Genomic DNA, 57671 nt, shown 5'->3' with positions numbered 1-57671 from the left:
CCGGATGATCAGTTAACCCAATGGACATTCTATGAAAATGAAGCAAAAAGCCGTTTCCTTGTTACAAAAAAAGACATCAAAAAGAATACCTATTTGCATGTCATTTATCCGTGGGACGATCTGGCACAGCAGGAAGGATTGTGGGAGACCGTCACTTTTGCACATCGGAAGTTGCAGGAGGGCATTGAAGAAACTTCGTATATTTGGATGGATTTACATGAACAAGCGGTTTCTTCCCTGCCGGACTCCCATCCATTCGACCTTCCTTCTCCATGGATTTTATACGGGACTGACAAATCACGGTATGAACATGATTTTGCCTCAGAAATCATTCGTGTAACAAATCAATCAACTTCATGAACAGCCGATTCGCCAGCCACCCTGCCACGCAATAAGGCGGGAAGTGGCTGGCTTTATCGCTCCGTAAATCTTCCGATTATGCACTGCCTTCCACATAATGACCACAACTGGAAGCCATTCCTTCGTCATATCCTGTTTTAAATGCATCATAGCGCTGTTGCGGTGTCCCGTGGTGCAGGGACGGATCGTCGGAATAATCTCCCCCATCATGTGTTGTTCTCATGACTTCCTCCAAATCACCCGTTTCCAGCAGTCCCCGCTCATAGACAGATTTCGTCCATACTCCGGCCATACAATCGGCATGAAGCTCCAAATTCCGTACAGCATTCCCTGCATTCGCTTCCAGCATCCCGAGGTCCTGCTGCAACGAATGGGCATATTCGTGCGCTACATAAAAAGCGATAGAGAAATCACCCGCTTCATAAGGTAACGGCGGGTCCGGGTTGGTTATAAGCCTGCCTTTCCAAACATCCAATGCAAACGCTTGGGAAATGACCAGCTGATCATCTTCCGAGCAGTACAGCGAAGTGCCGTCATTTGAATAACCGAGACCACATCCGATCGGCACCTGTTCTCCCGGCGCCGGAAATGATACAAACACGAACGGTTCGTACTGATAGGTTTTTATCCACACATCGGTCCAAAACTCATCGACGTCTTTCACAGTTTTCCAAAGATACTCTTCCATCGTATATTCGCTGCCGCCTTTGGCGATTACAACGGCCGATGCCTGTTCCTGTTCAGCCCCTCCGCTGCCTCCAGGTTCAATCCAGGTTAACGTATCCCTTCCCTCTTCCTGTTGAACAGCTTGTTCCTTGCCAGTTTCTTCAATGCCCGCCACGCTGTGGACAGATTCGGCCGGCCCGTTACACGCACACAAAATCACAAGCAGAAGCCCCATCAGAATCCCTTTCCAACTCTTTGTTGCCATCGCTGACATCTCCCCGCCTGCAGATTGGTAAACACCGCCGTTCAATTATCACAAGGACACTGTCTTTCAAAGTGGAGAATGAAAACAACCAGGTTTTTTCAAAGATACGATAATTTTAGAATGATTATAGCATTTTTTTGAGAGTAAAACGTTAGAATATTGAATATTCCGATAATATATTTTAAAATTCAAGCCCTCTCCATCAATAAACGGAAAAGGCTTGAATTTGCATATCCGCTGGCTGCTTGTTACCTGACGATAAACCAATACACACAGACAATTCCGAGGTCTGCCAATCCGTGGCCGATGACAGTAGCGGAAATCGCAGCGGTTTTTTCACGAATATACCCCCAGAACAACCCGGCAATCAGTACAGGCAGCACCGCGACCATGGCATATCCCTCCTGGAAAAGATGGATAACCGATAAAATATGGTACAACGTATAAAAAAGGGCAGTCATAACAATGGTATAACCCGCTCCTCTTTCTTTTCTCAGCTTATCGAACATATACCCGCGCCAGTAAAATTCCTCCAGAACCGGATTCAAGATCATCAGCACCAGCACCAGGCCAATTTCTCCTGGCCCCGAAAATCCCCATTCCAACAGCAGTACCCGCAGCGCATCAATATCAAGCAGGTATACGTGCAGCCAGTTCAAACCGCCAAAAATGAAAATGAAAAACAACAAGCCACTGCCCGTGCCCAATACCAGCGCTTGCCTGGTCACTTTCATGCTCCCTTTCGGAAACGTATGATCAAGCAATGGCACAGCAAGCAGCCAACTGTAAAACAGCAAAAATGTCAGTACGACATTTCCTGCCAGCTGCAGGCCGATAAAAATCATTACAGTCGGCCCGATCAAGCGGATCAAATTCTTCATAACCGCTCACCATTTTTCAATCCAGGCTGTCCATCAAGCGACTGCAAAAAATGATCCACCGCTTTATTGAATTCGGTAAAAGACCGAGGAGGCAATTGATGGCTTCCCCGTTTGATATACACAACTTTTGTTTGAGGAGCGGCTTTTTGAAAAGGAATCCGGTAATGGTGCATCGGCTTTTCCAGTGTCCCATACACAAGCAGAATGGGCATTTTCAACCGGTAAAGAGAATAGGTGGATTTGTAATCCAATCCCGTCCGGCAATATTCATATGCTCTTTGGGGATCCGTTTTGCGGGCAAGCTCATAAATTTTCTTCTCGTCTTCCGAATCATATTTGTTCAGTTTGGCCTGCAGTTTTGCCGCAAGCCGAATTTGACGGATTTTCGCCAAATACATCACTGTTTTAATAAAAAATTTTGGTGAGAAGTTATTCAGCTCGGAATACCCACCGGACAGAATCAGCGCTTTTGTCCGCTCCGGATATTTCAACGCGAATTCCTGGGCAATCAGCCCCCCGTGGGAATAGCCGCACAGTACCGCTTTTTCAATTCCGATGGCGTCGAGCAGTTTTTTCAACTGGTCCGCCAAAAGGTCGATGGTCAGCGGAGTATCGCCTTTTGAACTGAGACCATGGCCCGCAATGTCGTAAAAAATCGTTTTGTATTTCTCTGCAAGCCGCTCCTGGTGAACAAAGACAGTGTGTCCCATAACGAAAGGGTGGATGAAAACAAGCGGCAACCCTTCCCCTTTCATCTCGTAATACAGTGTTAATGACGGATCAAGTTCAGCGTATGGCATAGAACATCTCACTCCCAAAAGTAACAAGATACAATTATCATGAAGGAACAAGTAACCTCTAACTTCCCGGTTACACTTTCCCTTTGCTTACCCGATTATCGGGAAATCCAAAACGACAATTCCCAGAAGATGTACATAGCTTTTACAGCAGGTCTCAAAAAATAGAACAGCCGCCCCCACCGAAGCTGCCGGCTTCAGATAAGGATGACTGTTCTTTTGCTTCCATGACTGCATTTATTTATCTCATGACACTGCCTCCGGAAATTTTCACGGATTCCCCGACAATATTCCGGGCCGCATCCGTCAGTAAAAATGCAATCGTATTGGCCACTTCCAGCGGTGTTGAAAAGCGACTGGACGGGATGCTGTTTCTCGCCGTTTCCATTTCTTCCTCGTAGGACGTATGGTTCCGTTCTGCTTTTCCTCTGATGCTGTTTCTTGCCATGTCCGTATCCACGTATCCCGGACTGACTGAATTGACACGGACATTGTATTCAATCGCTTCAGCTGCCATCGATTGTGTCCAGCCGACCACCGCAAATTTACTGGCTGCATACGCCGTATTGCCATGCGTGCCGCGCAGTCCGGACAGCGAAGCAAGATTGACAATATCCCCTTCTTTGTTGTCCATCATTTTTCTGTAAACGGCTTTTGTTAAATGGAATGTCGATTTAAAGTTCACGTCCATCAATCGTTCAATAAACTCTTCGTCCAGGTTTTCAACTGTCCTGCCTCCTGAAACTCCTGCAGAGTTGACCAGTCCATTGATGAAACCCAATCGGTTCTCCGCATTTTCAACCAAACTGTCACGGTCTTCTTTGTCCGTCAGGTCTGCAGCTTGGCTGAATACTTTTTCTTTGTCGGTAAGCTGAAATAGTTCCTGTTCCAACTCATCCAGTTTTTCTTTGTTCCTCCCTGTAATGGTGATACGGGCTCCCATGGTCACCACCAGCTTAGCGGTTTCATAACCGATTCCTCCTGTAGCACCCGTGACTAGAACATGTTTGTGAGCCAATGCATCATTTGAAAAGATAGACATCCAATTCCTCCTTTGATATTCTTCAGTTCCACTTTGGATAACGGATATTTTCCTTCTGCTGTTCAAGCGCGGCTTTGTTGTTTTTCACCATCCGGTCGTAATGGAGGCGGAACATTTTCTCCGGATTTTCGTGTTCAATGAAATCCATGGCATCAAAAGCTTTTTTTACTTCTTCCATATGCCTTGTGATGTCTTTAAGAAAAGCCCGTGTATCTTTGTCCAGGCTTTTCCACCCATTCTGGGTTTCCAGATATGCTGCGAACGCTTCGATGTCTTCATGGTGTTTCAGCAGTACAGAACCGGATCTATACTGGAACATATCCAGCGATACCGCCGCTTTTTGGACTTTTTCAACGTCTTTTTCAGTAATCAGCCGTCTTTTCAGCACATCGTTTTCATAGTAGTCTTTATACTCTGCCATAAATTCATTGATTTCTTCCTGCAGCTTCAGCAGCTTCGCATAAGCCGCTTTTCCTGCTTGGACCTTTTCATCCCGGCTGTCCACCAACAAGTCCAGGGGCTGTGTGTAAAACGACAGCTTTACACTCGACCGCATTGTTCCGTTCTGGTAGACGTTCGATCCCAGGTCTGAGAACAATGCCAGTGGCCGGTGGGCTTTCATGGCATCTTCCACGTTTTCTTCCCCCGGAGTAAAGAACCCTGAAGCTATCGGGGTTTTACGCCTCGTATAAACGACGACATAATAAGGGTTTCCTTTTTCCTCCCAATAGATCGGATTCACCATCATGCCTTCTGTCCATTTTTTGTACTTCTTCGCTTTTTGAAGAATCGTCTTCCTGGTTTCTTTGTCCATTTTCTTCCCCCGCTTTTTTATAACTTTTTCTTTGAAGAACTCATGTTGGAACATCTCCTTTCCATTCTGATGCAAAGATTCTGAAATTTCCAGTCCTACTCTCCTTATTCTTCGATTCCTCCCTGTATGTTTAACGATGTTTTGTTTTAGGAACATACACAGTAAGAGGATTTATAAAACGGGAGGGACTTGTACATGATAGACAAAAACGAAAGAAAAGAAGAAATCGCAGAAGACTTGAAATCCGAAATGCCCGCCAAAGAAGTGAAAGACGGCGTTGAAATTTCCAACCCATTGGAAATTGTGCAACGTCTGCTTGAAGTGGCAGTAGACGATCTCGGCCTGCCGCGCGGCGTCTTCGAAATCTTAAAAAAACCGAAGCGCATCATGAAAGTTTCGATTCCGGTGCGGATGGATGATGGCAGTTACCGGGAGTTCGAAGGGTTCCGTTCTCAGCACCTGGATGTACTGGGTCCGACGAAAGGCGGGGTCCGTTTCCATCCGGCGGTCACTGAAGACGAAGTAGCTGCATTATCGATGTGGATGTCGTTGAAAGCTGCAATACTGGGTATTCCCTACGGAGGCGGTAAAGGCGGGATTGTGGTAAATCCCAAAGAACTGTCCAAGCGGGAACTGGAAGAACTGAGCAGAGGATTCATCAGAGAGCTGGAACCGATTATGGGACCGGAAAAAGATATTCCCGCACCTGATGTGAACACCACTCCTGAAATCATGGGGTGGATGATTGATGAATTCTCCCGCCTGAAAGGGAAAAACGTGCCGGGTACAGTTACAGGCAAGCCGATTATCCTGGGTGGTTCCCAGGGACGGGTGGAAGCAACAGGAAGAGGCGTCGTCTTTACCATTGCAGAAGCGGCGGAGCGGTTGGGCCTTAAGCTGGAAGGCATGACAGCTGTCGTGCAGGGCTTTGGAAATGTCGGCTCCATCACCGCAAAGCTGTTGGCAGAAAGAGGCGTAAAAGTAATCGGCATTGTTGATGCCGGCGGTGGTGTTTATCACGAAGAAGGGCTCAATATTGCGGAATTGATCGATTACGCCAAAGAAACGGGAACGGTCAACGGATTTAAAGATTACCCTTCGATGACGAACGAAGAACTGTTCCAGGCGGAATGCGATATTTTGATCCCCGCTGCACTTGAAAACCAGATTACCGGAAAAACCGGTCCGGCCATCAAAGCGAAAATCGTCGCAGAAGCAGCAAACGGACCATCCACTCCAGAAGGTACTGCAGCTATGGAAAAAAACGGCATTACGGTGATCCCCGATATTTTATGCAATGCCGGCGGAGTTACTGTCTCTTACTTCGAATGGGTGCAAAATACTACACACTTGGCGTGGACAGAAAAAGAAGTCAATGAACGGCTGTTCACCGAAATGACTGAAGCATTCAACGATGTTTTCGAAATGAAAGAACAGAAAAACTGCACTATGCGGGAAGCTGCCTACCTGGTTGCTGTGGAGCGCATCGCCCAAGCAATGGAAGCCAGAGGCTGGATATAAAAAGCCGAAAGAACAGAATGAGCCACCTTGTTCAGCAATCATTGAACAAGATGGCTCATTTTTTTCATTTAAACAGGCGGTTGAACAAACGGCCTGTCGCTTTTCCGGTTGCCCGGCGCAGCAAGCGCTTGCCGATGGTCCCGCGTTTGACGGCATTTATGTCGCCCAGTATCCTCGCCAGGAAGTAGAAAATCGACCTGATTTTGCCGATACTCATTTGGCATTCCCCTTTTTTATATGACAGTCAGCAGGACAATACCTGTCCATTTAAATCAATAAATTGAACAAAGTCGGGTCGTTGTTGATTTCTTTATAAGGAAACCCGTTTTTTGTCATCCGTTCCACAAGCGGGGCATAATCTTCGCGGCATTTCAGTTCAATGCCCACGATGACTGGACCTGCTTCCCGGTTTGTCCGTTTGGTGTATTCAAAATGAGTGATGTCGTCGTGTTCCCCCAGAACCTGTTCCATGAACTTGCGCAAAGCGCCGGCACGTTGCGGGAATGTGACGATAAAATAATGTTTTAATCCTTCATAAATGAGGGACTTTTCTTTGATTTCCTGCATGCGTTCAATATCATTATTGCCGCCACTGATGACACAGACGACATTTTTCCCTTTGATCTCTTCTTTATAGAAGTCCAGAGCCGCTACCGATAAAGCCCCCGCCGGTTCGGCCACAATGGCATTCTCGTTGTACAGCTGCAGAATCGTCGTGCAGACCTTGCCTTCCGGAACAGCTACAATGTCATCCAGCACGTCCTGGCAGATGGCCATCGATAAATCACCGACCTGTTTGACGGCGGCTCCGTCAACAAATGTATCAATCGTATCGAGACGGGTTACCTCCCCGTTCTTCAACGACGCTTTCATACTGGCAGCACCTGCCGGCTCAACACCGATCAACTTGGTGAATGGGCTGATACCTTTCATGTAGGATCCGATTCCTGATGCCAACCCGCCACCGCCGATGGCACAAAATGTATAATCGGCCGGCTCCTGCATATCGTTCAAGATTTCCACAGCCACGGTCCCTTGCCCTGCAACAATCTGGTTGTTGTCAAAAGGATGGACAAATACTTTTTCTTCCGTTGTGCAATATTCCATAGCCGCTGTGTAAGAGTCGTCAAAACTGTCGCCAATCAGCACGACTGAGACATGTTCACCTCCGAAACGCTTGACTTGAGAAACTTTCTGTCGCGGAGTGGTCAACGGCATAAAGATCTTTCCTTCAATGCCGAGTGCGTAGCATGAGTATGCCACCCCTTGGGCATGATTTCCGGCACTGGCGCAGACAACGCCTTTTTCGCGGTCTTCAGCGCTTAAGCTGCGGATGAAGTTATAAGCGCCGCGCAGCTTGAATGAACGGACGACCTGCAGATCTTCCCGTTTCAAATAGACGTTGCAGTCGTAACGAGCAGAAAGAAGCTCATTCTTTTGAAGCGGTGTTTTGATCACTACGTCTTTGAGCGCCTGATTGGCCACCATAATTTCTTCGACTGAAACTCTCGACAATTTTACGTCCCTTTCCATCTCTGTAATCGTGCTTTTTGCCATAGATGTCACCTTCTTGTTTTAGTTATTCACTTACTCTAACATAAAGTCATCAGTAATTCATGAAAAATTTCGACAATTTTCTGAAGTTCACTTTCCTGATAAATGAAAAAAGCCGCGTCCCAAAATCAGGAACGCGGCAAGCTTAACGGAATATTACGCTAAAATGTTGTAACAGGAAAAGAAATCCTTATTGAACCGTGACAATCGGCTGCGCTTGCTCAAATACCGTCCGTCCGGCCACTACTGTTTTCACGGCTTGCGCCTTGAGCATGTCTTCAGAAGTTCCAGCAAACAAATCCCGGTCGAAAATGGAAAAGTCTGCAGTATAACCGGTTTTGATCAATCCCCGTTCATGCTCTTTGCAGATGGCTTGCGCACTGCCAACTGTGTAAAGGCGGATTGCTTCAAAACGTGACAGTTTCTGTTCCGGCAAATAACCTGTATGCGCGGCTCCCGAACCAGGCTTCTTGCGTTCTACCGCTGCATAAATGGAAAGCAGCGGGTTGATTTCTTCCACCGGTGCGTCCGTACCGCCAGCACATAAAATGCCGCGGTCCATCAGTGTTTTCCATGGATAGGCATAATTGATGCGGTCATCACCAAGACGATTGATAACCCACGGAAAGTCGGAAGTGACAAAGGAAGGTTGGAGATCCACCACAACAGGCAATTTGGCCATTCTTTCAATCAGCGCTTCATTTACTACACACGCATGAATCAAGCGATCCCGCTTGCCGCTTGGAGCCGGATACTTTTCAATGGCACTCAGCACTTGCTCCGCTGCCGCGTCACCGATGATATGAACAGCAACTGCTTCTTTGTACCGGCGAGCCAGTTTCACCAACTCTTCCAGTTGTTCGTCTGTCTGGATCAACAATCCTTTGTTGTCCGGCTGGTCCGTGTAAGGTTCCAATAACGCCGCAGTCGAACCGCCCAATGCACCATCCGCGAAAATCTTCATAGCTCCCGGTTCAACAAAAGGCTCGTCAAACGCCACATTCGCTTTTTCCATCTCTTCGAAAACTGCATTGTGGCGCAGCAAATTCACACGGAAATGCCGCTTTTCACCAATCGCTCGTTTGAAGGCTGTTAAAGGATTGGTAAACTCACCGAAATAATGCATTTCTTCTGTGTGACCGCCCGTCAATCCAACAGACAGCATGTCATCAATCGCAAGATTCAAGGCTTCGGTCAAATACTCGATATAGTCTTCCCCTTCTTTCGGCAGCGCATCTGTAACAGCGGTTGAAGCCAGATCATACAGCAGGCCGTTCAATTCGCCGTCCTCGTTCCTCCCGATTTCACCGCCCGCCGGAGCTTCGCTTTCTTTCGTCAGGCCACCTGCCGCCAAAGCACTGGAATTGCCAAGCACGACATGGTGGCAAACCCGTGTCAGCAATATCGGTTCCGTCCGTATAGCATCAAGCTCTTCCTTAGTCGGAATGCGCGGCTCCGCAAAATTATTTTCATTCCAGCCTTCACCAAAAAGCCATTTGTCTGCCGGCGTATTGTCAGCAGCCTGTCTGATCATCTCCAGCATTTCTTCGGCCGATCGGGCCTTCGACAAGTCCAGACGAATCAATTTTTCGCCCTGGAAAATCATGTGGAGATGGCTGTCCACAAAACCGGGATACATGACTGCCCCCTGCAAATCCATGCACTCGTCAGCTTGGCCTTGGAGCTCCTCGACTGTTCCCGTTGCTGCAATTTTGTCATCTTCGACAAGGACCGCTTCAACTGTTTCGTGTTCCTGTTCCATTGTGTAAATTGTTCCGCCATGCCAAAGTTGTTTCATCCAAAACCCTTCTTTCTTTAATCTTGCAATATATGCGGTGTTTCCAATAAGGTTCGCTGCACCATAGCACCTGAAAAGAGCATAAAGAAAACGCCTTGAGTTGAACAAACTCAGGGCGTTATTAGTCATCGTCATAACCTCTAAGCTTTTATCTCTTTGGAGATAGCGCAACTCAATAAACCCATTCAGCTCATCGAGACAGTCCTGCAGTTATTCACTGCAAGCCCAGCATGCATCAGTGAGAGCCAATGCAAACTTCGGCGACATTTCCTTCTTCCCAGTTTCACCGTTTCCTCAAACTCCACTGGGAACTAATAAATACCGCGCCTCTACCTCACCGAAAAAAGTGAGGTTGTATTCAATTTTGATACAGTAGAATAATAGGATAAGACGGTTGAATTGTCAAGGTTCGAGTGAGGCGGGCGGGCATTTATCACTGGTGCAGTTTTTGGCCTTTTCCGAGTTGACTTTATGTCTTTTACTGAGAAATCGCTATATGATAGAGATACAAATGGACACGGCTTATTTCAAAGCCATTTGCTTCGCTGACTACAGCCGCCCGCCACCGTTGAACAGAGTTCACTTTACAGCAAAGGATGATTTTTATGAAAGCGCCCTCATTTTTACCTCTTTTGATTTTTCTGGTCCTTGGATTAAGCGCCTGCAGCAGCAACCCTTCGGATGCCACGATAAATGCAGAGCAGCTCAATGACGGCAAAACCGCCCCTGTTTTTGAATTGATGGATCTTGAAGGCAACACACATGACCTGTCAGACTACAAAGGCCAAAAAGTATACGTGAAATTTTGGGCGTCCTGGTGCTCCATCTGTCTTGCAGGAATGGAAGAACTGAATACATTAGCTGGTGAAGATACGGATTTTGTTGTTTTATCCATCGTTTCACCCGGTTCAAATGCTGAAAAAAACAGTGAGTCTTTCGCCAACTGGTTTGAAGGTGTGGACAATACATCAAATATCACTGTGCTGCTGGATGAAGGAGGTACGTTTTTCGATCAATACGGCGTCATCGGTTACCCCACTTCTTCTTACATCGGTTCTGACGGCGTACTGGTAAAAAGCGCGCCCGGCCATTTCAGTAACGAACAAATCAAAGAAACATTCAATACCATTCAATAAGGAAAGGCAGTCGATTTAAAATGACCATCAAACGATTCGGCTTGTTTCTCTTTTTGTTGCTGCTGTTAGTCGGTTGTTCCACCGGAAACATTGACAATGCCGGTGAAACCAGCGCACAGCCAGCAGGAACTCAAACCGAAGAAAGCTCTTCAAAGTTTCCTGATAATCCAAACACAGAATTGGAATTCGACACAAATAACCTGCAGGAAATCTGGCTTGCAGGCGGCTGCTTCTGGGGAGTCGAGGCATACATGGCCAGAGTTTACGGTGTTTATGATGTGACTTCCGGCTATGCCAACGGCGACACCGAAAACCCGACGTACGAGCAAGTCATCCGGGAAAACACGGGCCATGCTGAAACCGTCCATGTACGCTACGACCCGGAACGCGTAGACCTGGAAAAATTGTTATCCCATTATTTCCTGATCATCGACCCGACTTTACTGAACCAGCAGGGAAATGATCGCGGTGAGCAATACCGGACAGGAATCTATTATGAAAACGAAGCAGATCGCACAGTGATTGATCAGGTAATGGTTGAGGAATCGGCGAAATACGATGAACCAATTGTAACCGAAGTCGAAGAATTGGAGCATTATTACCTGGCCGAAGAGTATCACCAGGATTATCTCGAGAAAAACCCGAACGGTTATTGCCATGTCGAGTTCGATTCGTTGGAGGACCAGGAAATCCCGGCGCTGATCGACCCGGCGATGTACCCGAAACCGAGCGATGAAGAGTTAAAAGAAAAATTGACAGAGGCTCAATATAAAGTGACGCAGGAAAACGACACAGAAACCGCTTATTCCAATGAATACTGGGACCTTTATGAACCAGGCATTTATGTCGATGTAGCTACCGGAGAACCGCTTTTCTCTTCAGCCGATAAATACGATTCCAAATGCGACTGGCCGAGTTTCACCAAACCGATTGAGCCGGGTGTCGTTACCGAACATACAGACACCAGTTACAATATGGTCCGTGTGGAAGTGAGAAGCCGTGCCGGCGACAGCCATTTGGGCCATGTATTTGAAGACGGCCCGAAAGACAAAGGCGGTTTGCGCTATTGCATCAACAGTGCTGCCATCCTGTTTATCCCTCAGGAAGAAATGGAAGAAGCGGGATATGGCTATTTGGAAGGCATGCTGTAACATCGATCTGTTTCAAAAGGCGTATCGCCAGCTTTCAGCTGAGAGATACGCCTTTTTTCTATGCCAGCCGTTGATTCCCCTCTTATTTGGCAGTGGACAGATGTAATAAAAGCAGCCGTTTCCTTATATTCACATGGTTTGATGAAATGGATTGCTTATCCTTCGTAGGCCCGCTGAAGCGCGGGCAAATCGATTTTTTTCATCTGCATAAATTCTTTTGTCACCTTTGCAACTTTTTCACTGTCACCACTTGTCAGCATCTCATTCAACGCCACAGGAACCACTTGCCAGGACACCCCAAACTTATCCTTCAACCAGCCGCATACCTGGGCTTTTTCATCTCCTCCTTCTGTCAACTTGTCCCAGTAATAATCCACTTCTTCCTGCGATTCGCAATTGACGATCAAGGAAATGGCTTCGTTGAACTGGAATGCCGGCCCTCCATTTAAAGCGACGAATTCCTGTCCTTCAAGTACAAAATCGATGGTCATGACAGTCCCTTCCGGCATGCCGTGAATTTCATGTCCTTCTTTTCCATAACGCGTCGTGCGGCCCATTTGGGAATCTTTAAAAACAGACAAGTAAAACTGCACAGCCTCTTCCGCCTCCCGGTCAAACCAGAAGTTGTTGGTGATTTTTTGGAATTTGTTTTTCATCGGATTTTTCTTCCTTCTCGACATATTGTTTTCTAAATCTTCCATGCAGCGATATAAAGAACGGCTATGTAAACAGCGACGCCCTCTTCCCTCACCGTCTTTTTTGCACCGTCCGATATAAAGAAGCCAGGATATTTCGCAAAGCATGAACCGGTGGAACCAGGCTTCTGCTTTGCCACTGAATCCATTCCAAAGCGATGAGACTCAATATAAGCCAGATCGTGCCGGCAATATATCCTGCCAAGACATCGCTTGGGAAATGTGCGCCCAAGTATATGCGACTCATGCCAATCAAGAAAATCAACGCACTTAGAACACCGACTGTCAGTCCTTCGATCCATGGTTTTTGACGCGTGCGAATCACCAGATAAATAACAAATCCATAGAAAATCAGCGAACCCATGGAGTGGCCGCTTGGAAAACTATAGCCAATGGCGTCGATTTCGGGATTAATCGACGGACGGTCTCTGGTATAAAAATGCTTCAGCAAAAGCGTCAATAACGATCCGCCTCCAACAGCGATGACAAAAAACAAAATTCCCCACTTATCCTTCAACTTCCACCATAATATACCCAGAATAAGTGCAGACAGTCCGCCCAAAAACCACACGGCCCCCAATTCGGTAATAAACTTCATCACAGCGTCCATTGATTCTCCTGCCATCGATTCGAAAAGGCGAATGATTAAGACATCAAACAGACCAAACTCTTCTTCCATCACTTCTTCTGCCACTTCCGCGAACAGCACGATAAAAAGGCCTGCCAGCCCCAACCCGCTCAGCAACAATAAAAATGCAATTCCCGCTTTCTGACTTTCCTGCTGCATCCGACCGCTCCTTTTACGTTCTCTACTACAGTTCTTACCCGCTTTGTACGGGAGTTATGTGCTGCCCGACAACAAAAAACCAGTTCAACAGGTTTTCTGCTGAACTGGTTCTTAATTTCTTTTCTTATTTCATGACGATGGTCGCTCTTGTTACTTCACGCGCCGCTGATTTGTCCAATGCAAGCTTGATTTCATCCATTGAAAATTCGGCATCAATCATTTCATCGAACGGGTATCTGCCTTGTGTATCTGCCAGGAACTTCAAGGATTTATACAAATACCATGGATTGTAACGGACCACCGGGATAATTTGGATTGACTTTCGTGTCAACAGGCCGGGGTCAAACTCGACCATTTTCCCAGGTGTAACATTTCCGATTGTGACGTACTTGCCGCCTGGTTTGATGTAGTGAATGCCTTCTGCAAAAGCGGCTGGAACACCGGCTACTTCCATCGCAAAGTCAGCCCCGACTCCTTCCGTCAGATCAAGAACTGCGTTTGTCCGATCTTCCAGCGTCTCGTAGTCATTGAAATTGATGGTGTGATCTGCACCGAATTTTTTTGCCTGCTCCAATCGGCTTTCCACCCCGTCCACGACGATAACCGTAGCCCCTTTTTCTTTCGCAACGGCGGCTGCATTCAAGCCGAGGCCGCCCGCCCCTTGAATCACAATCGACTGTCCATATGTAATACCGGCTTTGTCCAATCCAAAATATACTTGAGACAATGCACAGTTGGCACTGGCTGCCGCTGTTTCCGAGACGTTGTCAGGAACTTTGTAGAAATACTGATCCGGATGGATGTAATAGTGCGAAGCGAACGTTCCGTGGAAATGCGGGCTCACTTCCGGCTGCTGATTCCAGAAATCATAGGCATGTTCACACAGGTGAAAATGGCCATCACGGCAAGCAGCGCATTTTTTGCATGTAATGTAGTAAGCGGAAACAATCCGGTCTCCTTTTTGGATAGGGGTTCCTGCATAATCAGTTTCGACGCCTTCTCCAAGAACATGTACTTCCCCGATCATTTCATGTCCCAGAACCCCTCTTCTTTTGGTCGGATGCTGCCCTCTCCAAATATGCAATTCCGATCCGCAGATGTTCGAGCGCAATACTTTTAAAAGAACAGCCCCCTGTCCCGGAGTCGGCAAATCGTAATCCCGATAACTCAGTTTCTCCGGCTCATCCATTACGGCGACGGTCCCTTTTTCGTTCCCCATGTTTCATTCTCCTCTCTTATGTGTACTTCCATCATTAATTATAGCGCTACCGAAATTTAAAAACTATAATTTTTCCGATTTATCAGAATAATGATTATTGAAGAATTCATCACAATAAAAAAAGGAAGGGATTTCTCCCTTCCTTCCATACTTACCGTCAAATGAAAAACGGAATAAACACACTGGCCAGCAGCAGAATCAACGCGCCACCTAAACGGGAAGAGATTTGCGCAAACGGCATCAATTCCATTCTTCTCGCAGCCGACAAGACCGCAACATCACCGGTCCCGCCCATATTGGCCATACAAAGCCCAGCCGTAATGGCAGCTTCGATCGGATAAAAGCCCATCAGTTTCCCTACAAATCCTGAACCGATAATAGCTCCGACTACTACAGCCAACACAATCAGTACGTATTCAATGCTTAACGCATTCAAAACTGCTTCCAGATCCGTGTAGGCAACACCGATACCGACCAAAAGAGCGTTGGTCCAGTTTCTGGCAACAAATTCATACCACTGGCTCGCGCCTTCGACGATGATTTCAGGCATTACATCCGCCACTTTCAAACCTGCCACCAGAATAATCATAATAGCGTATGGATGCAGCGGTATAAAATCTCCTAAAATATTGCCCAGCATGTAAAACGACACGGCAGCCAGTACACCCACACCCATTTTTGCCAGGCTGTATTCAGGCGCTTCTTTTTTCTCGTAATGGAATCCTCTGATCAATTGGCCATTCCCTGTCAAACTCGGGAATTTGTTTCCGATCATGTTCAATAAACTTGCCAGGATGATGGCAAACACATTCCCAAGCGCCAAGGCCGGAACGAGAATCGACAAATAATAACCGGGTTCATTTCCAAGCATTTCAGAATAGACCTGAGACATCGGTACAGCACCAGCGCCCATTCCGCCTCCCATGATCGGCATGGCGATGACAAGAACCGCATCACGGACATCAAAACCAATCAGCATTCCGACCAATCCGGCGAGGACCACAGCGCCTGTAACCGATGCAAGCAATGGCAGAGCATAGCGAACACCTGCTTTCACCAATATCTTTGACTCCATCCCTAAAATACTGCCGGTAATCAACGCCGCAATATAGAAGTTCAGAAAGTCGCCGCCTCTCATAAAGTCATCGATGAGAGTCGAAGTGGTTTCGGGCATCAGACCGCTATAGACCATGTAAGCCGATCCAAAGATGGCGACAATTGCACCACCGCCCAAAAACGTCCGGATGATTGGTGTATGGTCTCCGATCCAGCCGAGCAGTTCCCCCAGCACCATGATGATCAGCAACGCACCGATCATGCCGGCAGGTAAATTTTCTGTGTACATCGCATAAAGAGCGATAAATGCGAAAATGCCAAACCAAAGAATCGGGACATTAAATATGGAAAACGTCTTCATGTTCTTTTTCATCGGCACTTCCGCCGGTATTTTTCTTTTTGATTCTTCCACTTTCGTCAACTCCGTTCCTGTTCTTTTAAAATCTGGTTGTCACGTTTCAACGAAAAAGCATCCCGGTTGAAAGTAAACGCTTTCAAGCGGATGTTTTTCAGTATAGAAAAACTTTCAGACTACTCATACCTTATGAAATTATTGATAATATTGTAATTAAAAAAAGCAGCCAGGATGGCTGCTTTTACAAATAGAGATGGATGCGATCCTCTTTTGACGGCTGCTGCCGATATTGATAAATCGGTCTTCCGACCCCGTAAATCAATGTTTCCTCCAAATAGCCAATCTGTGTTAAAAACTTCAGGTACTTCCTGATGGATACTCTCGAAATCTGACTGGCTTCTGCAATCTCTTCAGTGGAAAAGGCTTCTGTCCCTTTCGAAAGAATCACTTCGCTGATCCGGCTCAGTGTAGTTTTTGTCAGGCCTTTTGGCAAGGATTGCAGTTTGGGTGAACCCGAACCCGGCTGGCTCTTTTTATGGAGCATGCGATCAAGATCCTGTTGGCTGATTTTTCCTTTGTCCTCCAGTTTAGCGTACTGGCTTCTGTATTGAGTCAACGCTTCTTGAAAACGGCTGAATTCAAAAGGCTTGATCAAGTAATCGACAGCTCCGAGTCTCAGAGCTTGTTGGATCCGACCGATTTCCGAAGCTGCAGTAATCAAAATGACATCCAAATCCAGTCTCTCTTCACGGATTTCCCTCAAAAAATCGATGCCATCCATACCTGGCATGTGTATATCGAGCAACAGTAAATTGACTTCTGTCTTTGCCAGAACTTTTTCTGCTTCCTTTGCATTGGATGAACTAGCGACAACAGCGAAACCCTCCAGTTGTTCCACATATTGGCGGTTGAGAGCCGCCACCATCGGATCATCTTCCACAATCATCACCTTAATCATCGTTTTCTCCTCCTGCTTCAAAAGGAATAATTATTGTAAACGCAGTACCTTTTTCCATTTCCGATTCGATTTCAATCGAGCCTCCCAGCTTCTCGACACTGCCCTTCGTCAAGTGAAGCCCAAACCCCCGATGCTCCCCTTCTTTGGAAGATATTCCTTTTTCAAAAATGACGTGCTGCAACTCTTCAGGGATGCCACTTCCCGTGTCTTCGACGGTCATAGTCAGTAATTCGTCAATGTAAGAGAATTCCACAACAATTCTTCTTTGTTCTTTGTCCATGACATTGTCGATTGCATTATCAATCACATTCCCCAGAATTGTAATCAGTTCGTGTGTCACTGAAGAATTCGCGGGTTTCGGTATTTCCGTCTCACAGCTCACGATCAGATTAACGCGAGCCTCTCTGGCATAGCTGATTTTACCGATAATGAATCCAGCGAAGACCGGATCTTTGATATGACGGATTACATTGCCGACTTCATATGCCTGGTGGTTGACCAGCTTTGCAATAAAATCTTGTACTTGGTCAAACTCTCTCATTTTAATCATGCCCAGCAGGACATGAAGCTGATTCATAAATTCGTGGGATTGAGCCCGCAGCGTATCCGCGTACATTTTTACACCTGTCAGCTGTTCAGCCAGCTGGTTCACTTCCGTTTTATCCCGAAACGTGGCGATTGCTCCAATGACTTGGCCGTTTACCACAAGCGGCACACGGTTCGAAATGATGGAAACACCATTGAGATTTTGTTCTTCATCCAACACTGCCTGTCTGTCACCCAAAACAGAATCCATCATGGGCACAGGCAAAAAGTCGTTTATATGCATGCCCACCGGATCCTTGCTCAACAGACCGGCTTTTTGAAAGATCTGCCTTGCCGATTTATTGACGAGAACAATTCTGGAATCTCTGTCAATGGCAATAACCCCTTCATAAACCGAGTGGAGCATCTGGTTCCGTTCTTCGTGAATACGCGCAATTGCATATGGTTCCAAACCGAAAAGGCTTTTTTTGATATATCGTGCCAACCAAAAAGCGCCCAGCACACCCACCAACAGACCGATAATCGAACCGACCAGAATTTGTTTCCTGCTTTGTTGGATGGAAGCCTCCACATCCTGCAGCGAAATCCCGACAGCTACCGCACCGATTTGGACTTGTTGATCGTTCAGGATAGGGGTAAATGAACGCACCGACCTCCCCAATGTCCCTGTTGATCTGGATGTGTACTCCTGTCCCTGGAGTGCGCGTTTTTCATCGCCGCCGACAAATGGCCCTCCAAGCTGCTCAGGGTTCGGATGCGACTTCCGGATCCCTTCCATGTCCATGACCACAACGAACAACACTTCTGTTGCATCTTGTATGGCCATCGCATAGTTTTGAATGGCCTGCTCCATTGCCTCATCCTGCAACCCATCCCGAGCTACTTGTGATTCTGCAACTATTCGTGAAACATTGACGGCTTTGCCTTCCAATTGCTTTTCTATCGTTTCACTGACCGACTCTGTCACTAGCAGACTGGTGATTACCAGAGATGTTAAGACGACCAAGCAGACGAAAAATATAATCATTGTGCTTAATTTAAAACGCGAAGGATTCATAATGGATCACCTTTCCCTGAAGCTGCAGGGAAAGCGGCGAACAACAAAATCCCTGAATCGGAAAAAAATCGCCGTTCGATTTCGTTATATTCATAAACATTTTATCGCCACACCTTTCCACATTATTTTACTAGGAGTGAAGCGGTTTGGATATGAAATAGTATTCATCGGCTGTTCTCCAGTTTGCGACACTTTCCAATTGTCCCTTGTCCTCGGTCGTGATACGTTGAAAAAGAGATGTTCAAACTGAAGAAATTTACTGTGGCAGGAGCTGATTGCATGGAACAAAATATAATAGCAGGTAAAACGGCTGTCATCACCGGTGCCAACAGCGGCATCGGCTGGGAAGCGGCGAAAAAGCTGGCGGGGATGGGCTGCCGTGTCATTATGGCAGTACGAAACGAAGAAAAAGGAAAACAGGCGCGCGGAGGGATAATGAAGGAGCATGCAAGTGCTCATGTCGAGGTCATGAAGCTGGATTTGGCCGACCTTGCAAGCATACGTACGTTTGCCGAACAAGTGAAGAGCCGGCTTGATTCACTCGATCTGCTGATCAATAATGCCGGTGTCATGATGCCTCCTTACTCAAAAACAAAAGATGGGTTTGAGCTCCAGTTCGGCAGCAACCATCTCGGACATTTTGCATTGACCGGCCTGCTTCTGCCACTGCTGGTGAAAACGGAGCAGTCACGTGTGGTGACCATCAGCAGCCTGGCTCACAACCGGGGAACCATCAATTTCGAAAATCTTGATGGAGCATTGGGATACAAAGCCAAAAAGTTCTATAATCAGAGCAAGCTGGCCAATCTACTGTTCGCGCAGGAGTTGGACAGACAATTGAAGCAGCATGGCCTGCAGACGATCAGTGTAGCTTGCCATCCAGGCATCTCGGCTACCAACATCTTTAAATTCGGCAAGCGGGACGCCCCACAATTTCTGAAAAAGTTCGCCAACCGTTTTCTTCAGCCTCCCGAAATGGGGGCTTTGCCGACCATTTTCGCAGCTACCGATCCTCATTTAAGCGGCGGCGAGTACATCGGCCCGAACGGCAAAGGCCATCGAAAAGGGTATCCCGCTCTTGAGACGCCCCATATGGTGGCAAGCGACGAGGCGACATCCCTGAAACTGTGGGAAGTGTCGGAAGAACTGACAGGAGTCACATTCGACTTCACGCCTGAGAATTGACCGAATCCGTCGCCAAACGAACTCAATACGAAAAGCCCCGCATATAATTTGCGGGGCTTTTTTGTCACTAGTGCACGTCAGCTTTGCTGCTGTTCTTTCAAGTAGTTGTCCAAGCGATCATACGTCTCCGTCATGCCTTCGACTGCCTGCATATCGATGATTTTCTGCAGCTCTTCCTGTGTTTCAAATGCGGTGCGTGAAATCACTTTGCTGCCTGGGCCTTCAGAAGAAAAATCCAGGGTGATCAGCATAACTGGCATACCCGTCACTTCGTTTCCCTGTTCGTCGGAAAATGCATCCACATATACCAGACGGTCCGGCGGGTCGACTTCCCGGTAAATGGATTTCCCCCAGGCTTCCTGGCCTTCAGGGGAACGCATGCAATAATGCCAGACGCCACCTGGCTTCACTTCCATTTTGTAGACAGTGGTTTCCCAGCCGTTTGGCCCCCACCACCGAACAATATGGTCCGGCTCGATGAACATCGAATACACCCGCTCTTTGGGAGCATCAAAAGAGCGCTCCATAATCAGTTCCAATCCTTCCACCCTTGATATGGTTTTCTTTGCTGACATGGTGTGAATCCTCCTTTTCGCTTGGATCAACGATTTGAAGCAGTCGGCTTGAACCAGGTGAATTCGCTGATATGCAAATCACGCAACTGGTATTTTAAAACTTTTCCTGAGGCATTTCTCGGCAATTCATCGGCAAACAAGAATTTTTTCGGAATTTTATGGCCATCAAGATGTTTCAGACAATGGCTCATCAATTCTTCTTCTTCAATGGTTTCCCCTTCTTTCGGTACAATGATGACACCAACGATTTCTCCCCATTCCTCTTCCGGTAAACCGACTGTTGCCGATTCAAGGACTTTCGGATGGCTGTTGATTGCTTGTTCAACTTCGACCGAGTAAATGTTTTCCCCTGCGGAGATGATGCGGTCCTGCTTGCGATCGACAAGGGATATATAGCCGTCTTCGTCAATCGTCGCCAAATCGCCTGTCAGCAGCCAACCGTCAGAAAAAGCTTCTTCGGTTTCCTCCGGCAGCCCATAGTACTCTTTCATAACCATTCCACTTTTCAGTATAAACTCACCGATTTTTCCAGGCTCTACATCTTTAAACTCGTCATCCACGACGCGGGCTTCAGTGAACAGCATCGCTTTTCCGCCGACCCCTGATTTTGTTTTATGCTCTTCTGCTGATAACATGACACCACCTGGCCCGCCTTCTGTCACAACACAGAGATTGTAGAATTGGCTGCCCCCAAAAAATTCCATCGCTTTTTCGATAAGCGAAGTCTCGATCGGATCCGCTCCATACAGGCATTTCCGGACTGACGATACATCGTATTGCTCTTTGCTCTGTACTTCAAGCAACATATTGTACATTTCCGGGAGTCCAAAAAAGACGGTGATTTGATGCTCACTGAACGACTCCATCACTTGCACCGGTTCAAAATCACGCACAATGACATTTGTTGCACCCAACAGTATGCCCGTCACTAAAAATTGGTTCAACTGAGCAGCATGAAACAAGGGAACCGCATGAATCAATCGGTCATTGGTGGTCAATCCCGTACTTAAGGCAAAAGCTGTATTCACCTGGAAGATCCGCTGGTGATCGAACAAAGCCCCTTTTGGATCCCCGGTCGTGCCGGAAGTATAAAGAATTTCCGCATCGTCTCTATCCAGCACTTCGATAGCCGGAGCTGATGCGTCTTCGCTTTTGACTTCATCCCAATGAAAATGGTCTTCCTGCTGTGCAGCGGGATTGACGATAACTTGATGCAGGTGCTCAGCCTGCTGCTTTGCTTCTGCGACAAGCTGTTCAAATTCGGCATCACAAATGGCAAAGGCACTTTCCGAATTCCTGAAAATATAGCTGCTGTCCTGGGAATCCAAGCGATAATTCACAGGCACTGCCACGCCGCCAACTCTCAGTACCGCATAGAATGCAATGATGAAATGCTCGGAGTTTTTCATGAACAGCGAAACCTTATCTCCTTTTTGGAGCCCTTTTTTGACAAGTCCATTGGCAAAACGGTTCACTTCTTCGTCTAATTCACGGTAGGAATAGGTCCTTCCTTCACATACAATGGCCACTTTTTCCGGATAGCGCCTGGCATTGACTGTCAGTGATGTTGGAATGTTCATTGTTCAGCCTCCTTTTTTCAATTTTGCGGCGTTGAGTTCAGCGGGAATGCCTGCCATTGCCACCAACTGCTGCGCACTGGCTTTTCGGTTGCGCTGTTAAAAATAGGTAGTAAAATATATTTTATAATATTCAAAAAATATAGTCAAATTCCTACTGAGTTGAAGCGGCACAAAAGTGGTGTATAATTTCCAGCGAACAAAGAAAGCCACCCCGAAAAATCCGTGGATTTTCCAGGGTGGCCTGTTAAAGTGAATTCACTGTCTTCCATCTTCGCCATCCGGACGGTGACGGTCTTCTCTCTTTTCTATTTCTACGGCTTCTTTTGTTGTCTCTTTTCGAACTGCTGTGTTTTGCGTGTCTGCAGAGGCCTGGGAAGTTTCCCGGTAATTCTGCAGATCGCGTTTATAAATAACTTCGCCATCCGGCGTCAAATACTTTTTGTTCATATCCCGTGTCGATTTATCGAAAAATGTATAGATGACCGGAATAACAAACAACGTTAACAAGGTGCTGCTGATAAGTCCGCCGATAATGACAATCCCCATTGGCTGAATAATTTCGGCCCCTTCGCCAATTCCGATCGCCAACGGTACAACTCCCAGGATCGTCGTCAAAGCGGTAATAATGATGGGTCTCGTCCGATCTTTTACACCCAGTACAATCGCCTCGACCGTTGAATGTCCTTTATCCACCTGCTGATTGATATAATCCACCAGCACAATGGCATTGTTGACGACAATCCCTGCCAAAACGATGACACCGATGAGCGCCATAATACTGATCGGTGTTTGAGTGATGGTAAGAGCCAACATAACACCGATGACAAACAACGGAACCGTGAACATGATGATAAACGGCATTTTAAATGATTCAAACTGAGCCACCATTACAAGGTAAATGAAAATCAGACCAAGAACAAAAGCCAATGCCATGTCATCGATGGCTTCGTCGAGCAATGCCTGATCACCACCGACAACAAATTCAGTCTCGCTCGGAAGATTTGCATCATCAATGACTTCCTGGACGACGGCAGATGCATCGCTCAAGTCGCTGGAAGCTTGGTACAACACATCAAAATCGACGCTCCGCACCATATCCGCGCGATTGATGGTCCCTGGTGTTTGGCTTTCGACCACCTCTGCCACTTCAGACAGCGCAACGTATTCGCCTGCCTGGTTTTGAATGGTAATAGCCTGGAAGTTTTCCGCATTGCTCAGTACATCATCCGAGTAACGGACCATGACCTCAAATGTCTCATTATTGTCTGTCAGAATGCTGGTGGCTACAGAGCCCAACGTCGCATTGCTGACAGCCGAAGCGATCTGAGCAGGAGCGAGTCCGGCATTCAGCGCAGCTTGCCGGTCAACCGACATTTCCAGTACCGGCGAAGTTTCTTCTTCAGAAGTCGTCACATCACGGATGATGCTTTCTTCTTCCAATGTCGCAGCAAGCTCTTCGCTTGTCTGCAGCAGACGTTCTGTATCCGGATCCTGCAAGGTGAAGGAATAAGTATTCGGTGATCCGCCAAAACCGGCCTGGGCAAAGCTCTGTACTTGGATATCCGCTTGTTCATCGGTTGTTTCAATATCCCGTTCAATCGATTCCACAAACTCATTCGTTGTCACATCACGGCTTCCTGCATCCACCAGTGTGACGATGATTTCTGCTGTATGGCTTTCGGAAGTCAATCCGCCTCCCGCTGAGGAAGAACCGACTGTGCTCAAGTAACTGTCGATTTCCGAACGGCCTTCGAGTTCATCCTCAATCAGCTGAACCGTTTCAAAAGTCCGGCCCAGCAACGTTCCCTGCTCATGTTCCACTTCGATAAGGAACGTCCCTTCGTCGGAATCCGGAATAAATTCAACCCCTGTAGTGGTCAATCCCAACGCCCCGATCACCAGAGTCAAAATGGTCAACATGATGACCACAGCTCTTCTGCGCAATGTCCAGCGCGAGGCGCTTTCCATCCATCTCATAAAGCGTGAATTTTTCCGCTTCCTTTCCCTGTTTTCATTCGGCGCAGCCAAAATGCGGCTGGCGATCATCGGAACGACCGTCACCGCGATGAACAGCGACGACAGCAAACTGAACGCTACCGTAATGGCCAGCGGGGCGAAAAGGTCGCTGACGATCCCTGTCACAAACACAATCGGCAGGAAAATCGACGCCGTCGTCAATGTTGACGCCGTAATAGCGCCTGCCACTTCGCGTGTCCCATCCGATGCCGCCTGTTTTGGCGGCTTGCTCATGGACAAATGGCGATAGATATTTTCCACTACCACAATCGAGTTATCGACCAGCATCCCGATACCGAGTGCCAGCCCGCCCAATGTCAGCAAGTTCAAGTTAATGTCTGTGAAGAAAAATAAGGCAAACGTGGTGATGACAGAAAACGGAATCGCGATGCCAATGATCAACGGCGTCTTTAAATTGAGCAAAAATGCAAAAAGCACGATCATCGCCAGTACACCACCGCTTACAAGCGCCACAAGCACACTGCTGATTGCCTGATTGATAAAGTCCCCTTCATCATAAAGAGTTACGGCTTCCAAATTCGAATACTGCTCTTCTTCCAACAATGCTTCCAGTTCTTCATGGAAGTCATTGGAGACCTGTGTCGTGTCAGCTCCCGTTTCTTGCATGACATCCAGTTGAATGGACCGTTCCTGATTGATTCTCGTGATGACGGAATCATCTTCTGTATCCAGCGTAACTGTCGCGATATTGGAGAGCAGCACATCTGCACCCGTTTCCGGATTCTGTGTGATCACCAGATTTCCCAGTTCTTCTCCGGAATTCAGCTCACTCACGACCCGTGTGGAAATCCGTTCTCCCGCTTCTTCATCTGTAATGATGCCGGAAGGAATGACAATATCGTTGGCTTGGATCGCATCCACGACATCACTTTGCGTCAGTGAATAAGTTTCCAGTTGTTGCTGATTCAATACCACTTCATACTGTTCCGTTAACGTACCGGATTCTGAAATACTGGCGATTCCACTGATGCGTGAGAGTTCCTGCTGCAAATCTGCCACGTCTTCCTGAAATGCGGTGACGTCTTCGCTATTCGCTGATATCGCCAGTTGCAGACTCGGGAACATCGACGGGTCAAATTGCAGGAACGCCGGGGTTCCTGCACCATCCGGCAAATCCGCCTGATTGATCGTCGTCATGATTTCATTTTCCACATCGGAAATGGAGGTGCCAGAAGAAAATTCAAGAATGATGACCGAAGATCCTTCGCTCGTCTGCGAGCTGAGCTGGTTCAGCCCCGATATCGTGGATAAATCACTTTCCAGTTCTTCTGTTACATCCGTTAATACACTTTCAGGTCCTGCCCCTGGATAAGTCGTGGCAACGGCCGCAACCGGCGCTTCCACATCCGGAAGCAACTGGATCGGAAGGCGCGTCAGAGACACGACCCCCAAGAGTAATAAAATCAGCATGATGACAATTGTGAATTTTGGACGTTTTATCGAAAAATCCCATATTTTCAAGCGCTACCTCTCCCTTTTCTTCCATTTCCTTATTATTCAAAACCGATGTTTTAATTGAAGATTACCATAACCGTAAAATATCAACAAACATCAACTAGTTTCAAACGCCGGATGATGTGGAATTGTACTTATAGCAGGCGTTCGCACAATTTTTATTCCCCTCGTTGTAGTTTTAATCTGTTATTGATACACTGAAGTGTATAAGGGTTACTTTAATTGAAATTTTTATACCATTGCTATTATCTTTGAGAAAATGACCCAAGGAGCTGAAATTATGAACACACAACAATTTGATGTCATCAAAAACGGAAAAGGATTTATCGCTGCGCTTGACCAAAGCGGCGGCAGCACACCAAAAGCGTTGAAACTTTATGGCGTTTCTGAAGATACCTATTCGACTGAAGAGGAAATGTTTGATCTCGTCCATGAAATGAGAACGCGGATCATCACCGCTCCTGCCTTCAATTCCGAATCGATTCTCGGCGCTATTCTGTTCGAACAGACGATGGAACGGAAAATCGAAAGCCAGTTTACGGCAGATTATCTTTGGGAACAGAAAGGCGTCGTACCGTTCCTGAAAATTGACAAAGGCCTGGCGGAAGAAGAAGACGGCGTTCAATTGATGAAGCCGAATCCAGACTTAAAAGATTTATTGAAAAGAGCGAACGGCTATAATATCTTCGGAACGAAAATGCGTTCCGTCATCAAAGAAGCAAATCCCGAAGGCATCAAGAAAGTGGTCGACCAACAATTCGTAGTCGCCATGGAAGTGATCAACGCCGGTCTCGTTCCGATTATCGAGCCGGAAGTGGATATCCACAGTGCGGACAAAGAGCAAATTGAGACGTTGCTGAACACGGAAATCCTGAGCCATTTGGGCAATCTCGGCAAGGAGGATTATGTCATATTGAAATTGACGATTCCGACTTTGAATAATTTCTATAAAGAATTGATTGAACACCCGAACGTGGTTCGTGTAGTCGCTCTTTCCGGCGGATACTCCCGCGAAGAAGCTATTCAAAAACTGGCAGCTAATGAAGGATTGATCGCCAGCTTCTCAAGAGCTTTGTCCGAAGGCTTGTCCGCAGATCAGACAGACGAAGACTTCAATGCGACGTTGGAAGAATCAATCAAAGGGATTTATGCCGCATCCATCACATAAACACATATCAACGAAACGTCCCGGACCTCAGCTGTTCCGGGACGTTCTTTTTATTTCTCTTTCTCTTGTTTTGCAGAAGATTCCAAAGCAGCTCCCAACGCCACACCGATTGCGATGCCGACACCGATATTCCCCATTGCCGACCCGATCACCACACCCAGCGCAATACCTACTCCCATGCCCCCACCGCGAACAGACTTGGGTTTATTATTGCCAGCCATACGATTTCCTCCTTTTCAAAAGCAATTAATTACTTGTTATACGTTTTACGGAACAATCCGTTTCAATGTTACAGAAATACCAGAAAGGGAATAGAGAACCAAGCAATGTATAGGAAAGGATTGATGCTCATGGATTCAGAAAAAATCAGACAGATACTCCAGCAGCGGACCGTTGCCCTTCCGGATGGCATCCGGTTGCCTGCTATCGGCCAGGGCACATGGAATATCGGCGATGTGCCGGCAAAAAGAGAGCAGGAAATTTCTGCGCTTCAACTGGGAGTCGAACTCGGAATGACGCTTATTGACACAGCGGAAATGTATGGGGAAGGAAAATCAGAGCGCCTCACAGGAGAAGCAATCCAAGGAAAACGGGAGCAAGTGTTTTTGGTATCCAAAGTCTATCCCCACAACGCCGGAACAAAAGATATTTACAGAGCCTGCGAAAACAGCCTGGAACGCTTAGGAACGGATACGCTCGACTTATACTTGCTGCATTGGCGCGGAAGAATCCCTTTGGAAGAGACCGTTGAAGGGATGGAACAATTGAAGAAAGACGGAAAAATCAAACGGTGGGGTGTTTCGAATTTCGATGTGGACGATATGGAAGAATTGCTGCAAATACCGGGTGGAGAAAATTGTGCGGTCAATCAGGTGTTGTATCATCTTGGCTCCCGGGGCATCGAATATGAGCTGCTGCCTTGGCATATGGAACATGGAATTCCAATCATGGCCTACAGCCCTTTGGCGCAAGGCGGCTCTCCCCACAAAAATTTACAGACCAATCAGGCTCTCAAAAAAATCGCTGAGAAACATCATGTGGAGCCGCTCCAGATTGCACTTGCCTGGACCATTCGTTCCGGCCATGTTATTTCCATTCCAAAAGCGGGCCAACCGCAGCATGTGACAGCGAACGCAGAAGCTGCCGCCATCGAACTGATGGATGAAGATTTGAAAATGCTTGATGAGGCCTTTCCTCCCCCGAACCATAAACCACCGCTGGATGTAATTTGATTTACTGCAAAAAGTGAAACTGCACCGGGCAAAGATAAAGTATGTATAACATCGGAAAGGATGATCACGATGAAAAGCAAATTGGCTGCCGGCTTGCTCGGTATTTTCCTGGGTGATTTCGGATTGCATAAATTCTATCTTGGCCGACCGAAGATGGGCTTGTTGTACTTGGCTTTCTGCTGGACAGCGATTCCTGCGGTAATCGGTTTTATCGAAGGCGTTATTTACCTGTTGTCCTCCGAAGAAAAATTCCAATCCAAATACGTAAGACGGTAAGGAATGAAACACCAGATAGGCACAGTGTCCGGATTCTTCCGGGCACGTGCCTTTTTTAATGTACTGGGACAAAAATCGTTCCACTTTACGATCTTCCTTCCTTTTTTACAGACATTCTGCTGAACAAAGAATATAATAGAAGCTGTCTGTTTTTAGTACTGGAGGAGATTTCTTGAACGCAAAAGCTTTTTCATTGGCCTTATTTTCCGTCCTGATCTGGGGTTCTTCTTTTGCGGCGATCCGCGTCGCTTTGCAGGGTGGTTATGATTCGGGGCAAAATGTTTTGGTCCGCTTTCTCGTCGCTTCGGGGTTGTTCCTGATTTACGCGTTGTGGCCAGGGACAAAATTCCGGCTTCCGCAAAAAGGGGATATGTTACGTATTCTCATCCTTGGCTGGGTGGGCATCAGTATTTACCATACATTCGTCACGTTCGGGATGGAAACCGTTTCAGCTGGAACCGCTGGAATGCTGGTGGGATCGGGACCTATTTTCACAGCTTTGATCGCTCTTTTCTTCTTGAAAGAACGGCTGACTTCCATTGGCTGGCTGGGTCTCGGGATCGGATTCGCCGGTATTTCACTGATCGCTTTCGGCTCAGAGGGGGCATCCCTCACGTTAACAAACGGGGCTCTGCTCGTACTGATCGCCGCTTTGTCGGCATCGCTCTTTTTTGTCTTTCAAAAACCGCTGCTGACTCGCTACACAGCAATCGAGCTGACCGCTTATTTTACATGGGCCGGCACCTTGCCGTTTCTCTTCTTTTCCCCGGGTCTTTTGCCGGCGTTGCAAAACGCCAGCATGGAGGCGCATTTGGCCACGCTTTACGTCGGCATTTTCCCGGCGGCCATCGCTTATGTCACTTGGGCGACCGCTTTATCCACAGCAAAAGCCAGCTCCGTTTCCAGCTTGATTTATCTGGAACCTGCTGTTGCCATTGTGGTCTCCTGGATGTGGCTGCACGAATTGCCGACCGGTCTGTCGCTCATCGGCGGGGTGGTTGCCATCGGAGGAGTAGTGCTTGTCAACGCACTCGGAAGGGAACAAAGAAAAGTTTCCAACAGGACAGCGGAATCGTCTGTCTGATATGTTGAAATGAAAAACGCAGCTGGAGACCAAACGGTTCCCGGCTGCGTTTTTTCGTCAGAAGATAAGGATCAGATCACTCCATCAAAGTTGACCTGGCCATCTCTGCGTATTCTTCGATACCCGATTTGGTGCTGACTTTTGTAAATTTTTATAATATCTTCAAATTGCTTGGAACTATATGGTATGTTTAGAAGATCATGTTGAAATTGGATGGGATAAAATTGAGAAAAGGAATGATTGCAGGAAGCTTACTCGTCCTCGGAGGAGCTTTGGGGTTATTTTTACTGTACCTGTTCGACTGGGTGAACAGTTTTGTTTATATCGGCGGATTGTTTATGTGGCTGCTGGTTTTATTCGTCATGCTGCTGGTGGTCCGGCATCACAAGCGCACGGCTTTATTTGTTGGCGCAGTTGTCGCAGTGCTGACGCTTTTGCTGCTGTTTGATATTCGATTGCTCAATTATGAGCTGGCCACACACGCCGTCACTTCGTACAAGGAACCGATTCCGGCAACGGCCGATTCCAATGTGCATTTGATGATCGTGAATACGACGACCACCGCTTATTACGGGGAAGATGATGGGTTCATCGAAGAAGGCGAAAATGTGCTGGCGGTTTATCCGATTACGAATTCGCAGCGCTATCATCAGAAAAATGAAGATTTGCGAGCGTTCGTCGAGGATAAGACCGATTATTTCGGCCAAATGCGCGAGAATGTGGAAGCATATCTCGGTTTTCCGCCCGGTGATGTAGTAGCAGCCTATAACCGGACCGATATCGAAGGAAACAGTCTCGGGCTCGGCATTGCGCTGGCTGCTTCCCTACACGTACGCGACGTGGCCAATGAAATTCCGATTGCTGTTACAGGAGCAATCCATCCGGACGGCAGCATCCACGAAATTGGCGTCGTCACTGAAAAAACGCTCATTGCCGAACAAAGCGGCTTGCCTTACCTTCTGGTGCCAACAGAAAACGCGGCTGAAGCCCGCGAAGTTGTTGAGGAAAGAAACCTGTCCATCGAAATTGTCCCAGTGGCTCACATCGACGAAGCGTTTGCATTTGTCGAAGCGGTGAATGGCAGGTAACACTGGCATAAGGCGCAGAGACGAGCTTTATTCCTTTGAATAGTTCCAGTTATTGGATATACCTTCCCTTATGCTGGATTTACTGTCTCTTCGGCGGCATTTACTGTCTCTTCGGCGGCATTTACTGTCTCTTATCAAGGAAATACGTTCCCCCGCGGCCGAAATACAGACCAAAAGTCAGCAACGCGAAAAAGCTGCACATTCCCTGAGAAGGGAGTGCAGCTTTCTTTATTTCCTTTTAAATTTTTCCACTTTTTGGATATACCTTCCCTTACGCTGGATTTACTGTCTCTTCGGCGGCATTTACTGTCTCTCGTCAAGGAAATACGTTCCCTCGTGGCCGAAATACAGGCCAAAAGTCAGCAACGCGAAAAAGCTGCACATTCCCTGAGAAGGGAGTGCAGCTTTCTTTATTCCCTTTTAAATATTCCCACTTATTGGATATACTGTCCCTTACGCTGGATTTACTGTCTCTTCGACGGCATTTACTGTCTCTCGTCAAGGAAATACGTTCCCTCGCGGCCAAAATACATGCCGAAGACCAGCAACATACAAAAAACGGCACGTCCTGAGACCAGGACGTGCCGTTTCCTTACTTCTCCCCGCGATATTTGATTGCCAGGCCTTTCAGGAAATTCCGCGTGATCTGGTCGCCGCATTCCTTGTAATTCTTATGCCCTTCTTTTCGTAAGAAAGCACCGATTTCCCCTTTTGACACGGTGAATTTCGCCGCTTTGAAAATTTCCAGCATGTCTTCACTCGTCAGCTGCAATGCTATTTTCACTTTCTTCAATACCAGGTTATTGATCCGTTCATGAGACAGCGCCGGCGTTTCAGGCTGGCCTTCCTGTCTTCCTCGCTTGAAGATGATCAGCCCATTCAAAAACGCTTCCAACGTATCGTTGTCCAACGGGATATTTTCTTTCTGCGCCACTTCTTCTTCAGCAAAGTCTGGTGTTTTGGTGAGAATCAGCGGTACTTCTTCCTGCGATACCTGCGCGCCGCCCAGTTTGAAAATCTCCGCCACGTCACTGTCTTTTATATCCAGCGCATAGCGCAATCTGATTAATATATCGTTATTGTCCATTCCCCTTCGACCTCCTGTAAAAAGTAAAACCCATTGTATATGAATCCGTTTATTCCTTTCCCATGATAGCATATGCGGGGAAAAATTCCTTCCTATAAAAATGGCGTTTCGGGTAAGCTGCAAGCTCACCCGAAACGCCATTATCCATCAGCACCAGGAAACATTTTTATTTTCTGCTTTCCGGTTCATCAGCCAGCTGGTATACCCGCGCTTCAAAAGGCTGGAGCAGACTTGTGTCGAGATCTTCATAGTTGGCCAGCAAGCAACGGGCGTCTTTCGGCTCTTCCCAGTAACACGCATACGGCGTCAAATTCGTAATGACCAGCACCGTCTTTGATTCGTCATGCCGTGTATATGCATAAATGGATTCATGCCCAACATCCTGAAGTTCATAGGTGCCATATACCAGCACATCCGTCTGCTTGCGGAGCCAAATCATCCGACGGTAAAACCAAAGAATGGAATTCGGATCTTCCAGCTGTGCTTCCACATTGATCTGCTGGTAATTCGGATTGACTTGGAGCCAGGGCGCAGCTTCTGAGAAACCGGCATGCGGACTTGCATCCCATTGCATCGGCGTACGGGAATGATCGCGGCTCTGCGCTTTGATGATGGTCATCACATCATCGTGCCCCATGCCTTCCGAGCGGCTGTAATGGTATAAATTGTGTGTTTGAACATCATCGTAATGTGACAAATCATCAAACGGGGCATTGGTCATGCCGATTTCCTGCCCCTGGTAAATGAAAGGCGTGCCTTGCATGAAAAAATACATGCAGGCGATGGCAGTGGCGCTTTCCCGCCAGTATTCACGGTCATTTCCCCACGAGGAAACGATGCGCGGCTTGTCATGATTTTCAACGAATAAAGCATTCCATCCCTGGCCTTCCACGCTTTTCTGCCATTTGGTCAGCACTTCTTTCAGCTTCGGCACATCAATGCCGGTTGTTGAATCGGTGTCCCATAATCCCATGCTTTCAAACTGGAATACCATATCGAATTTGCCGTTCTCTTCACTGATCCATTCGCCGATTTCTTCAGCCTGCGCTCCATTTGCTTCGCCGACGGTCATAATGTCTCGCTTAGCGAAAGTGTTGTCGCGCAGTTCGGCTAAGAGCGGCTGGATACCTTCCACGTTCCTCATTTTATCCCAAGCCGGCACATACAGATTTTGTTCCGGATCTTCCATATTGCTTAAGTCTTTTTTAATGTGACTGATGGCATCAACACGGAAGCCGTCAATTCCTTTATCCAGCCACCAGTTGACCATGTCATATAATGCCTGACGGACTTCGGGATTTTCCCAGTTCAAGTCCGGCTGCTTTTTGGAAAATAAATGCAGGTAATATTGTTTGGTCTTTTGATCGTATTGCCACGCCGATCCGCCAAAAATGCTTTCCCAATTGGTCGGTTCATCACTCCAGATATACCAGTCGCGTTTGTCATTCTCAAGAGAAGAACGTGATTCCATAAACCATGGGTGTTCATCGCTCGTGTGATTGATGACCAAATCGATGATGAGCTTCATGCCGCGTGCATGAACTTCTGCCAGCAGACGGTCAAAATCCGCCATGGTCCCGAATTCGTCCATAATATCCTGGTAATCACTGATGTCATATCCATTATCATCATTCGGCGATTTATACATCGGGCAAATCCAAATAACATCGATGCCAAGATCTTTCAAATAATCCAATTTGTCGGTCACACCATTAATGTCGCCAATCCCATCCCCATTCGAATCTTTGAAACTCCTTGGATAGACTTGATAAGCGACTGCTTCTTTCCACCATGTTCTCTTCATAACTGCTCCCTCGCAAAGACCTTAGCCATGCCTCCATCCAATCAAACGGCGTTCACCTTTGAGTTGTTTCGAAGACGTTCTAACATCTGTTTTATCTCGTAAATCATTTCCAACTTCCAGCAGCATGTCCTTATAAAAATGAATTTCAAATTGAAAGTGTAGCAGAATCCGCCCGAAATACCAACTAAGTATTCTTATCTTCATTAAGAGTGAAAAAGCTTTTAAGGTGAAACCTTCTTCCTCTTTGAATTTCTTTCATACAAGCTCTTTAGTGATAAAAATCTTATGTCCAGGCGAAGCCATATCTACTCTTGCTTTCCCATCCCTTAATTGTTCTTTGTCGCTTCTTCATTATTCCCTCCATCTTTAACCTCGTTCTATAAACTCGAATTCCTTTTATTCCCTGAATTTTCATCTTCCTTAACAAAATTTTTACATGAAATTCACTTAGCATCCATACCCCTGAAATACTGGTGCTCTATCATCATAACTGCAATACAACTTGCTTATATTATTTTAAGGAGGAATATGAAAATGAAACGTAATTTCAAAAAGAAGGCCGCCGGGATTTCAATCGCCGCCACTGTCGCTGTTTCTTCTTTGGCCTTCGCAGCAAATGGAACAGCAACTGAAGCAAAAGACAAGAAAAGCGAACCGACCAACGTCATTATGATGGTGATGGACGGCACGAGTGCCGGTGCTACTACTCTGGCAAGATGGTACAAAGGTGAAGACCTTGCAATGGATAGCATCCTTGTAGGTGGCATGCATACCCATTCTGCCGAATCTGCAATTACTGACTCCGCCCCTGCAGCTACTGCTTTAGCGACTGGCAACAAGTCCAACGATAAGATCATCGGCCTTCTTCCTGAACTCGTGAATACGCCGGGTGTCGATCCGATTGATCCCGAGGATACATATAAACCGGTTGCCAGCGTGTTGGAGGGAGCGGAGTTATTAGGGAAATCGACAGGAATCATCTCCACTTCAGAGATTCAGCACGCAACGCCGGCAGGTTTTTCTGCTCACGCCGTTCATCGAAGCAACTACCAGGATATTGCCGAACAGCAAGTATACCAAGACATTGAAGTTGTACTGGGAGGAGGAAAAGAATCCCTTGCTCCAGGATCGACTAAAAACGCACGCGTCGATGGTGAAAACCTGATTGATGTAATTCATGAAAATGGGTATGACTTTGTGGAATCGAGAGATGAACTTTTGAATTCAACATCAGATAAGCTATGGGGTTCATTCGCTCCTTCCGCCCTTGCATACGAATTTGACCGTCAAGAAACCAATGAAGAGCAGCCTTCTCTTGCTGAAATGACGAAAAAAGGAATTGACACCCTGTCAAAAGACGAAGATGGATTCTTCCTGTTTGTCGAAGGAAGCAAAGTGGACTGGGCAGCACATGCGAACGACACAGTAGGAATCATAAGCGATGTCCTGGCTTTTGACGCAGCGGTACAAGAAGCCGTGGATTTTGCAAAAGAGGATGGCAATACGATGGTTATTGCGGTCAGCGATCACGGGAACAGCGGAATCACCATGGGGAACGTGAATACAAACTCAACTTACCCAGCTATCCCGGTGTCAGAATATGTCGATCCTTTGAAGAAAGCGGTAATGACGATTGAAGGGGCTCTGAAAACATTAAAATCTGACCGCTCCAATATGAGAGAAGCTGCTGAACTATACGGTTTGGATAACTTGACTGAAGAGGAAGTCAATACATTGAAACAATCGGACACGCTGGCGGCTGACATGGCTGATATGCTGGCACAACGAGCGAACATTGGCTTCTCGACTGGTGGACATACTGGAGAAGATGTATTCTTATACGCATACGGCCCGTCCAAGCCGTCTGGTTTAGTGGATAACACGGACATTGCCAAAACAATGGCGACGTTTATGAACATTGATCTTGAAAAAACAACTGATAAGTTATTCGTCAATGCGAAAGAATCTTTTGAACAGAAAGGTTACACGACTCACATTGACGAAACGGATGAAAACAATCCTGTATTCATTGCAGAAAAGAACAAGATAAAAATCGAATTGCCTGTCAATAAAAACATAGCCCATGTCACACAGAATAAAAAAACGTACACAAAGATGCTGGAAGGTGTCATTGTTTATAACGGAGAAGACTTCTTTGTATCAAAAGAGGCATTCAACATGTCAAAATAAAAAGGGGTAAAGTGCTTTCTTTCAGTTATGGAAACCAAGAAAAGCACTCTTCATTTGAATGTTGAACACCTGCTTGTTCATTCTCGCAAACGGTCAACACTCAAGTCATATCCACACATCATTTTCTGCAGTTTGGGCACTGATCTGGTCTCCCGTATTTACAACTCCCTTGGGTTCCACCAGCAGAATTTCAGCTTCGTTTTTTGCATATGGCTTATGCTCCATCCCTTTAGGAACCACGAACATTTCTCCCTCTCCTAATGTGACTTCCCCGTCCCGGAATTCGATGGTGATTTCTCCTTTGATGACGAAAAACACTTCATCAGTGTCTTCATGTTTATGCCAAACAAAGTCACCCTGTACTTTGACCACTTTAAATTGATAATCATTCATTTCCGCAATGACTTTCGGCGACCATTGCTCTTGAAATTTTGTCAGTTTCTCACGTAAATTGATCGGTTGATAAGACAATATGAACACCCCTATTTTGAAATTTTTTGTTACGTACTTCTAACAAACTCGTATCTACATTTATAATCAGCTTCAATTTATTCTATACCATGATGTTTTTCATAGTAATATGCAGTTGATCTAAAACATGGCAGCCGCTTCCGGATTCTACTGCTGCTCAAACAACTATTTCGAATGATACGTCGAACTGGTTATTTTATATAAAACGTGTTTTCTCAATGGATGATGTTCCGCCAGAAGCGGATGCTCGAATTCACCAATTTTTGTCATGCCGATTCTTTTCATTACCATTTCAGAAGGCAGATTCAATGCAGAAGTGAAGGAATGGATTTCCTTCATTTTTAGTGTCTCAAATGCATAGGCCAAACAAGCTTCAGCTCCTTCCCTTGCATACCCTTTCTTCCAATATTTTTTATCCAGCCGCCACCCGATTTCAATGGCTCCTTTAAACTCAACCTCCAAGTTCACTTCTGACAAACCGATAAAACCGATGAAAGACCCATCTTTTTTCAGTTCCACTGCCCATAAGCCGTAACCTTTTGCCTCCAGGTGTTCTTCCATTTTATCAATCAGCGAATCTGACTGTGCTTTCGTTAGCTTACCGGGGAAAAACGCCATCACCGAATCATCGGCATTCATCGATGAAAACACTTCTTTATCAGTATCTTTCCACCTTCTAAAACCCAATCGATCCGATTCAAAAATATAATCGCATTTCATAAAAATCCTTTCTCCCCCACTATAGAAACTGGAGATTCAATTATGAAGTATTTGTTTCACTTTCATAAAGATGAAGAGCATTTTTTTATGAATGTTCCACCTGTAATCAATCAAAAAACAGCCATCCTCAAAAGTATTTGATTGAGACGGCTGTCTTATTCTTTCATTTATCCAGTTATGAAACCTATTCCTCCACCCGGAACCAGCCAGGTGCGTTTGTAATCATATTCCACAGATTCTCCGGAATGTCGAGTTCGTCTTTCCTGCTTAAGTAAAGTGCCTGGAAGATGTTTTCTTCCTGTCTTTTCTTCACTTTTCCAAGCCAGTCCGGATCCATCAGGACAGCATGTCCGAGTGATACAAACGGAGTGATTTCCAATGCCTCTTTCACCTGATCCAGTGTCTGAAGGCCGCCGACACCGATAACCGGAATCCGGTCGCCGATATGCTGCTGGAGAATGTCCACCCGCGAATGGCTGTCATCTTCACGCAGTGAGCCACCATGGAAATTCCCTACAGACACGTGCAGGTAATCCACGCCTTTGTCCGCGATGGCTGTCACGAACTTCAGTGTATCTTCCATAGTAATTCCCGGTTCTTCGCGTTCTTCCGGACTGATCCGGTAACCGACAGCAAACGGCTTATCCGCATAGTTTGCGACCGCCTCCTGTATGGATTCGATGACCGCCAGCGGAAACGCCATGCGTCCAACGACATCGCCGCCCCACTGGTCTGTCCGCCGGTTCGAATGCGGAGAGAAAAACTGCTGGATCAAATACGTATTGGCACCGTGGATTTCCACGCCGTCAAAACCTGCCTGGATAGCACGTCTTGTCGCCTCTCCGAAAGCGGCAATCGTCGCTTCGATTTCATCTGCCGTCATTTCACGCGGTGTTTCGGCATTCGGCCGAGGTGCCGCGATACTGCTTGCTGACACGGGCTGTTCGCCGTTCAACAGCTCACTGTTCGACATCCGCCCGGCGTGAAAAATCTGCAGAATCGCTTTTGAGCCTCCGTCCTGGATTGACCGCGCCAAGCGGGACAGGCTGTCAATCCGCTCGTCACTGTCTGCACCAAATGCGTTCGGAAAGCCGACACCAAGCGGTTCAACATGTGCGCATGCTGTTATAATGGCACCCAGTCCACTGGCTGCCCGGCGCTTGTAGTAAACCAGTTCCTCATCTGCCACATCGCCGTTCGGCAGTGAAGAGGACGTGGTCATCGGTGCCATGAATACCCGATTTTCAACAGTTACTCCTGACCGGAATGTATAGGGTTTAAAAATATTTTCTGTCTTGGTTGCCATATGAATGCCTCCTTAAAAATCTCTTTACCCGAAAAAACGGACAGATAAGCGTTTATGCCGCAGCTCTTCGCTACTATATATCCTACTGGATGCAGAAACAAAAAGGAGAGAATCTGCCTGCTTTTCGGCAAACTTCAGACTTTTGGCTGAACTGGAAAAGCCCTCCTGGATACTGCTGTCCATAGAGGGCGAAACTTACTTCTTATTTTTATTTTTATTTTTATTTTACAATACTGTAATAGACGCGTGAAGTCACCCGGTAAATCATCCAGTAAATCGCCGCGAATGCAATCACCACACCGATGAACGACAGCAGCCAAGTGACGTCATTGGTGACGCCGAAAATCAATAATAATTTCCGGACAATCGGATAGGCGAAACTCACGTGGATGGTGGCGATGACAATCGGCAACAGGAACATCCAGACAATCTGGGAACGCGTCGAATCCTGAATCATGTCCTTATCAAGGCCGACTTTCTGCATGATCTGGAATTTCTCGCGGTCGTCAAATCCTTCGGAAACTTGCTTGAAGTAAGTGATCAGCACCGTGCCGATTGTAAACAGCAGACCGAGGAATATTCCGAGGAACAGGAATCCGCCGTTGATGCTGTACCATTCTTCGCGCTGGAGAAGTCGGGCTTCATAATGATGGTCTTCGGCCCAGCTGTGTTCGTCATTCATCTGTTCCGCGAACTCTCTTTTTTCTTCTTCAGTGCCGGTGGTGTCCCAGCCGATTTCCGCATCGACCGTCAAGTAGACGTCATCTGGGAATTGCTTTTCGTAATCTTCTTTGAGCTGTTTAATATGCGAGATGTCCGGCACGACGAGTACCAGCGATTCTGTTAATGCCATTTCCTCACTGAATTCATTTTCAATCGCCGACAATCGGTAATTCTGTTCTCCAATGGTCAGTTCGTCTTTCTGATAGGTTCCTGTCGAATGGTAATACAGCGCTTCATCGTCTGAAAGAGAATACGAATTTCCGCTCATTGCATTAAAATCTTCGAGCGGCAGAATCTGCAGAAAGACCGGCAGTTCCGAACCGTCAATAAGGGACTGTTCAAATATGAATTGCTGGCCTTCCAATTGGCCGTACATGTTTTGGTAGCGATAGCTCTCCATTTCCGTCACTTCGAGTCCCGCTGCTTCCGTTTCTTCGCGCAGCTGTTCCTGAAGCTCGAAAAAGCGTGAATTTATTGCACCGATATCTTCGCTGTCACCGAAAACTTTCATATTGTTTTCATAAGGATAACTGTTTTCCAAAGTTTCTTCCGCTCCGATAAACATCGTTGCAGTCGTCGAAACGGCAATGATGACCATCGACGCCAAAATACAGATATTCGCTAAGCCCACAGCGTTTTGTTTCATGCGGTAAAGCATGCCCGAGATGGAAATAAAAGCGCCCGGGCGGTAATAAATGCGTTTGTTTTTCTTCATCGCTTTCAGGATGAAGATGGAACCTGAAATGAAAAGCAGGTATGTTCCGATAATGACAAAGAGCACAGCCAGGAAAAATTTTTCAAGGGCGGCGAGCGGATCCGGAATCGTTATGGAAATCCAGTAGCCCCAACCCAGGAAAACAAGTGCCAGGATGAAAAGGATCAGCGAGCCTTTCGGTTCCTTCTCTCCCTCTTGCTTTCCTTTCAACAATTTAATTGGATTCGCAAACGTGAACTGGCTGACATTATAAAGGAAAGTGATACCGAAAATTCCGATGAACAGACCAAATGTCGCAGCAACACTCACCAGCGAAGTCGAATAAGCGATATCTGTCGGCAGCCGCAGCAAATAATTCAGCAGCATGAACACGAGACGGCCAAAAATCAGGCCTGCCACCAGTCCCGCGGCAATGCTTAAAAGGCTTGTGATGACCGTTTCAAAAAACAGGATTTTCGCAACATGCTTTTTCTCCAGTCCCAAAATCCCGTAGAGGCCGATTTCCTTTTTTCTTCTTTTAATGAGAAAGCTGTTCGTGTATAAAATAAAAATGACTGAAAAAATGGCGATTACGATAACGCCGACCATGAACAGCATCGGCAGCGAAGCGGAACGTTCCTGTACGAATTTATTGGTCAACAAGGACACCATCAGGAAAAACATCGTGATGATTGCAGTTGAAGACAACAGATATGGAATGTACAATTGTCTGTTCGACTTGATGTTGCGCAGCGCCATTGATGAGAAAAAACGGTTATTCATCCCGCTCACCCCGGCTGTTCAGAACGGTCAACGACTGTGTAATCCGGTCCATGAAGTCATCAGCCGACCCTTCGCCGCGGTAGATTTCGTGGTAAACCGCACCGTCACGGATGAACAGGACGCGGTTCGAAAAACTTGCTGCCCGCGTGCTGTGCGTCACCATCAGAATCGTCTGGCCGGTTTCGTTGATGCCTTTCAGCGTTTCCATAAGGTTTTGGGAAGCTTTCGAATCCAGCGCGCCTGTCGGTTCATCCGCCAAAATGATTTTGGGCTGCGTAATCAGCGCACGCGCAACAGCGACGCGCTGCTTCTGCCCTCCGGAGACTTCATAAGGGAATTTATCGATATGGGCTTCGATCCCCAAATTACGCACAATCGGCATCAACCGGCTTTCCATTTCCCCGATCGGCGTTTTAGACAATACCAATGGCAATAAAATATTGTCTTTAATCGTGAAATTGTCGAGCAGATTGAAATCCTGGAACACAAATCCGAGTTTATTTCTGCGGAATGCGGATATTTCTTTGTCTTTGATCTTCGACAACGGATTGCCGTCCAGATAAACATCGCCGGACGTCGCATCGTCCAATGTTGAAATAATATTCAAAAGCGTCGTCTTGCCTGATCCGGATTCCCCCATGATCGATACAAATTCCCCTTCTTTCACGGAAAAATTGACAGTCGACAGTGCTTCCGTCTGCTGGTTGGAGAAACGGGCTGTATATACTTTTTTTAGATTTTTGATTTCCAATAAGGTCATTGCTAACCCCTCCTTGTCTTTTATGATATGACAGGAAGAAGCGGGGTGCCTGTACCTATCCTTACAAAGGAAAGAGCAATCTTACGGTTTCGTAAGATTGCTTAAACCATCCTTCCACCTCAGCTTATTTTCATAAGAACTGTGGCTTCAAATCCATTCCACTGTTGGCAATGAAAAAAATAAAGTTTCAGCGAATTCTGTTAAACTGAATATATGTAAGTTTGAATAAAGATATTAACTTTTCCATAAAGATATGGAGCAAAACAGCGGAGACTCCAGCGGGAGCAGTAAACGTGTTGGGTCACCAACACGTTTGCGATGATGTGCCGAAATCCACTCGGGCCTTAGCCCGAGTTAGTTCGGCGCAAGCCCGCAGGAAAGCGGAGCTGCTTTGCGGAATATCTACAGGTAATATAATTAGTTTAGTTTAACTTATGCAGAGCGGATAAATTCCACTTATCCAAGTCACTCATATCCCAGGGAGGTAATTAGTTATGTACATACACCCGTCCTTTTCAACGGATGGCAGTTTCACGCTGCTGCAACCCCTTTATACCACACTGCTGGTCGTATCCGTTTTGCTGTTCGTGCTGATTTTTTTGCCAATTACCCGCAGAAAGTTCATCAATGGCTTTACAGTGGTCGCATTGTCACTTCTCATGATGTGGATTTCCATCCAGCTGATTTATTTTGACGCCATCATTGTGGACGAAATCGGTCTGGGCGGAAACCCCATCACCTTTTTCATGGTAGCAGCCATCGTTGTGTTCGGCTTCGCGAATCCGCTGTTCTATTTCACAAGAAAAGCCAAACCCAAATCAACGCCAAAACGCTCTTCTTACCGATGAGCAGGGGCATCAAAACCGCTTTCGGGCTCTTCCTTATTAATCGAAAACATCCAGTTGTGCTCTCGACAGGTCAATCGATACACAGGTGCCTTTTCCCGCTTCCGACTTGATGTCCAGCTGATGGCCGAGGCGCTGGCAGATCTTCCTGCTGAGGAACAGGCCGAGACCGGTGGATTTTTCGTGGAGCCGCCCGTTCAACCCGGAATAGCCTTTATTGAAAATCTTTGGCAACTCTTCAGCCCGGATGCCGATGCCGGTGTCTTCGATGACCAGCGTCTGCTCTTTTGACGGGTCCCGGTAGATGGAAATAGTGCCTTCCGGCGTATATTTCAGGCTGTTCGATAAAAGTTGTTCCAACAGGTTCTGCAGCCATTTGCCATCAGAAAGCACTTGCATCTCCAGTGGCTGATAGTCCAGCTTCAAACCTTTGTATATAAACAGGATGGAATATTTCTTTACTGCTTTTTTAATAATGTCATCCAGATTCACTTCGGCAAATTCCATGTCCGATTCGGGTTCCTCCAGCTTTATGTAGTTCAGTGCCATGTGGGTGTAATCTTCGAGCCGCACCAATTCCTGGGAGATCTGTTTGGCTTCTTTCGTTTGTGAGTTCTGGTTCAGAAGACTGATCGCGGAAATCGGCGTCTTGATCTGATGAAGCCACAATGTAAAATAATCGAGCTGATCCGCCTGCCGCTCTGCGTGCAGGTTTTCTGTTTCGCGAAGTTCCTGCAGCAGCGAAGTCATCTTTTCAATATACACTTGGTCGGCAGGGTCCATGCTCTCCGGCATATCAGCCAAACGTCCGGCAGTCGACGCCCCCAGCTCTTTAATCACGCGATACCGATTGGCGTAACGGATATATTGGACCATCAAGTAAATGGCAAAGAGAAACAGCGCCAGCTCCAAACTGTATAAAAACAGCTCCAAAGGCAGCTCGGCCAGCAGATAGACTACACCGAATACTCCAATCACACCGATAAACACGACAAACTGCGGCCGAACCGCCGCTAAAAAACTTTTTACTGTTTCCCCAGCCGCCCTTCTATTCATGGGCGGCTTCCTTATTGAGTGCATAGCCAACGCCTTTTTTTGTCACAATGAAACCCGTCAATTCCACTTTCGCCAACTTTTTTCGCAGTCTTGCGACATTGACCGCCAAAGTATTGTCGTCAATGAAGGATTCATCTTCCCACAACTTGATCATGATTTCCTCTCTGGTGACGTATTCGCCTTTTTGCATGAACAGCAATTCCAGTATTCTCAACTCTGTTCGGGTCAGATCCACTTCCTGGTTGTCAAAATACAGCTTGGACTCCCCCGGCTTCAAAACCGTCCGCTGGAAGCTCAGAAAATTATCCGACTCGTTGAAATCGTATGTTCTTCGGAGCAGCGCCTGTGTTTTGGCGACCGCTACCGTCAAATCGAAAGGTTTGGAGATAAAGTCATCCGCTCCCATCTGAATCGCCATGACAATATCCATGTTCTCATTGCGTGACGAAATAAAAATGATCGGCACCTGTGAAATCTTGCGGATTTCCTGGCACCAATAATAGCCATTGTATGAAGGAAGTGAAATATCCATCAGCACCAATTGCGGTGCATGTTCCTGAAAGTCGTCCATCACACGGCTGAAATCTTCCACCAGAAAAGCTTCGTAATTCCATTTCTCCAGTTCCTCTTTCAAAACACCGGCAATCGTCAAATCGTCTTCTACTATCATGATTTTCAGCATCTTCTCACCCATTCATCCATCAATTTCCGATTTCTGTCGCTTGTGTAATGGTCCTTCTTTTTCATTCTATCGGAATTTCGTATGAATAAAAACAACAAGCGGCATTCCACTGGCTTGGAATGCCGCACATTGAAAAAATATTATTCCTTTCAAATAAAGTAATAGGCGCAGATCCACAATTAACGCATACAAAACTTTCTCACTTGCTTTGTTCCTCACTTACCCCTGTCCATCGGCCAATGACTTCATAAACTCATGATACCCTTGCTTGTACACAGCGTACCACTCGTCTATTTCCGGTTGAGGCGCCGCTTCCAAAGCTTCCAGCATTTCTTTGCCAAATTCCAGAAAGGCCGTGCCGTTTGCCGTAACAAGCCGTGAACTCCGAACGGCTTGTTGATGACGATAATGTTGTTCTCCGCTATAGTGGCTGCCGGCTGCCTCTTTTAAATCTTCCAATTGATTGCTTGTATGCTCCACGTCGTTAAGCAGGCCGTTTTTCCCTAAAAATACTGTTGCATCGCAAATGGCCCCAATCACGGCTTTTCGTTCCAGGGCTTTGTTAACGAGTTCCATCACCCGTTGGCTGTCATCGTTTCTCCAGGAATTTCCGCCAATCAGCACCAAGCCGGAAAAACGATCGGGAACTTCGTCAATTGAATAATCAGGCAGCACGTTAAAGCCCCCGATCGATGTCACCGGCTCTTTTGACAGCGACACGGTTTTAACGATGTACTTTCGTTCTGCCGTTTCCGGTTTTTCATTCAAGGCGGCAGCCAATGAAGCGGCTTCCCAATCTGCATATTCGTCCAGGATAACAAACAAAACCTCTTCCATTTTCGACCCTCCTTGTATTCACAATTTTCAATCTTCTTTGTTTAGGCAAATTATAGCATACCCTCTCAACAAAACCCGGAAAGGTGGCTCCTCTTCCTCCAATGTAACTTTTCAACTTCTCGAACGTACTTATCTGAAACGCATATTTAGGAGGATGGCATATGAAAAACAAGAAACGGCGCGGGGCTTTCCTGATTCCGGCAGTTGCACTGGTTCTTGCGGCTTGTGGAACAGGCGAAGGAGAAGCAAATGGGGATTCGAATACTGCTGACAACTCGTCAGAAGACGCGGCAGCAGCTGAAGTGGAACCGATGATCGAACAGCTGGACGAAAACACGTACCGTTACACACTGACCAATGAAACAGAAGAAGCAGTTACATTTGAGTTCACCAGCGGCCAGCGATTTGACTTTTCCTTAACAAATAACGATGGAGAACAAGTCTTCCTGCTGTCATCCGTCAGCGCTTATATCCAGGCATTGGGCGAAGAAACACTGGAACCTGATGAAGAGTTGGATTATGAATTTGATGTGCCGGAACTCGAACTTGAACCCGGAACTTATGAGCTGGAGGCATGGCTGACGCCAAAAGAAGGCCCCGAGTACCCAGTCACTGCAGAACATACGATAGAATGACAAAAAACTGCTCTCCGTCTTACAGATACGGAGAGCAGTTTTATCTTTGGTAAACTATTTTATTCGTGCGGCATTGCAGAAATGTATTGTTTCACCACTTCGTAAACATATTCCTGGTTGGCAATAGCCGTGTCCGCATTATAAGCACCGTCGTTTGTTTTGTTATTGGACAAAACACGGATAGCCAGATACGGCACATCGTAGGCTTTGGAAATCATCGCTACCGATGCGGACTCCATCTCTTCCACTGACGTTCCGAAATTTTCGTGGAACCACTGGATCCGGTCCACTTCGTTGTTCCAAACATCTGCTGATCCGATGGTTCCTTCCACGACTTTCCCTTTGGTATACGTATCTTTCACTGCTTGAGCGGCAGCCAATAGCTCAGGATCCCCTTCATAATAACGGGCTTTTTCAGCATTCGGGTCTTCTCCTGCGCTTCCTTCAGAAGCCATGACATCCATCGGCTTCCATTCTGTCGGTTCAATTCCTTCGCCTGCTGCGCGGTCGCCCGTTTTCAATGAACCGATGTTAACCGTCCGTTCGCCGAGAACAATATCGAACACATTCAATTCCGGATCGTGCCCGCCGGATGTTCCCTGATTGATGATGGCTGCCGGATTGTATTTTTCAATCGCTATCGCCGTAGCAGCAGCTGCATTTTCCATGCCTTTTCCTGTTTTGGAAACGATGACCGGATAATCATCCACTGTTCCAATATAGAATTTATATGTCGATCCTGATTCCTCTATTTCAACGTTCTCCAGCCGTTCCGCAAAAGTTTCTGCTTCAATCGGCATTGGCCCCTGGATCAGAATCGGCTGTTTTGTTTCTTCTTGTTCTGCTGTTGCTTCCGCTTCCGTTCCCGCTGTGCTGCATCCCGCCAGCAATGCCAGTAAAAACGCGGCTATGATGGCCAGTAAAAGATGATTCTTCAATCCGCTTCTTTCCTGCTTTTGTTTCATTCTGTCGTCCTCCTTGATGTTTGTGAATTGCCTTTTCAGCCATAGAAAAAAGGCCGAAAGCGGCAGAATGCTTCTACCTTTCCAGACCTGTCAGGATGAAAGTATGAATAATCCAACAACCCATAACTGAATGCTGAACAACCAAGCAGGACAGCAGCAAAAACTGGATGACCCGATACTTCAACCCGTAGTCCGGTTCTTTAAAGGGAACCTGGTAGAAACACTCGGACCATATTACCGAGTATATACGAGTGGTGCTGTATAAAATTTAGTACTTGGCCAATATAACAGACTCCAGGAGAGGGTTCAAGCTAAAAACGAACTTTAAACTAATATTACTACTTTATAGTTCGCCTTTTTAGGGAATTTGAATGAAATTCATGAGTTTTCGCAGCTGAGTTTCATATTTTTAATTCCCTTTCAAACAACATATACCGTAAAAAATAATTGCCCTCAAGATACTGCCCTTCGAAATTTGCCGCATGCCCTACTCTTCATCAACGTTCTGTTTATCCGGACTTTTTCTCTCCAAAAAATGAGGTATGATGGAATGAACTCATCAAAACCAACAATGTATTTAGGAGTGGGAAAATTGTATAAATTCATCAATCAACTGGCAGGAACTCTATTCCCCGGCTATTTTGCTTTTGTCATGGCGACCGGCGCCCTGTCAATTGCCGCTTCTTTTCTTGGAATGGACTGGCTGGCAGTTACTTTTTTGTACCTGAATATCGTCGCCTTCATCCTTCTTTGGTTACTGACGCTGATCCGCCTGATCCGCTATCCAAAACGCGTATTTACCGATTTGGCCAGTCACACAATCGGTTCAGGATTTTTCACAACGGTCGCCGGTACTTGTGTGCTTGGAAGCCAGTTGATCCTGATCACCGGGTCGTATCAGGCTGCCCTCTATTTGTGGGCGCTGGCCATCATCCTGTGGGTGCTCATCATGTACACTTTCTTTACGGCGGTCACCGTGCGAAGTGACACCCCTACCTTGTCGGAAGGCATTAATGGCGCCTGGCTGATTGCTGCTGTGGCTACGCAGTCCGTGTCAATTCTTGGCACGTTGCTGGTTCCTCATTTTACCCATGGCCGTGATGTCGCTTTGTTCTTCACCGTCTGCATGTATTTTCTCGGGTGTATGCTGTATTTGAATATCATTACCCTTATTTTTTATCGTTTCACATTTTTGAAGCTTGAATTTGCTGCATTGACGCCACCCTACTGGATCAATATGGGTGCTGTCGCCATCACCAGCCTGGCCGGATCCACGTTGATTCTCAATGCGGATTATTGGTCGTTTCTGCAGGAAATTACTCCGTTTCTGAAAGGGTTCACGTTGTTTTTCTGGGCGGCCGGTACATGGTGGATTCCATTATTGTTCATCCTGGCCTTTTGGCGGCATATCCACCATCGTTATCCGCTGACTTATGGACCGCAGTGGTGGGCCATGGTGTTTCCGCTGGCTATGTATACGGCCAGCACATGGAAACTTGCCGCGGCACTGGAAACCCCATTCCTCACCATCATTCCGCGCGTCATGATTTACGTCGCTTTGAGTTCATGGATGATGGTTTTCTGGGGGCTTATCCATCACCTGTATATCCGTACCGCCACTTTTTATCGATCAGAACGGCTTCTGAAACGGGCGAAATAGAAAAACTCCGAGAAACCTGGATGTTCCGGCGCTCTTTTGTTCCATCAGAATCGTATCTGCTTGAAAAACTGATTTTTAATTTGCCGCAGTTGGGGTATACACCAAAAGAGGAGCATAACAAGCCTCCTGATAAACTCACAAGAGGTGAAGGATCAATGGGATTACAGGAAATTTTCAATAACCAACACCCAGATAAACTGGCGGCTCACCGTAAATCGGACAGCGGAAAATACGGCATGGCTGCCAGTGCGATAAAAGAAGCGACAGACGCAGGAAAGAAAATACTGGAAGAAGGCGGCAATGCGATTGATGCCATCATCGCCATCCAGCTTGCACTCTCAGCAGTTGAAGGCATGAACACCGGGATTGCTGCAGGAGGTTTCCTGGTCTATTATGACAACCAGAATAATAAGACGGAAGTTATTCATGGTCATTCAAAATCACCGGAAGCTGTCACTCCTCAACTATTCGTCGATGAAAACGGCGAAGTAATTCCGTTTGAAAAACGCTCTGTCCATGCCATGTCGGTCGGTGTGCCAGGAATGATGAAGACACTCAAAGTCGCCCATGAACGACACGGAACGATGAAGCTGACACAATTGATCGACCCAGCCATTAAGCTGGCGGAAAATGACTACCTTGTCAACTCCCTTTGGGAACGGACACTCAATTTGTTTAAAGACCGCCTCGGAGAAGAAGCACGAAAAATCTTTGTACCGAACGGACAGCCGCTGAAGGAAGGGGACCGCGTCAGACAACCGGACCTTGCCAAAACGCTCCGAATCATCCAAGAGCAGGGCTTTGACGCTGTGTATGAAGGGGAAATTGCAGATGCCATCGTTGAAACAATCCAGCAACAGGGCGGATTGATGACCAAGCAGGACCTGAAGAATTATGAAGTCCGAATCGAAGAGCCGCTGTGGGGCAGTTATAAAAATTTTGACCTTGCTTTTCCGCCTCCACCCAATGGCGGTGGATTTATCGTGGCACAGCTGTTGAAACTTCTCGAACCGCTTAATCTGAGCAAGCATGACCCCCATTCCTGGAAGAAGTACCACTTGATTGCGGAAGCCATGCGCCTGGCGCTGGCGGACCGGCAAGCATACATCGAAGATCCGGATGTTATGGATATCCCGATGGAAGGTCTCTTGCACCCTGACTACCTGGAAGAACGCCGGAACCTCATCAGTTTTGAACGGCGCATGGGCGATGTGAATTGCGGGGATCCATGGCAATATGAAGAGCGGGAGCCGGAAGTGCGCAACCGAAAAGCGCCATCCCATGAAACGGGCTATGAAACAACGCATTTTACCGCAGTCGATCGCTGGGGAAATGTTGCCTCCTGCACATCATCCATTGAACGGATTTTCGGCTCGGGTATCATGGTGCCGGGATACGGCTTCCTGCTCAATAACGACCTGACGGATTTTAATCCGGAACCCGGATCGATCAATCAGCCGAACGCCGACAAGTACCCGGTCAGCTCCAAAGCGCCGACCATCGTCTTTCACGAAGGCAAACCGTTTTTCACACTGGGGTCTCCGGGAGCCGCTACTATTGTCGCGTCGGTTCTTCAAGTACTGCTGAATGTCCTGGAATACGAAATGGACCTGGAAGACGCCATCGCCGAACCGCGCATTTATAATACGCCGGACTTGTCAGTGGAATGGCAGGACGGCATTGAGGAAGACGTATTGAAAAAACTGGCGGAACTGGGGTACAAACCGGATGATAGCTTTAAGGAAGTCACCGCTGATGAGCGAATCGGAGACGTTCAGGCCATTCTGTTTAATCCCGAGACCGGTGATATGTATGGAGCCGCTGATGCTCCCCGCCCGGGAGATGCGGAAGGCCTGGACAAGCCGCCGAAAAAATGATTGGTGAGAGGAGGAAATTGATGGAACATTTGCAACCTATACCTGATCACCTGCGTAAAGGGTTAAAGATTCTGTTTGTCGGATTCAACCCGAGCATCCGGTCTGCTGAAACCGGCCATCATTTCGCCAATCCTACGAACCGTTTCTGGAAGCTCCTTTTTCAAGCGGGATTGACGCCTAAGCAATATGTGCCGGAAGAAGACGGCCAGCTGCTGAACCTTGGCTACGGACTGACGAACATCGTCGCCCGTCCGACAAAAGAGGCTGCAGAAATCTCCAAAGCGGAATATTTGGAAGGTGCTGCGCTGTTGCAGCAAAAAATAAAGAACTACCAACCGAAAGCCGTATGCTTTGTAGGCAAAGGCGTGTACCAGCAATTCAGCAGCAGACGCGCTGTCGACTGGGGCGAACAACCGGAAAGCGTGATGCCGGGAACCGTGGAGTACGTCGCCCCCTCGTCAAGCGGGTTGGTGCGGATGAAACTGGGAGACATGATCGAAATTTATAAAGGATTAAAGAAGTTCACCTGACACCTTCACAAAAAGCGCTGTCCCGAAGAAACACAAGGGACAGCGCTTTTTCAGCCGATTTCGTTTACAGCTCCATTTCCTCCATCAACCCGGCAATTTTCCGGACAGTATTCACATTCCTGACAGTCACGTGCTGATAGAGCCCGGAACCCACGATTTTTGACATCCCGCTTTTGGTGACAAGCTCTTTGTCCACCGACCATAAAATGGCCCCCGGCACATAGTAGGTCTGGTCGATAGCCGGTTTGATGACCAACTGATCAAGCACGGATTCTTCGTCAACTTCTTCCCACAGGAACAACACATCACTTTTCATTTGCCGGTCGTTTGTCCAGTGGGACGGGACCGCTTGTACAATTTGATGGAATTCATCTTTGCTGTAAACCAGCACCTTGATCCGCAGCCCGAAACAGTCAAAAATGACTTCTTCCAATAGCGTCGGCAAGTCGTCTCTTGAATGGTGGTCATCACTGAAAAGAATATTCCCTGAATTGATGTACGTCTTTACAGAGTTCATCCCTGCGCGTTCAAACGCTTGTTTCAGCAACTTCATATCGACTTTGTTTTTACCCCCGACGTTGATGCCGCGGAGCAATGCAACGTAAATCATAGGAATTCTCCCTTCTTCCAGGTATCCTGTCCTTCAGAATAAGCAATAAAAAAGTTTTTCACCAAGAATACCGGGTTTTTATTTTCAGTTTAAGGCCATACATTAACAAGTGTCCAAAACTAACACCAAAAAGCCGTATCTGTTGGATTCACTCTGACAGATACGGCTTTTTATAGACTTTCCAGTACGGACAAAGGAGCCCGGTATCATCTTTTTTAATTCAACCCGTGGCTGACCATCGCATCTGCGACTTTTTTGAAGCCGGCAATATTGGCACCGATGATCAGGTTACCCGGAGAGCCATATTGCGCTGCGGTTTCAATGCAATTCTTGTAAATTGTCTTCATGACTTGCTGCAGCTTTTTATCGACTTCTTCGGATGTCCACGAATAACGCATGCTGTTTTGAGACATTTCCATCGCAGAAACAGCCACGCCACCTGCATTGGCAGCTTTTGCGGGTGCGAATAATACTTTATTGTTAGTCAACATGCGGACAGCTTCTTCATTGCATGGCATATTCGCGCCTTCCCCTACTGCCTTTACGTTGTTTTCGACCAGCGCCTGTGCGCTTTCTCGGTCGATTTCGTTCTGTGTTGCGCAAGGCAATGCGATATCGCAAGGAATTTTCCAAATTTCCGATTTGTCTTTCCCGTAACGCGCCGTCGGATGGAATTCAAGATATTCGTAAATCCGTTTGCGGCCCACTTCTTTCAGCTGCTTGACCGTTTCGACGTCAATTCCATTGGGGTCATAGATGTAACCTTCAGAGTCGCTGCACGCAACCACAGTAGCTCCAAATTCAACAGCCTTTTCCATGGCATAAATCGACACATTCCCCGAACCTGAAACGATGACTTTGCTGCCGGCAAATGAACGCCCCTGGTCTCTCAACATTTCTTCGACAAAATAGACCGTTCCATAGCCGGTTGCTTCTTTGCGGATCAAGCTTCCGCCGTTGTCCGGGTTTTTGCCTGTAAAGACACCGGCTTCAGAGGCATTGCGAATCCGTTTGTACTGCCCGAACAAATAGCCGATTTCCCGTTTGCCTACACCGATATCTCCTGCAGGAACATCGATATCCGGTCCGATATGACGGCTGAGTTCTGTCATGAAGCTTTGGCAGAACCGCATAATTTCACGATCTGAACGTCCTTTGGGATCGAAATCAGACCCGCCTTTTCCGCCGCCGATCGGCAATCCGGTCAAAGCGTTTTTGAAGATTTGTTCGAAGCCAAGGAACTTGACTACACTTCCAGTAAGAGAGGGGTGGAAACGGAGGCCGCCTTTGAACGGTCCGAGAGTGCTGTTGAATTGGACGCGATATCCTCTGTTCACATGCACTTTCCCGTTGTCGTCTTCCCATGTCACGCGAAAATTGATGAAACGCTCCGGCTCGGAAATACGCTCCAGGATACTTTCTTCGATGTATTCAGGATGCTGTTCAAAAACAGGTCTCAAAGACTCGAAGACTTCCCAGGTCGCTTGTAAAAATTCCGACTCTCCGGGATTACGGTCTTTGACTTGCTTATGGATGGCTTTAATATATTCCAGGGCTGATTGTTGTTTGATCTTTTCTTCACTCTCGATAAACTGCAAACTGCGGTCATTCCTTTCTTTAAAAAACGGGAAAAAGGGAGCTTCCATGTACAGAAGGCCTCTTTCCCATAAATTATTATAGCGGGATTATTTAAAAAAATGAATATTTATTCATACAATTTAATATTTAAATTCTATTATACAAACTCATGCTTCCAGAAGCAAATAAATTTTCAACACGATGATCTGGATTTCTACAAAAATCCGATTATTACAAACCTGTAAAACCTATAATCGGTGAAAATGAACTGCCTCCTGATTAATCAATTTCTTCTCCATAAATTTTTTGATGATATATCAATAACTTATTTATTCTCTGCTAAGAGCCTTTTTCTTTGGCTTTAAACTTTGCCCAAACCTTATTTCCGAATTTCAGCAAACAGACCAAGATGACCGCCATTCCAACTACGGCAAGTAGGATCGTCCAGTATGACCAGCTTGTGACACTTTTTAGAATAATGCCTGCAAAAGCCCCCAAGAACGAAAAAACATATAGAAGGACACGGTCCACTTTCGGAGAAATGATCGGTTCGGTAAAGAAGTTTTTTGATTTTATCTCATGACGGTCCATATGAACCTCCTTTTTACAAGCGGAGCTCTTTCAATATTCCTGAAAGCCTGTATCTCTCATAATTGCGCCATACGCCTTTCCCTCTATGGTTCCTTTCAGTTCTTTCATCAGCCGTTCGAGTTCTTTTTCAAACGTTTCATATTCACTCCGAGCCAAGACCAGCTTCAGCAAACTTGCAACCGAAAACACCGTTCCCTTGCTCAAGCTGCCACTTGGCATTTCCAAGCTGTCTTCCACGCCATCCAGCTCCACTGGATGCAATAGACGAAAGCGGTACAGCACTTCTTCGTGCGCGGATTTATTGCGATACGGGAAAGCGACTTGCAAAATGTCGTCGAGCTCGCTTGCCTTCAGGTGAATCTGCTCGTATTCTTCGCTGAATTCCTCTGCAAAATCGTGGGCAATGCGAGTTCTCAGCTCTTCATCAATTACCTGGTAGAAATTGATGATCTGCCCAAGAGAAAGGAAATTGATCAGCACCCACAACGGCACATTTTTGTGTTTGTCATAGAACTCCCGGATGGCGGGGTATTTCACCCGATCCCGTTTTTTATGGCTTTTGATCAAATTGGCCAGTGTTGAAATGATCCGGTCACGCTCATGGTGATGATGGATGTCCGGACTGTAATTGTCTGCCCTCAGAAAGCTGTCCGTCTCCGGAAATTTTTCAGAAAACCGGTAAGCGATTTTCGATTTGATGTTTTTCTCAAACTTCAGCAATTCGTTCAGCATCAGCATGCGCAGCTCTCTGTCAAAGCGGTACAGCGCATATACATGGCCAAATTCGGTGCCTTTCCGGTATTGTTCGAGTCCATATGGGTTGAGCCGCTCGTCTCTTTCAAGAAAAGGCTCCTTATAGCCGTCGATCAGAGCGTAATAGTTCTCCCGTGACAAGATCCGTTTTGCCCCGGCTTCATCCGTGACTGATAGACCTCGGCGTTTCAGGATCGTAATTTGTTCATCATGGGAGGCAAAGACCTTCATATTCCTCACCCTTTATTATGTAATTCTGTTTCTTATTCCGCATTTTCCTGCTCTTAAATCATATCATAAGGTAAGGAAAGAGGCTTTCAAGAAACAGACCCCGCCGTAGAAAACCGAAGAACTTACCTCTTTCCGCGTCATCTGAATTTCCGCAAAATACCTTTCACTGTCACATCAGAACTGTATCGTTTTTATGAAGACAGATTATGAAAATAAAAATAATTCACTTACACCGTAAAGTTTCTTTTTGATATAGTTACAAACAGACTGAAGGCGTAACGATAAGAAGCTCCCAGACAATGTATGTTGTCTGGGAGCTTCTTATTTGTTTCCTGTTTTCTTGTCAGTTTTTCTGTTGGGTCACCGAACTCCAGCTCCTCTTCAGTCATGAGATGGTTCAGAATCAGCGGCTGGATTTTTGTGTTTCGGGGCACCCGTAAGTGTGAAAAAGGCAAGCATCCCAAGTACGGCTGTACCGAACAAAATGCCGCCCATCGGCACTGCAGAGACTTCATTGATGCCGACAAGAGGAGACACAATCGATCCGATGATCAACGGCAGCATCCCCACAATGGCACTGGCACTGCCCGCCACGTGGCCCTGATTTTTCATCGCCAGTGTGAACGAACTGGTAAACGTCATTCCCACCGCAATCATATAAACAAAAATCGAAATGACGAGTGATGCCAAGGGACCTTCGATAATGGTCATAATGAGAAGCACGAATGTCGCACTGACTGCCGTCACCACTGCTCCCTGAAGCAAGCGGTGTTCAGAAACAATGCCGCCGAACCTGCCGATGATCCAGCTTCCCATAATCATCGCGATGCCGTTGATGCCGAACAATACACTGAACACCTGCGGCGAAACGCCGTAAATGCCCTGGTAGACAAAAGGCGTTCCGGCGACATAGGCAAAGCTTCCGCCGTGGATCAATCCAACGACCAATGCATAGCCGATGAACGGTCGGGCTTTGAACAAGCTGCCCATCGTTTTGATGGATGTACCGAGCGAGCTGGGCATGCGCTTTTCCGGAGGCAGCGTTTCCGGCAGACGCAGCATCACAATTATAAGCATGATAAAACCAAGCAAACTCAAGAAATAAAAAATGCTTTCCCAGCCGGCAAACGGCAAGGCCAAAATGGCTCCACCGGCAATCGGTGCCGCCATTGGTGCTACCGCGTTGATGACCATCAGCAATGCGAAGAATTTTGTCATTTCCCTGCCACTGAACACATCACTTACCACGGCTCTGGAAAGGACCACTCCTCCTGAAGCTGTAAATCCCTGAAGAAAACGAGCAGCAATCAGCATTTCAATATTCGGTGCCACTGCACAAAGCAATGACGACAAAGCGAATAACACAACGGAGATGATCAGCGGAGTTCTTCTTCCCCGGGCGTCGCTTAATGGCCCCACAACCAGTTGTCCGGCAGCCAGACCGATCAGACAAGCCGTTAAACTAAGCTGAACAAGTGAAATATGGGCATCCAGATCCTCTGCAATTGAGGGGAAACCGGGCAAATACATATCTATGTTCAGCGGTGCCAAGATTCCAAGCATACTGAGAAGCAGTGCGAGTTCCAGGCGCTTTTTTCCTGTTGGATTGTGCATCATCTGATTTAAACACCTTTCAATGGATTCCCTGTTTCACTATACAGCACCATGCCGCACAATTTAAGCCTTTTTGGTGCGGAGTGTTTCCTCATTGCCCGCTGATCAGTCCCTGCAATTCCTTCACCACGTTCTCCGGGACACCTCCGGTCACCCCTGCCACTAAATTTTCGGCCGCTTTCATGACCATGGCTTCCCGGGTTTTTGCTGTAGCTGAGCCAATATGAGGAACCACAACCACCTGGTCCATCTTTAATAGCGGATTATCAGGACTGGTCGGTTCTTTCTCAAACACATCAAGCGCAGCCCCTCGGATCTCCCCGGTTTGCAACGCTTCGATCAGCGCTTGTTCATCCACGACCGCTCCGCGGGCGGCATTGATCAGAATCGCATTGGATTTCATACGTTTGAACTGTTCCGCACCGATCAGCTTTCGGGTTGATGCAGTCAATGGAACAATCAGCACCACGAAATCCGACTGTTCCAGCAGGCTGTCCAAGTCGCTGTAGACCATCCCATATGTTTCTTCCAGCTGTGGTTTCGGCGTTGTGGCATTATACATAACCTTCATGTTGAAACCGAAGACTGCCCGTCTGGCAATTTTTTCACCTATCCTGCCCATTCCGACAATTCCCAGAGTGGTATGGTGAACGTCCGTTCCGAATAACTCTTCTGCCTGCGTCTCTCCGTTCCAGTCGCCTTGCTTGACGTAATTGTTCAGCTCAGGGATTCTCCTCGCCGCGGACAGCATCAAGGCGAAGACAAGATCGGCAACCGTTTCATCCAGGACAAACGGCGTGTGCGTACCGATCACCCCGTATTTCTCCATCGCTTCCAGGTCAAATGAGTCATAACCCACAGCGGTATTGCTGATGACTTTCAAATGAGACGCCTGAGCCAAAAAGTCCTCAGTGATCGCGGATTTTTGTACAAGCAGCCCTTCCGCTTTTTTCGCTTCTTCCAACAGCACTTCCGGCGGGATCGGTTCTTTCTTGTCCCAGATCCGATACTCACAATGTTTTGCTATGTAGGCTTCTACTTCTTTTGATACAGGTCTACCAATAAACACTTTTGGCTTCATGGGGGTTCCTCCTTTGAATTTTATGTCTATAGCAATCATACACTTTCTATTCAGACCGAACAGTAGAAAAGACAACACAGCCAGAATTTGCTTCATCTACATTTTTGTCTTATACTTATTATAAGTAAGGAAAAGTAAGGAGTGATTGACTTGGCTATATTGAAAGCAAAAGTTACGAGCAAAGGCCAAATTACAATTCCGATTGAAATCCGCAAATTATTGAAAGCAAATTCAGGAGATGCAATTACTTTTGAAGTGAAGGAAGAAGGCATTTTCATCAAAAAAGAAAATCAACCCAAAACGATACAAGAACGTTTTGCTGATTACCATTTGGAAAACAACAAAGAAAAAATACAGGCGGCTATGAAAGATCCTGATTTCGGTTTGCCGTTAGGCGAAGAAATATGGTGAAAAAATTTTACCAGGGAGATATTGTCCTATTGGATTTCCATCCACAGGCAGGGCGGGAACAAAGCGGCAGGAGGCCTGCGGTCATCATCAGCAACGACTTTTTCAATTCGTTGAGTAACATTGCCATTGTATGTCCGATTTCAAATACAAAAAACGAGTTTCCCTTAAACTTTCTTTTGGATTCAAGAACAACCACACAAGGGTCCATCCTTTGTCAGCACGTAAAATCGCTTGATTTATCCGCTCGAAACGCAGTTTTCATTGAAAAACTTCCTGCTAATTCATTTAGCGAAGTGAAAGAAATTGTCTTCAGCCAGATGGCTTAAGCGGAAGCACCTCAACAACCAGTAATTCTGCCATAAAACAAACCGTACCCTGTATTGATGATTTCCAGGGTACGGTGAAATATGGTCAGAGCCACTTTTGATATAAAAATACATCTTTTTTCTTTTTCCTTCCGACTTTTTTGGAATGTCCCAGTTTCAATTCCAGTTACCTCGGCCGATTGAAGTCCACTGTATCGTTCAGTTCCTTCTCATCTTTTTTCGATTCATTGCCCGTAAGCTTTTTGGCGAAGTTCTTCACTGTCTTCATGGTGCTGCCTGACTGCCAGTATTCGGCCGTGTCGGCTTCCACTTTTATCAAAATGACGTTGGGATCGTCATAAGTGGTGTTCAATAATTTATCGAAAACCGGATTCCAGTATTCTTTTTTCCGGTCCAGATCTTCGATAAATTGAGCAGTCCCACTGATAGACACATAGGAATCACCTGCATACGCCAGGTTGACTGCCGGATTCTCCAGAATTTCTTCGTATTTATCCGTGTCTTTTAATGTCA

General features: G+C 46.7%; 54 protein-coding genes and 2 riboswitches (1 of these 56 running past the window's edge). Of the genes, 18 read left to right on the top strand and 36 right to left on the bottom strand.

Features of this window, described 5'->3' with window-relative positions; translation table 11 throughout:
* Positions 1–360 carry the 3' end of a GNAT family N-acetyltransferase gene (locus EEX84_RS11460; protein ID WP_123165783.1) on the top strand. The gene continues 555 nt to the left of window position 1, outside the view, so 360 of the gene's 915 nt are visible here — the last part of the coding sequence; its start codon lies beyond the left edge, outside the window; the stop codon is at positions 358–360.
* A 76-nt stretch (positions 361–436) separates the two neighbouring features.
* Here EEX84_RS11460 and EEX84_RS11455 read toward each other — a convergent pair whose 3' ends face one another.
* The 5 genes from EEX84_RS11455 to EEX84_RS11435 form a co-directional block, all read right to left on the bottom strand.
* Positions 437–1291 (bottom strand): neutral zinc metallopeptidase, encoded by an 855-nt coding sequence (locus tag EEX84_RS11455; RefSeq protein WP_158599111.1) that lies wholly within the window; start codon positions 1289–1291, stop codon positions 437–439.
* A 248-nt stretch (positions 1292–1539) separates the two neighbouring features.
* Positions 1540–2172 (bottom strand): CPBP family intramembrane glutamic endopeptidase, encoded by a 633-nt coding sequence (locus tag EEX84_RS11450; RefSeq protein WP_123165781.1) that lies wholly within the window; start codon positions 2170–2172, stop codon positions 1540–1542.
* Positions 2169–2972, bottom strand: coding sequence for an alpha/beta fold hydrolase (locus tag EEX84_RS11445; protein WP_123165780.1), 804 nt, complete (start codon positions 2970–2972; stop codon positions 2169–2171). The genes EEX84_RS11450 and EEX84_RS11445 overlap by 4 nt, the downstream gene beginning before the upstream one ends.
* A 238-nt stretch (positions 2973–3210) precedes the next feature.
* The gene (locus tag EEX84_RS11440) at positions 3211–4011 is read right to left on the bottom strand and encodes an SDR family NAD(P)-dependent oxidoreductase (protein WP_123165779.1); all 801 of its coding nucleotides are present in this window, start codon (positions 4009–4011) and stop codon (positions 3211–3213) included.
* Between the two features lie 22 nt (positions 4012–4033).
* Complete coding sequence (locus EEX84_RS11435; protein WP_148039021.1) at positions 4034–4825, bottom strand: hypothetical protein; 792 nt, start codon at positions 4823–4825, stop codon at positions 4034–4036.
* A 249-nt stretch (positions 4826–5074) separates the two neighbouring features.
* Here EEX84_RS11435 and EEX84_RS11430 point away from each other — a divergent pair, with 249 nt between their 5' ends.
* Positions 5075–6346 (top strand): Glu/Leu/Phe/Val family dehydrogenase, encoded by a 1272-nt coding sequence (locus EEX84_RS11430; RefSeq protein WP_123165861.1) that lies wholly within the window; start codon positions 5075–5077, stop codon positions 6344–6346.
* A 64-nt stretch (positions 6347–6410) separates the two neighbouring features.
* Here the strand turns inward: EEX84_RS11430 and EEX84_RS16610 are convergent, their stop codons facing one another.
* The 3 genes from EEX84_RS16610 to EEX84_RS11420 form a co-directional block, all read right to left on the bottom strand.
* The gene (locus EEX84_RS16610) at positions 6411–6563 is read right to left on the bottom strand and encodes a hypothetical protein (protein ID WP_192892962.1); all 153 of its coding nucleotides are present in this window, start codon (positions 6561–6563) and stop codon (positions 6411–6413) included.
* A 50-nt stretch (positions 6564–6613) separates the two neighbouring features.
* Positions 6614–7879: a threonine ammonia-lyase IlvA gene (ilvA, locus tag EEX84_RS11425; protein ID WP_192892965.1), complete on the bottom strand. Its 1266-nt coding sequence runs from the start codon at positions 7877–7879 to the stop codon at positions 6614–6616.
* A 211-nt stretch (positions 7880–8090) separates the two neighbouring features.
* Positions 8091–9698, bottom strand: coding sequence for an amidohydrolase (locus tag EEX84_RS11420; protein ID WP_123165776.1), 1608 nt, complete (start codon positions 9696–9698; stop codon positions 8091–8093).
* Positions 9699–9853: 155 nt separating this feature from the next.
* Positions 9854–10038, bottom strand: a riboswitch (Lysine riboswitch).
* A gap of 265 nt (positions 10039–10303) precedes the next feature.
* Between EEX84_RS11420 and EEX84_RS11415 the strand changes: the two genes are divergently transcribed.
* Together EEX84_RS11415 and msrB are read left to right on the top strand one after the other, a co-directional pair.
* Positions 10304–10834 (top strand): TlpA family protein disulfide reductase, encoded by a 531-nt coding sequence (locus tag EEX84_RS11415; protein WP_123165775.1) that lies wholly within the window; start codon positions 10304–10306, stop codon positions 10832–10834.
* 20 nt (positions 10835–10854) lie between these two features.
* The gene (msrB, locus tag EEX84_RS11410) at positions 10855–11985 is read left to right on the top strand and encodes a peptide-methionine (R)-S-oxide reductase MsrB (protein ID WP_123165774.1); all 1131 of its coding nucleotides are present in this window, start codon (positions 10855–10857) and stop codon (positions 11983–11985) included.
* Between the two features lie 155 nt (positions 11986–12140).
* On the opposite strand, the gene EEX84_RS11405 is transcribed toward msrB, so the two are convergent.
* The 6 genes from EEX84_RS11405 to dcuS all read right to left on the bottom strand — a co-directional run bounded on the left by EEX84_RS11405 (position 12141) and on the right by dcuS (position 18658).
* Entirely contained in the window at positions 12141–12641 is a 501-nt protein-coding gene (locus EEX84_RS11405; RefSeq protein WP_123165773.1) for a VOC family protein, read from the bottom strand.
* A gap of 91 nt (positions 12642–12732) precedes the next feature.
* Entirely contained in the window at positions 12733–13467 is a 735-nt protein-coding gene (locus EEX84_RS11400) for a phosphatase PAP2 family protein (protein WP_123165772.1), read from the bottom strand.
* A gap of 124 nt (positions 13468–13591) precedes the next feature.
* Complete coding sequence (locus tag EEX84_RS11395) at positions 13592–14686, bottom strand: zinc-binding dehydrogenase (RefSeq protein ID WP_123165771.1); 1095 nt, start codon at positions 14684–14686, stop codon at positions 13592–13594.
* A 157-nt stretch (positions 14687–14843) separates the two neighbouring features.
* On the bottom strand, positions 14844–16154 hold the full coding sequence (locus tag EEX84_RS11390; RefSeq protein ID WP_338048387.1) for a 2-hydroxycarboxylate transporter family protein: 1311 nt from the start codon (positions 16152–16154) through the stop codon (positions 14844–14846).
* Positions 16155–16338: 184 nt separating this feature from the next.
* Positions 16339–17055 (bottom strand): response regulator, encoded by a 717-nt coding sequence (locus EEX84_RS11385; RefSeq protein ID WP_123165770.1) that lies wholly within the window; start codon positions 17053–17055, stop codon positions 16339–16341.
* Positions 17048–18658: a DcuS/MalK family sensor histidine kinase gene (dcuS, locus tag EEX84_RS11380; protein WP_123165769.1), complete on the bottom strand. Its 1611-nt coding sequence runs from the start codon at positions 18656–18658 to the stop codon at positions 17048–17050. Before dcuS ends, EEX84_RS11385 begins: the two co-directional genes overlap by 8 nt.
* Before the next feature lie 279 nt (positions 18659–18937).
* Between dcuS and EEX84_RS11375 the strand changes: the two genes are divergently transcribed.
* Positions 18938–19843 carry an oxidoreductase gene (locus tag EEX84_RS11375; RefSeq protein ID WP_123165768.1) on the top strand — a complete coding sequence of 302 codons (906 nt, stop codon included), beginning with the start codon at positions 18938–18940 and terminating at the stop codon, positions 19841–19843.
* A 77-nt stretch (positions 19844–19920) separates the two neighbouring features.
* On the opposite strand, the gene EEX84_RS11370 is transcribed toward EEX84_RS11375, so the two are convergent.
* The 3 genes from EEX84_RS11370 to EEX84_RS11360 form a co-directional block, all read right to left on the bottom strand.
* Positions 19921–20418, bottom strand: coding sequence for an SRPBCC family protein (locus EEX84_RS11370; RefSeq protein WP_123165767.1), 498 nt, complete (start codon positions 20416–20418; stop codon positions 19921–19923).
* Between the two features lie 26 nt (positions 20419–20444).
* Positions 20445–21998, bottom strand: coding sequence for a class I adenylate-forming enzyme family protein (locus EEX84_RS11365; protein WP_123165766.1), 1554 nt, complete (start codon positions 21996–21998; stop codon positions 20445–20447).
* Between the two features lie 255 nt (positions 21999–22253).
* Positions 22254–25496 (bottom strand): efflux RND transporter permease subunit, encoded by a 3243-nt coding sequence (locus tag EEX84_RS11360; protein ID WP_123165765.1) that lies wholly within the window; start codon positions 25494–25496, stop codon positions 22254–22256.
* Positions 25497–25770: 274 nt separating this feature from the next.
* On the opposite strand from EEX84_RS11360, the gene EEX84_RS11355 reads away from it, so the two are divergent.
* Complete coding sequence (locus EEX84_RS11355; RefSeq protein WP_123165764.1) at positions 25771–26658, top strand: fructose bisphosphate aldolase; 888 nt, start codon at positions 25771–25773, stop codon at positions 26656–26658.
* A 50-nt stretch (positions 26659–26708) separates the two neighbouring features.
* On the opposite strand, the gene EEX84_RS16605 is transcribed toward EEX84_RS11355, so the two are convergent.
* Positions 26709–26879 carry a hypothetical protein gene (locus tag EEX84_RS16605; protein ID WP_192892961.1) on the bottom strand — a complete coding sequence of 57 codons (171 nt, stop codon included), beginning with the start codon at positions 26877–26879 and terminating at the stop codon, positions 26709–26711.
* Between the two features lie 120 nt (positions 26880–26999).
* Here EEX84_RS16605 and EEX84_RS11350 point away from each other — a divergent pair, with 120 nt between their 5' ends.
* The 4 genes from EEX84_RS11350 (at position 27000) to EEX84_RS11335 (ending at position 30338) form a co-directional block, all read left to right on the top strand.
* The gene (locus EEX84_RS11350) at positions 27000–27890 is read left to right on the top strand and encodes an aldo/keto reductase (protein WP_275669734.1); all 891 of its coding nucleotides are present in this window, start codon (positions 27000–27002) and stop codon (positions 27888–27890) included.
* A gap of 69 nt (positions 27891–27959) precedes the next feature.
* Positions 27960–28166: a TM2 domain-containing protein gene (locus EEX84_RS11345; protein ID WP_192892960.1), complete on the top strand. Its 207-nt coding sequence runs from the start codon at positions 27960–27962 to the stop codon at positions 28164–28166.
* Positions 28167–28338: 172 nt separating this feature from the next.
* On the top strand, positions 28339–29250 hold the full coding sequence (locus tag EEX84_RS11340) for a DMT family transporter (protein WP_123165763.1): 912 nt from the start codon (positions 28339–28341) through the stop codon (positions 29248–29250).
* 224 nt (positions 29251–29474) lie between these two features.
* The gene (locus EEX84_RS11335; protein ID WP_158599110.1) at positions 29475–30338 is read left to right on the top strand and encodes a S16 family serine protease; all 864 of its coding nucleotides are present in this window, start codon (positions 29475–29477) and stop codon (positions 30336–30338) included.
* 592 nt (positions 30339–30930) lie between these two features.
* Here EEX84_RS11335 and EEX84_RS11330 read toward each other — a convergent pair.
* Positions 30931–31425: a YehS family protein gene (locus EEX84_RS11330; protein WP_123165761.1), complete on the bottom strand. Its 495-nt coding sequence runs from the start codon at positions 31423–31425 to the stop codon at positions 30931–30933.
* Positions 31426–31591: 166 nt separating this feature from the next.
* Positions 31592–33229 carry a glycoside hydrolase family 13 protein gene (locus EEX84_RS11325; RefSeq protein WP_123165760.1) on the bottom strand — a complete coding sequence of 546 codons (1638 nt, stop codon included), beginning with the start codon at positions 33227–33229 and terminating at the stop codon, positions 31592–31594.
* 534 nt (positions 33230–33763) lie between these two features.
* Between EEX84_RS11325 and EEX84_RS11315 the strand changes: the two genes are divergently transcribed.
* Positions 33764–35419, top strand: coding sequence for an alkaline phosphatase (locus EEX84_RS11315; RefSeq protein WP_123165758.1), 1656 nt, complete (start codon positions 33764–33766; stop codon positions 35417–35419).
* Positions 35420–35524: 105 nt separating this feature from the next.
* Here EEX84_RS11315 and EEX84_RS11310 read toward each other — a convergent pair whose 3' ends face one another.
* From EEX84_RS11310 to EEX84_RS11290, 5 genes are all read right to left on the bottom strand, one after another.
* Positions 35525–35890: a cupin domain-containing protein gene (locus EEX84_RS11310; RefSeq protein WP_123165757.1), complete on the bottom strand. Its 366-nt coding sequence runs from the start codon at positions 35888–35890 to the stop codon at positions 35525–35527.
* A gap of 165 nt (positions 35891–36055) precedes the next feature.
* Positions 36056–36610 (bottom strand): GNAT family N-acetyltransferase, encoded by a 555-nt coding sequence (locus EEX84_RS11305; protein WP_123165756.1) that lies wholly within the window; start codon positions 36608–36610, stop codon positions 36056–36058.
* A 184-nt stretch (positions 36611–36794) separates the two neighbouring features.
* A complete protein-coding gene (locus EEX84_RS11300) occupies positions 36795–37916 on the bottom strand; it encodes an NADH-dependent flavin oxidoreductase (RefSeq protein WP_123165755.1) in 1122 nt (373 codons plus the stop codon).
* A 220-nt stretch (positions 37917–38136) separates the two neighbouring features.
* Positions 38137–40116 (bottom strand): FtsX-like permease family protein, encoded by a 1980-nt coding sequence (locus EEX84_RS11295; protein WP_123165754.1) that lies wholly within the window; start codon positions 40114–40116, stop codon positions 38137–38139.
* Positions 40109–40876 (bottom strand): ABC transporter ATP-binding protein, encoded by a 768-nt coding sequence (locus EEX84_RS11290; RefSeq protein WP_123165753.1) that lies wholly within the window; start codon positions 40874–40876, stop codon positions 40109–40111. Before EEX84_RS11290 ends, EEX84_RS11295 begins: the two co-directional genes overlap by 8 nt.
* A 494-nt stretch (positions 40877–41370) precedes the next feature.
* On the opposite strand from EEX84_RS11290, the gene EEX84_RS11285 reads away from it, so the two are divergent.
* Positions 41371–41724 carry a hypothetical protein gene (locus EEX84_RS11285; RefSeq protein WP_123165752.1) on the top strand — a complete coding sequence of 118 codons (354 nt, stop codon included), beginning with the start codon at positions 41371–41373 and terminating at the stop codon, positions 41722–41724.
* A gap of 36 nt (positions 41725–41760) precedes the next feature.
* On the opposite strand, the gene EEX84_RS11280 is transcribed toward EEX84_RS11285, so the two are convergent.
* The 3 genes from EEX84_RS11280 to EEX84_RS11270 form a co-directional block, all read right to left on the bottom strand.
* Positions 41761–42777: a sensor histidine kinase gene (locus tag EEX84_RS11280; RefSeq protein ID WP_123165751.1), complete on the bottom strand. Its 1017-nt coding sequence runs from the start codon at positions 42775–42777 to the stop codon at positions 41761–41763.
* Positions 42770–43456 (bottom strand): response regulator transcription factor, encoded by a 687-nt coding sequence (locus EEX84_RS11275; protein WP_192892964.1) that lies wholly within the window; start codon positions 43454–43456, stop codon positions 42770–42772. Before EEX84_RS11275 ends, EEX84_RS11280 begins: the two co-directional genes overlap by 8 nt.
* 222 nt (positions 43457–43678) lie before the next feature.
* The gene (locus tag EEX84_RS11270; protein WP_123165749.1) at positions 43679–44296 is read right to left on the bottom strand and encodes a type 1 glutamine amidotransferase family protein; all 618 of its coding nucleotides are present in this window, start codon (positions 44294–44296) and stop codon (positions 43679–43681) included.
* Between the two features lie 161 nt (positions 44297–44457).
* Here EEX84_RS11270 and EEX84_RS11265 point away from each other — a divergent pair, with 161 nt between their 5' ends.
* Positions 44458–44931 (top strand): BsuPI-related putative proteinase inhibitor, encoded by a 474-nt coding sequence (locus EEX84_RS11265; RefSeq protein ID WP_123165748.1) that lies wholly within the window; start codon positions 44458–44460, stop codon positions 44929–44931.
* Positions 44932–44990: 59 nt separating this feature from the next.
* Here the strand turns inward: EEX84_RS11265 and EEX84_RS11260 are convergent, their stop codons facing one another.
* Positions 44991–45896: a 5'-methylthioadenosine/S-adenosylhomocysteine nucleosidase gene (locus EEX84_RS11260; protein WP_123165747.1), complete on the bottom strand. Its 906-nt coding sequence runs from the start codon at positions 45894–45896 to the stop codon at positions 44991–44993.
* Positions 45897–46064: 168 nt separating this feature from the next.
* A riboswitch (purine riboswitch) is annotated at positions 46065–46167 on the bottom strand.
* 279 nt (positions 46168–46446) lie between these two features.
* On the opposite strand from EEX84_RS11260, the gene EEX84_RS11255 reads away from it, so the two are divergent.
* The 3 genes from EEX84_RS11255 (at position 46447) to mug (ending at position 49963) form a co-directional block, all read left to right on the top strand.
* The gene (locus EEX84_RS11255; protein WP_240033966.1) at positions 46447–47556 is read left to right on the top strand and encodes a tellurite resistance/C4-dicarboxylate transporter family protein; all 1110 of its coding nucleotides are present in this window, start codon (positions 46447–46449) and stop codon (positions 47554–47556) included.
* A gap of 155 nt (positions 47557–47711) precedes the next feature.
* Positions 47712–49433 carry a gamma-glutamyltransferase gene (gene ggt / locus EEX84_RS11250; RefSeq protein WP_158599109.1) on the top strand — a complete coding sequence of 574 codons (1722 nt, stop codon included), beginning with the start codon at positions 47712–47714 and terminating at the stop codon, positions 49431–49433.
* 29 nt (positions 49434–49462) lie between these two features.
* Positions 49463–49963, top strand: coding sequence for a G/U mismatch-specific DNA glycosylase (mug, locus tag EEX84_RS11245; protein ID WP_192892963.1), 501 nt, complete (start codon positions 49463–49465; stop codon positions 49961–49963).
* A gap of 64 nt (positions 49964–50027) precedes the next feature.
* Here mug and EEX84_RS11240 read toward each other — a convergent pair whose 3' ends face one another.
* The 6 genes from EEX84_RS11240 to EEX84_RS11215 all read right to left on the bottom strand — a co-directional run bounded on the left by EEX84_RS11240 (position 50028) and on the right by EEX84_RS11215 (position 56421).
* Positions 50028–50573, bottom strand: a complete 546-nt coding sequence (locus EEX84_RS11240) for a DUF1697 domain-containing protein (protein WP_123165744.1) — start codon at positions 50571–50573, stop codon at positions 50028–50030.
* 215 nt (positions 50574–50788) lie between these two features.
* Positions 50789–52219, bottom strand: a complete 1431-nt coding sequence (gene gdhA, locus EEX84_RS11235) for an NADP-specific glutamate dehydrogenase (protein WP_123165743.1) — start codon at positions 52217–52219, stop codon at positions 50789–50791.
* A gap of 271 nt (positions 52220–52490) precedes the next feature.
* Positions 52491–52742 (bottom strand): hypothetical protein, encoded by a 252-nt coding sequence (locus tag EEX84_RS11230; protein ID WP_123165742.1) that lies wholly within the window; start codon positions 52740–52742, stop codon positions 52491–52493.
* 30 nt (positions 52743–52772) lie between these two features.
* Entirely contained in the window at positions 52773–53726 is a 954-nt protein-coding gene (locus EEX84_RS11225) for an Abi family protein (protein WP_123165741.1), read from the bottom strand.
* Positions 53727–54107: 381 nt separating this feature from the next.
* Positions 54108–55343: a Bcr/CflA family efflux MFS transporter gene (locus EEX84_RS11220; protein ID WP_123165740.1), complete on the bottom strand. Its 1236-nt coding sequence runs from the start codon at positions 55341–55343 to the stop codon at positions 54108–54110.
* An 88-nt stretch (positions 55344–55431) separates the two neighbouring features.
* Positions 55432–56421, bottom strand: coding sequence for a 2-hydroxyacid dehydrogenase (locus EEX84_RS11215; protein WP_123165739.1), 990 nt, complete (start codon positions 56419–56421; stop codon positions 55432–55434).
* A 150-nt stretch (positions 56422–56571) separates the two neighbouring features.
* Between EEX84_RS11215 and EEX84_RS11210 the strand changes: the two genes are divergently transcribed.
* Entirely contained in the window at positions 56572–56832 is a 261-nt protein-coding gene (locus tag EEX84_RS11210; RefSeq protein WP_240033965.1) for an AbrB/MazE/SpoVT family DNA-binding domain-containing protein, read from the top strand.
* A complete protein-coding gene (locus tag EEX84_RS11205) occupies positions 56826–57158 on the top strand; it encodes a type II toxin-antitoxin system PemK/MazF family toxin (RefSeq protein ID WP_123165738.1) in 333 nt (110 codons plus the stop codon). Before EEX84_RS11210 ends, EEX84_RS11205 begins: the two co-directional genes overlap by 7 nt.
* A 166-nt stretch (positions 57159–57324) precedes the next feature.
* Here the strand turns inward: EEX84_RS11205 and EEX84_RS11200 are convergent.
* Positions 57325–57671, bottom strand: a 347-nt coding sequence (locus tag EEX84_RS11200; protein WP_123165737.1) for a pyridoxamine 5'-phosphate oxidase family protein, incomplete at its 5' end; no start/stop codon positions are given.

Origin of the sequence: Planococcus salinus, from assembly GCF_003719725.1 — a bacterium.
GTDB lineage: Bacteria > Bacillota > Bacilli > Bacillales_A > Planococcaceae > Planococcus > Planococcus salinus.
This window is presented reverse-complemented; position numbering and strand designations above follow the sequence as displayed.

What these genes read in the sequence shown, in the direction of transcription:
- EEX84_RS11225 (WP_123165741.1), bottom strand. Translation starts at nt 53,726, where the DNA reads ATGAAGGTCTTTGCCTCCCATGATGAACAAATTACGATCCTGAAACGC.
- EEX84_RS11255 (WP_240033966.1), top strand. Translation starts at nt 46,447, where the DNA reads ATGAACTCATCAAAACCAACAATGTATTTAGGAGTGGGAAAATTGTAT.
- EEX84_RS11315 (WP_123165758.1), top strand. Translation starts at nt 33,764, where the DNA reads ATGAAACGTAATTTCAAAAAGAAGGCCGCCGGGATTTCAATCGCCGCC.
- EEX84_RS11385 (WP_123165770.1), bottom strand. Translation starts at nt 17,055, where the DNA reads ATGATTAAGGTGATGATTGTGGAAGATGATCCGATGGTGGCGGCTCTC.
- EEX84_RS11355 (WP_123165764.1), top strand. Translation starts at nt 25,771, where the DNA reads ATGAACACACAACAATTTGATGTCATCAAAAACGGAAAAGGATTTATC.
- EEX84_RS11420 (WP_123165776.1), bottom strand. Translation starts at nt 9,698, where the DNA reads ATGAAACAACTTTGGCATGGCGGAACAATTTACACAATGGAACAGGAA.
- EEX84_RS11330 (WP_123165761.1), bottom strand. Translation starts at nt 31,425, where the DNA reads ATGGACAATAACGATATATTAATCAGATTGCGCTATGCGCTGGATATA.
- EEX84_RS11370 (WP_123165767.1), bottom strand. Translation starts at nt 20,418, where the DNA reads ATGTCAGCAAAGAAAACCATATCAAGGGTGGAAGGATTGGAACTGATT.
- EEX84_RS11440 (WP_123165779.1), bottom strand. Translation starts at nt 4,011, where the DNA reads ATGTCTATCTTTTCAAATGATGCATTGGCTCACAAACATGTTCTAGTC.
- EEX84_RS11300 (WP_123165755.1), bottom strand. Translation starts at nt 37,916, where the DNA reads ATGGCAACCAAGACAGAAAATATTTTTAAACCCTATACATTCCGGTCA.
- EEX84_RS11435 (WP_148039021.1), bottom strand. Translation starts at nt 4,825, where the DNA reads ATGGACAAAGAAACCAGGAAGACGATTCTTCAAAAAGCGAAGAAGTAC.
- EEX84_RS11270 (WP_123165749.1), bottom strand. Translation starts at nt 44,296, where the DNA reads ATGGAAGAGGTTTTGTTTGTTATCCTGGACGAATATGCAGATTGGGAA.
- EEX84_RS16605 (WP_192892961.1), bottom strand. Translation starts at nt 26,879, where the DNA reads ATGGCTGGCAATAATAAACCCAAGTCTGTTCGCGGTGGGGGCATGGGA.
- EEX84_RS11260 (WP_123165747.1), bottom strand. Translation starts at nt 45,896, where the DNA reads ATGAAACAAAAGCAGGAAAGAAGCGGATTGAAGAATCATCTTTTACTG.
- EEX84_RS11240 (WP_123165744.1), bottom strand. Translation starts at nt 50,573, where the DNA reads ATGATTTACGTTGCATTGCTCCGCGGCATCAACGTCGGGGGTAAAAAC.
- EEX84_RS11205 (WP_123165738.1), top strand. Translation starts at nt 56,826, where the DNA reads ATGGTGAAAAAATTTTACCAGGGAGATATTGTCCTATTGGATTTCCAT.
- dcuS (WP_123165769.1), bottom strand. Translation starts at nt 18,658, where the DNA reads ATGAATCCTTCGCGTTTTAAATTAAGCACAATGATTATATTTTTCGTC.
- EEX84_RS11285 (WP_123165752.1), top strand. Translation starts at nt 41,371, where the DNA reads ATGTACATACACCCGTCCTTTTCAACGGATGGCAGTTTCACGCTGCTG.
- EEX84_RS11375 (WP_123165768.1), top strand. Translation starts at nt 18,938, where the DNA reads ATGGAACAAAATATAATAGCAGGTAAAACGGCTGTCATCACCGGTGCC.
- EEX84_RS11455 (WP_158599111.1), bottom strand. Translation starts at nt 1,291, where the DNA reads ATGGCAACAAAGAGTTGGAAAGGGATTCTGATGGGGCTTCTGCTTGTG.
- EEX84_RS11395 (WP_123165771.1), bottom strand. Translation starts at nt 14,686, where the DNA reads ATGGGGAACGAAAAAGGGACCGTCGCCGTAATGGATGAGCCGGAGAAA.
- EEX84_RS11280 (WP_123165751.1), bottom strand. Translation starts at nt 42,777, where the DNA reads ATGAATAGAAGGGCGGCTGGGGAAACAGTAAAAAGTTTTTTAGCGGCG.
- EEX84_RS11230 (WP_123165742.1), bottom strand. Translation starts at nt 52,742, where the DNA reads ATGGACCGTCATGAGATAAAATCAAAAAACTTCTTTACCGAACCGATC.
- EEX84_RS11305 (WP_123165756.1), bottom strand. Translation starts at nt 36,610, where the DNA reads ATGAAATGCGATTATATTTTTGAATCGGATCGATTGGGTTTTAGAAGG.
- EEX84_RS11445 (WP_123165780.1), bottom strand. Translation starts at nt 2,972, where the DNA reads ATGCCATACGCTGAACTTGATCCGTCATTAACACTGTATTACGAGATG.
- EEX84_RS11345 (WP_192892960.1), top strand. Translation starts at nt 27,960, where the DNA reads ATGAAAAGCAAATTGGCTGCCGGCTTGCTCGGTATTTTCCTGGGTGAT.
- EEX84_RS11265 (WP_123165748.1), top strand. Translation starts at nt 44,458, where the DNA reads ATGAAAAACAAGAAACGGCGCGGGGCTTTCCTGATTCCGGCAGTTGCA.
- ilvA (WP_192892965.1), bottom strand. Translation starts at nt 7,879, where the DNA reads ATGGAAAGGGACGTAAAATTGTCGAGAGTTTCAGTCGAAGAAATTATG.
- EEX84_RS11365 (WP_123165766.1), bottom strand. Translation starts at nt 21,998, where the DNA reads ATGAACATTCCAACATCACTGACAGTCAATGCCAGGCGCTATCCGGAA.
- EEX84_RS16610 (WP_192892962.1), bottom strand. Translation starts at nt 6,563, where the DNA reads ATGAGTATCGGCAAAATCAGGTCGATTTTCTACTTCCTGGCGAGGATA.
- EEX84_RS11450 (WP_123165781.1), bottom strand. Translation starts at nt 2,172, where the DNA reads ATGAAGAATTTGATCCGCTTGATCGGGCCGACTGTAATGATTTTTATC.
- EEX84_RS11325 (WP_123165760.1), bottom strand. Translation starts at nt 33,229, where the DNA reads ATGAAGAGAACATGGTGGAAAGAAGCAGTCGCTTATCAAGTCTATCCA.
- EEX84_RS11415 (WP_123165775.1), top strand. Translation starts at nt 10,304, where the DNA reads ATGAAAGCGCCCTCATTTTTACCTCTTTTGATTTTTCTGGTCCTTGGA.
- ggt (WP_158599109.1), top strand. Translation starts at nt 47,712, where the DNA reads ATGGGATTACAGGAAATTTTCAATAACCAACACCCAGATAAACTGGCG.
- EEX84_RS11220 (WP_123165740.1), bottom strand. Translation starts at nt 55,343, where the DNA reads ATGATGCACAATCCAACAGGAAAAAAGCGCCTGGAACTCGCACTGCTT.
- gdhA (WP_123165743.1), bottom strand. Translation starts at nt 52,219, where the DNA reads ATGGAAGCTCCCTTTTTCCCGTTTTTTAAAGAAAGGAATGACCGCAGT.
- msrB (WP_123165774.1), top strand. Translation starts at nt 10,855, where the DNA reads ATGACCATCAAACGATTCGGCTTGTTTCTCTTTTTGTTGCTGCTGTTA.
- EEX84_RS11405 (WP_123165773.1), bottom strand. Translation starts at nt 12,641, where the DNA reads ATGAAAAACAAATTCCAAAAAATCACCAACAACTTCTGGTTTGACCGG.
- EEX84_RS11290 (WP_123165753.1), bottom strand. Translation starts at nt 40,876, where the DNA reads ATGACCTTATTGGAAATCAAAAATCTAAAAAAAGTATATACAGCCCGT.
- EEX84_RS11215 (WP_123165739.1), bottom strand. Translation starts at nt 56,421, where the DNA reads ATGAAGCCAAAAGTGTTTATTGGTAGACCTGTATCAAAAGAAGTAGAA.
- EEX84_RS11400 (WP_123165772.1), bottom strand. Translation starts at nt 13,467, where the DNA reads ATGCAGCAGGAAAGTCAGAAAGCGGGAATTGCATTTTTATTGTTGCTG.
- EEX84_RS11430 (WP_123165861.1), top strand. Translation starts at nt 5,075, where the DNA reads ATGCCCGCCAAAGAAGTGAAAGACGGCGTTGAAATTTCCAACCCATTG.
- EEX84_RS11295 (WP_123165754.1), bottom strand. Translation starts at nt 40,116, where the DNA reads ATGAATAACCGTTTTTTCTCATCAATGGCGCTGCGCAACATCAAGTCG.